The organism is Coprococcus sp. AF38-1 (genome assembly GCF_003603945.1).
In the GTDB taxonomy this organism is placed as follows: Bacteria; Bacillota; Clostridia; order Lachnospirales; family Lachnospiraceae; genus Coprococcus; species Coprococcus aceti.
This window is the reverse complement of the sequence record NZ_QVGO01000008.1, coordinates 115,882-173,552: the sequence shown is the minus strand read 5'-3', so window position 1 is coordinate 173,552 and position 57,671 is coordinate 115,882. Positions and strand designations below refer to the sequence as shown.

Below are 57,671 nucleotides of genomic sequence, written 5' to 3'. Positions count from 1 at the left end.
CGTACTCTTCCATAACGTAGTTTGTTATATCGACAAGGTTGTTGATCGAACGGATTCCCTGTGAAGCAAGTCTCTGCTGCATCCACTTTGGTGAAGGTCCGATCTTCAGGTTCTTGACAACCCTTGCTGTGTATCTAGGGCAGAGGTCAGGATCCTTTACCTCTACTGATATATAGTCATTGACGTCCTCATCATTTCCTGTCTTTGTTACCACTGGTGGGTAAAATGGCTTGTCAAATGTAGCTGCTGCCTCTCTTGCCATACCGATCATTGAGAAACAATCAACTCTGTTGGATGTGATCTCGTATTCGACAACAACATCGTCAAGTCCAAGTGCCTTCACAGCGTCATCGCCCGGCTTCACACCTGACTCCACCGGGAATACATACACGCCATCCTCCGGTGCTTCCGGATAGAAGTCTCTTGATGAACCAAGCTCCTCTATACCGCACATCATACCATTTGACTCAACTCCTCTGAGCTTACCCTTCTTGATCTTGATTCCGTCAGGGTATTCATTGTTATCGCCGTGTGCTGCCGCAACCTTACCACCGTCAAGTACAAGTGGGATGAGATCATTGACCTTTACATTCTTTGCTCCGGTCACGATCTGAAGAGGCTCCGCCTGTCCAACATCTACCTGACATACTACAAGCTTGTCCGCATCCGGATGCTTCTCCATAGTGAGAATCTTGCCGACAACGATCTTGTCAAGATTCTTATCCTTCTGTTCGTAACCCTCTACATGTGATCCTGAGAGAGTCATGGCGTCTACAAACTCCTGAGCTGTCACGTCCAGATCAGGAACATATGCCTTTATCCATGAAATTGGTGTATTCATCTTCTATTCTCCTTTTAATTGTGTAATCTTACTTTCTACATAAACCTCATTGAATCTCTACTACATTACGTCAATCAGCAGACAGCTGCCAGACGTTCGACACATTTAAATCCGCTTAGACTGACCCATTTGTCATAAGCAGACATTTGAGCCCGCCGGTCCTTAGGTGGCGCTCCAGCGGCACCTTAGTACCGCTGCAGGGCGAAACGAGCGGAAGCGTTCTGCGTTGACAATGGGTCAATCTAAGTGACTTCAATACCTCCATCGTCCAGCAGCGTCCCCACAATTAAAACTGGTCTAAGAATCTCATGTCGTTCTCGTAGAGAAGTCTCATGTCATCTATCTCATACTTGAGAAGTGTTACTCTCTCAAGTCCGATTCCAAATGCAAATCCTGAATATACCTCAGGATCTATTCCACAGTCGCGGAGAACCTTTGGATGAACCATACCACAGCCAAGGATCTCTATCCAGCCACTGCCCTTACATACTCGGCATCCCTTGCCACCGCACTTGAAGCATGTGATATCACACTCTGCTGATGGCTCTGTGAATGGGAAGTGGTGAGGTCTAAACTTGACCTTTGTGTTCTCACCGAAGAACTCCTTTGCCCACTGCGCCAGTGTTCCCTTGAGGTCAGCCATGGTGATTCCCTTGTCTATCACAAGTCCCTCTACCTGATGGAACGATGGTGAATGTGTTGCATCTACCTCATCAGCTCTGAATACTCGTCCAGGTGAGAGGATTCTGATCGGAAGATTGCCCTTCTCCATGATTCTTGCCTGAACAGGTGATGTCTGTGTACGAAGGAGGATATCCTTTGTAACATAGAATGTATCCTGCTCATCCTTTGCAGGGTGATTTGCAGGGATGTTCAGCAGCTCGAAGTTGTACTTGTCGTACTCTACCTCTGGTCCCTCAACTATCTCGTAACCCATACCGATGAATACTCTCTCCAGATCTTCAAGTGCTATCTGGTTTGGATGTCTGTGTCCTGTAAGCTTCTTCACTCCTGGAAGAGTTACATCTATTGTCTCTCTCTTCATCTTCTCTGCACGGAGCGCTCTGTTGATGGCCTTTGTCTTCTCGTCAAGGGCTGTCTCGATGGCCTGACGTGCCTCATTTACCATCTGACCTACCTTTGGTCTGTCCTCCGGTGCTACATCCTTCATGCTTTTGAGAACCTGTGTGAGTTCTCCCTTCTTACCGAGTATCGCCACCTTCACATCGTTAAGTGTCGATACAACCTCTGCGCTCTCGATCTTGGCAAGAGCCTCTGCCTTGATGGCTTCCAACTTGTCTCTCATCGTGTTTCTCCTTTTTCTATTTATAGGGATTTCAATGTGGATCCTATATTAATTACTTCCATATATAAGTCACGGAATTGCTCGCCTACGGCTTCCGCAATTCCTACAGTAATTCGCGCTCCGCCCTATCGGGCTATGCGCTCATTCCTCTTTTTTGCGTTTACCGGGATTGCTTCGCGCTGCGCGCTCTCTCAATCCCTGCACGGCATTCACACTCCGCCCTCCCGGGCTCCGTGTTTCATGTCGCGCGCGGGTGACAAATGTCTGCTGATGCATGCGAGCAAGCTCGCGCATCGCAGCCGCTTGTCACCCTGTAAACGCAAAAGTCCCTAGCATGTTATACATACTAGGGACGAATTATATCCGCGTTACCACCCTGATTCCAGACACTCTATGTATCTTGTCCATGTCTGACTCTCATTAGACGTTTGTCGCACGTCACACGCCACACCCTACACAGACCAACATCTGTCATCTGATAAAACAGATATCTTCAATCCTTCAGCCGTGGTGGCTCTGATGTGAAATTAAATACGCACTCTTACCTGACCGGGCTTTCAGCCGCTGACCTAGTCTCTCTGATGGCGACATACGTATCTTTTGCATCGTCACTGCCTGTAGAGATAATATACCTACATGTGGGTGTTAGTCAACATCTTTTTTGTCATACTGTCATGATCAACAACAATTCAATTTTCAGAAATATTATATAACTTGATTGTGAAAATAAACCTTACGAGTACCATACTCCTATTTAATCATCTTCCCGTTTCTTTTTCTTTATTTGTAAAGCAATTGATGCCAAAAGTAATATCCAGCCTATCAATAAGATTATATAAAACATCACCTTATCAAAATCTCCTTTTAAGATAAAATCGATTGCAAACAAACATGCACTAAGTACTAACAGAAGTATAGCTTTTTTTTCTCTCATATATTTTCTCCTTTTTATATCAAAATTGCTTTATATCTTTCACTCTTTATTTTCTTTGTATCTGCAAGTCTTCCTTTACTATTATACGTAAGTAAATAAATATCAAATCCATCTTTACTGCTATTTGTTACATATTTAAATCTATATCCCCAGTTTTCAATACCAGGAGACCTAATATCAGTACTTCCATAGTTACTTATTATATCTGAAAGAAGCGTAGACAATGTATACCCTGTTGCTAGACTTGCTGTGACTGCCCCCTTAGTTACCAAAATATCAATTGCCACCCCACCAGAATAGGAGGCTTTTATTTTATAATATGCACTGTAATATCTTACATTTATAGAAATTGTTTTCTTTACCCGCTTACTACTTGTATTTTTATATGAGCCACTATGCGTCTCAATCGCAGTATTCTTTAACTTGAATACACTCTACTTTTATTTCATTTATCTACTTCTACATCAACTTCTTCGTCCATATTTAAATGTCGATTTTTTCGCATCCGCCTCTTCTCCGCACGCTTTTTCTTCCTCTCAAGTCGTCTCTTCTTACGCCCAGCCTTGTGCGCACGCCTTCTTATTCCCCGGATTCCATTATCCATGAATTTGTTGATCTCTGCGCCTATCAGCATGACGTACATACACATGTAAAGCCACAGCGCAAGCAATATCACACTTGCAAGGCTTCCATACATATATGTGTTGATTCCCACTATATTGATATAGCTTGATACGCCAAATGACAAAAGCATCCAGAGTATGGTCGTAAATGCAGCTCCCGGCACAGCGGTCTTGATCCTCACCCGCTCAACCGGCAATGCCCAGTATGCCACGATCATAACCCCAAACAAAACCGTAGGGGCAAATGCTATCTTGACGATCGACAGGATATTCGCAACGGTATCCACCAGTTGGAATCTCTCCACCGAATCCAGCCGCACCAGCATTTTTGACACAACTACATCGCCGAGGATATATATGACCATAACCGCCACCAGCATCACACAGAATATCAATGTATACAGAGTGTGTATCGCTCTTCTGAGGAAATAATTGACGCTGTCCTCCTTGCCCGCCATGAAAGTAAGTCCGCGGCCTATAGCCATCGTTCCCTTTGATGCCGACCACACGGTGAGCAATATGGATGCTGTGGTGGCAAGCAGTGAGCTTTTGCTGTTGAAAATCTCTGCAAACATAAATTCAAAATTGGAGTTTATCTCCTCAGGAAACAGATCTCTGATTATCTCAAGTATCTGTGTCTCAGTGAATGGCAGATATTTGACAAATGTAAGCAGCGTCATCGCCAGTGGAAACAGTGACAGCAGCAGGAAAAAAGCAGACTGTGCCGCAAATGCCGCCACCTGATCCTTATTCATCTCTGCCATAAACAATCTGACTTTATGGTATATGAGCACTATGCGCTTCTTCAATTTCATAATTAGTGATTATCTCCGTTACTTCTCAACTGAACTGAGAACTGCTCCATTGTAATAATGGCTGATTATCTGTGCTGCAGTATATCCCAGCTTTGCCAGTTCATTTGCACCATTCTGACTCATTCCGACTCCATGTCCGTATCCGCCGCCCTTAAGTGTGTAGAGTCCTGTGTCATTATCCTTCTTTACATAGTAGAAATTACTTGGAACGCCTGTCCAGCCCGTGAGCTCTGATCCATCCTGCTCTGTTATAGCCTTGCCATCCGTGGCGAACAGAACTCGGATATTGCTCTGGCCGCTGACTACCACGCTTCCCTTGTCGCCTGTTATCGTAACTTCCTTCACAAGTCCACTGTCATCTCTTCCCGTCACCATTATTGACTTGATCTTGCCAACCGATGTCGCAGACACATCCGAGCATCTTGAAAGGCCGGTCTCAACCGCATTTCTCATCTCATCTTCTGTGTATGTAACCGTCCACCTGTACATAGGAAGATTTCTCTCAACCACATCTGTGTCCGTCTTGCCATCCATGAAATCCCTGAATGCCGCTTCATCGCTGAAATATGGGATGTCCAGCGCCGTATTCTGAATACGTGTACAGGTATATGGCATGCTTCCGCCCCACACCTGGTCACTCGTGGTAGTCGTTCCGCACGATGTTGAGAAATATACAGCATTTATGATCTCTCCATTATATGTAGGTACAATTCCGGATGTGGACTGGACTGCATCTATGGAATTTCCCGTCTCAGGGAAGTTATTGTAGACCTGGCACGATGTTGTGTCATCAAGGTCTGCATTGTATCCCCTGTAGTTACTTCCAAGCTTTCTATATGCAAATCCTCTGGCGCAGATTGCCATAGCCTTGAGCGCCTCCGGGCTGTAGCTCGATGAAACCTCACTTGACACTACCCCATACAGATACTGTTCTATATCTACCTGATTGATGATCATGTATCCCGACGAATCCTTTGTTATCTCAAGGGCTCCGTGATACCTCGGGGTGCCGCTTGATTTGCTGAGACTCGATACTGTTATCATTCCATCCGAACTCTCAGGCTCAACTATGATGGATGAGGCCTTGTTGTCGCTGCCAAGTGATACAAATTCATCCGCCTTGTAGGTTTTCTTCTTGCCATCGCTCGTCACGTTAAATCCTGTACTGCAGGTAAATTCCACATAGCTCTGATAATAATCTCCGCCATTTGTCAGGATGACCCTGACACTGTTCTCCATACCGGATATAACGACTGACGATCCGCCATAGCCGCTGCCCCCGCTGGTTCTGTCGGTACCGGACGATCTGCTGCCTTTATCCTCTTTCTTCTTTGAAGCCACAGTTCCTGCTCCCTGAATTGTGTAGTCATACTCCGCGATCTCTGTACTGTCCGTGTCGGCTTCAACATATTGCTTCAGATCTCCCACCGGATCATCCGGAGCTTCTATAACTATGGTCTCCACTGAATTGCCATCGTTGTTATCATCAGTCTCTTCGCCTACTCTGTTTTTACCTGTTATCATCATATATCCGACAAAACATACCAGAATTATGGTTATGAAACTCACTATCTTAAAATTCTTATTGTATTTGATCTTCTGATACCATTTCTTCCGCTGATCTATTCGCATTCCCCTGTCTCCATTTCTCCGCAAATATATCCACATACAGAGAAAAAGCAGCATATATATGCTGCTTCTTCATCTTGTGTAATAAACTGAAATGCGCCCTTGCTTTTGAGTCCTAGCAGCGCTAGGTGGGCAACCGCAATTGTATATCTGCCTTCCACTAGAACTTATATAACGAGGCTTGACTTCAATAACAATGATATAGGAATCCCGTTTATTCAAATGTAGGTTCAAAATCACAAGAGACTTAATACATCTCAGCTATGAGCACATTATACCTTACCTTTACATCTCTTGCAAGAATTTTTCACGTGAACTTTAACCACTACAATTGACATTATATGCCTTCTTGAAATACCAATCTTACCTGTGTTAGAATGTAGATACTTATGGGAATTTATAATTATTTCCAAACATGAAAGGCAGGTGTTCACCAAATGGATAAAACCAGCTTACAAATGTTATTCGGCGTATTGCTCGGAGTATTTCTGCTTGCACTCATAGTCATCACTGTGGTGTATGTCAGAAGAAAGCTTGCCGATAAGCGCGAGGAGGCACTGAAAGATCTCGATCTCATGCAGGAAGAGGCTATCAGGGAGGAACAGAGCCAGAGCAAGGGGTACTGGATAAACCGTGATGACATCGAGGACGAGAATCAGGCTCATCTGCTCCGTTACTACCACTATTTCGATAATATCGATGAATGTATCCACGATCTCATAGTTGAGATGTATGACTGTGGATTTGTCAGGACAGAAGAGATATTTGTCGCAGCATACGGTGAGGAAGCACTCACACCTGATTCATTCATTTACATGACAGATGCTGACTGCGATCTGGAAAAGGCAAAGGCTGCACTTCCGCCTGTCAGTGAGAAGAACCAGAAAATCATCTATGACCTCTGGTGCTCATATGTCGAAAAGCTTCTGGACACTGTTGAGATACACACAACCGATGCCAACAAAGATATAATCAAGGACGCACTTATGGTTTATGGCCGCAAAAAGATAACCATACTCCTGCGCAGTCCAGAATAAAATAAAACCTTTCAAAGGAGATTTACAAAATGAAAGATAACTGTATAGTAGCTCAGTCAGGAGGTCCTACCGTAGCGATAAATGCTTCGCTGGCAGGTGTCATAGACGGAGTTAAGAAAAGCAACAAATTCACCAGAGTTTACGGTGCAATTCACGGGATCCAGGGAGTGCTGGACAATAATTTCATAGATCTGTCCCTCATGGCCCTCTCAAAATTTCCTCTGGTAAATACTCTGGAGCTCTCCCCTGCAATGTACCTTGGCTCATGCAGATACAAGCTTCCTGATTTTGAGGTTGACTCAAAACCTTATGAGATAATATTTGACAGATTTGAGGAATATCAGGTTGCCGCATTCTTCTATATCGGCGGCAACGACTCTATGGATACAGTGGATAAACTCAGCAAATATGCAAAGAAGATCGGATCGGATGTGAAGATCGTCGGCATCCCTAAGACCATTGACAATGACCTGTGCCATACCGACCACACTCCGGGATTTGGCTCTGCAGCCAAGTATGTTGCATCCACCATGCTGGAGATTGCCCACGACACTTACATCTACCAGATACCAAGTGTTGTCATCGTGGAGATCATGGGCCGTGATGCAGGCTGGCTCACCGCTGCATCCTGTCTGGCGAGAAATGACTACAGTCCTGCTCCTCATCTCATATATCTTCCTGAGGTAGACTTCGATGAGGATCAGTTTATAGAGGACATCAAAAATGTATTAAAGACTTCAAGATGTGTCATCGTGGCCGTATCTGAGGGTATACATGATAAGGATGGCAACTACATCAGCGCAACTTCTGCTGTGGCAGACAAGTTCGGACATGCCCAGCTCAGCGGAACCGGCAAGGCTCTCGAGAGTCTTGTTAAGGACAGAATGGATATAAAGGTTCGTTCCATCGAGCTCAATGTCCTCCAGAGATGTGCAGCGCATATTTCCTCAAGGACAGATATCAACGAGTCATTTGCACTTGGCCAGGCTGCTGTAAAATACGCCGCCGAGGGAATGACTGCTGTTATGTCCACGATCAAGCGAGTTTCTAACGATCCATACCAGTGGATCATTGAACCTGAGAATGTATCTCTCATCGCCAACCAGGCTAAGACAATTCCGCTTGAGTGGATCACACCTGAGAAGAATGACGTCACACCTGAGATGGAAGCATATCTCAGACCTCTTATAATCGGCGAGGTTTCCCTTCAGTACAAGGATGGACTTCCTATGTACCTGCCGGTAAACCACCTGCTTTAAAGAATAAAATATCCCTAACACCTCAATATCTGTGGTGTTAGGGATATTTTTTTTATTTTATATATCCTACTGCAAATTAGTGTATCCAAGCAGCAGCTCTTCTACTGCCATGGCTGCCTCGCGGCCTTCGCGGATGGCCCATACGACCAGTGACTGGCCTCTGTGCATGTCTCCGGCTACGAATACCTTTGGAACATTTGTTGTATATGAGTTTGGACATGGAGTCTTGACATTTGTTCTCTCGTTGAGTTCCACGCCAAAGCTCTCTGCCACATATGTCTGACATCCGAGGAATCCGGCTGCGATGAGTACCACATCACAGTCAACGATATACTCGCTTCCCTCTATCTCTGTCATAGTCATTCTTCCTGTCTCAGGATTCTTCTTCCAATCGAGCTTCACGCACTTGGCTGCCTTGACATTTCCGTCCTTGTCCTTAATGAATTCCTTGACTGTAGTCTCATATATTCTAGGATCATGTCCGTATACTGCTATTGCCTCCTGCTGACCGTAGTCTGTCTTGCAGATCTTCGGCCATTCTGGCCATGGATTGTCTGGTGTTCTTGTATCAGGTGCCTTTGGCATCATCTCAAGCTGTGTAACGCTGACAGCGCCCTCACGGACTGCTGTTCCCACACAGTCATTTCCTGTATCACCACCACCGATGACGAGAACATTCTTGCCTTTACAGTTCACGAACTGCTTGTCAGCAAAGCCCGAATTTACAAGGCTCATTGTCGTAGTCTTGAGGAAATCAACAGCGAAATAGATTCCCTTTGCATCCCTTCCAGGTGCTTTTATATCTCTTGGATTGGCTGCACCACAGGCAAGCACAACTGCGTCGTATTCCTTGAGCAGATCCTCAGCCTTCACATACTTGAGGTTCTTGTTCTTAAGATAACCTGTCATCTGATCATCCTTCGGACACACAGCCTTCGCAGATGCCTTTCCGGTTGCAACCTCTGTGTTCAGTACGAACTTTATTCCTCTCTTCTTCATGACATCTATTCTTCTGTCTATGATCTGCTTCTCAAGCTTCATGTTTGGGATACCATACATGAGAAGTCCGCCCGGTCTGTCACTTCTCTCATACACAGTCACGTCGTGGCCTCTGCCGATCAGCTGGTCTGCCACGGCCAGTCCCGAAGGACCTGAACCTATGACTGCCACATTCTTGCCTGAGTGAACCTTTGGCTGTTTATCATTTACAAGGTCATTTGCAAATGCATACTCTATGATGGCTCTCTCGTTCTCACGGACCGACACTGGATCACCGTTTAAGTTACAGGTACATGCCTTCTCACAGAGAGCCGGGCACACACGGCTTGTAAACTCAGGGAAACAGTTGGTCTTGCTGAGTCTTGCAAATGCCTGCTCAAGATTGTCGTTATAGAGCATATCATTCCACTCTGGGATCAGGTTGTTCAGCGGACAGCCCGATGTCATTCCGCATATGTTCATACCTGCCTGGCAGAATGGAACGCCACAGTCCATACATCTTGCAGCCTGCTTTCTCTGCTCATCACGGCTAAGCGGAGTGTGGAATTCATTGAAATTCTTGATTCTGTCCTTAGGAGCAAGCTCTGCGCTTGTCTTTCTCTCATATTCTAAAAATCCAGTTGGTTTTCCCATTCCTACTTACCTCCGTTCTTAACCTTGTAGAATGCTTCGATAGCTGCCTTCTCGCGGCTCAGGCCCTTCTCCTCAAATGCAACTATCATATTCATCATCTTCTTGTAATCCTTTGGTATGATCTTCTTGAACTTTGGAAGATATCCCTCAAAGTCCTCAAGAATCCTCTTGCCTATCTCTGAATTTGTATAATTTACATGATCCATGATGAGCTGCTTCAGCTCGCTCACCTCGTACTTGTCTGTCACAGCCTCTATGGATATCATCTCTTTGTTAAGTCTCTTGTACAGATCGTTGCCCATATCAAGTACATATGCGATACCACCGCTCATTCCGGCTGCAAAGTTCTTGCCTGTTGTTCCAAGAACTACTACTTTACCACCTGTCATGTACTCACATCCGTGATCGCCAACACCCTCAACGACCGCCGTGGCACCAGAGTTACGAACTGCAAATCTCTCGCCGGCAACACCGTTGATGAATGCCTTACCACTTGTGGCACCGTACAGTGCAACGTTTCCTATGATGATGTTATCCTCATGCTTGTACTTAACTGAACGAGGCGGATAAACTATCAGCTTACCACCTGACAGACCCTTGCCGAAGTAATCGTTGCTGTCGCCCACCAGTTCAAGTGTAAGTCCCTTTGGAATAAATGCTCCAAAGCTCTGTCCGCCGGCGCCGTTGCATTTGACGATGTATGTGTCCTCATCAAGTGACTCGCCGTACTTCTTTGTGATCTCTGAACCGAATATCGTTCCAACAGATCTGTCTGTGTTGACCACATCAAGCTCAACGCTCTTCTTCTGTCCCTTCTCAAGTGCAGGTCCAAGCTTCTTCATGAGAATTCTCATATCTACTGTCTTCTCAAGCTGGAAGTCATAGACATTCTTCTCGTGATACTTTACCTTGTTCTGTGGCATATCCATATATGGATTATTGATTATCTTATCAAGGATTACATTTCTCTCATCTGCTCTGTCGCTGCTCATCAGGAGATCTGAGCGTCCAACCAGCTCATCAACTGTTCTGACGCCGAGCTTGCTCATGTACTCTCGAAGCTCCTCTGCTATGAACAGCATGAAGTTCTTCACGTACTCAGGCTTACCTCTGAATCTCTTTCTGAGTTCTGGGTTCTGAGTTGCTATTCCGACAGGACATGTGTCAAGGTTACATACCCTCATCATGACGCAACCCATTGTTACAAGCGGTGCTGTTGCAAATCCAAATTCCTCAGCTCCGAGCATTGCAGCTATCGCAACGTCACGGCCTGTCATCAGCTTACCGTCTGCCTCAAGGATGACCTTATTTCTGAGATCATTCATGATAAGTGTCTGATGTGTCTCTGCAAGTCCAAGCTCCCAAGGGAGTCCTGCGTAATGGATGGAGTTGTTAGGTGCTGCACCTGTTCCTCCGTCGTAACCTGAGATCAGGATGACCTGTGCTCCGGCCTTTGCAACACCGGCAGCTACTGTACCAACGCCAGCCTCAGACACAAGCTTTACTGATATTCTCGCATCACGGTTTGCATTCTTGCAGTCGTAGATGAGCTGTGCAAGATCCTCTATCGAATAGATATCGTGATGTGGTGGTGGAGAGATAAGGCTTACCCCCGGTGTTGAAAGTCTTGTCTTTGCGATCCATGGATATACCTTTCCGCCAGGAAGATGTCCACCCTCACCAGGCTTTGCTCCCTGTGCCATCTTGATCTGTATCTCCTTGGCACTCACAAGATATCTCGATGTGACACCAAATCTTCCAGATGCAACCTGCTTGATGGCTGAGCATCTGTTCTTGCCATCCTTGCCGATCGTAAGTCTCTCTATCGACTCACCGCCCTCTCCTGAATTGGACTTGCCGCCCAACTCATTCATGGCGATTGCCATACACTCATGTGCCTCCTGTGATATACTTCCGTAACTCATGGCACCAGTCTTGAATCTCTTCACAATCTCGCTTGCAGGCTCGACCTCATCGAGTGGAACCGGCTTGTCAGCGAACTTGAAGTCCATGAGACCTCTCAGGTGGAATGGCTTCTGCTCATCGTGGAGCGCTGCTGTGTACTGCTTGAACAGCTTGTAATCGCCGCGCCTTGTAGACTCCTGAAGAAGATGTATAGTAACAGGATTGTACAGGTGCTCCTCCTTGCCGCTTCTGAACTTGTGTGCTCCTATGCTTGTGAGGGCAAGGTTTGTGTTAAGTCCAAGCGGATCAAATGCTGATGAGTGAAGATCATCAACTGTCTTCTCAAGCTCCTTTATACCAGAACCGCCAACACGGCTTACTGTATTTGTAAAGTATCTGTCCACAACGTCCTTTGAAAGACCGATACACTCAAATATCTGTGATCCCATGTATGACTGGATCGTTGATACACCCATCTTGGATGCGATCTTTACTATTCCGTGGCATATTGCACTGTTGTAATCATCGACAGCCGCATTGAAATCCTTGTTCAGCAGATGCGAATCTACCATCTGCTTGATCGTCTCTATTGCCAGATATGGATTGACTGCACATGCACCATATCCGAGAAGTGTTGCAAAGTGGTGAACATTTCTTGGATCAGCACTCTCAAGGATGATCGCAACCGCTGTTCTCTTCTTGGTTCTTACCAGGTGCTTCTGCATAGCTGATACTGCAAGGAGTGATGGTATTGCAACATGGTTCTCATCCACACCTCTGTCTGAGAGGATGAGGATATTTACGCCGTCCCTGTAGAGCTTGTCGGCCTCGATAAACAGTCTGTCGAGAGCCTTCTCCATGGATGTGTTCTTATAATAAAGAATCGGAAGTGTCGCAACCTTAAGTCCCGGTACATTCATATTCTTGATCTTCAAAAGATCCGTATTTGTCAGTATTGGATGGTTGATCTTCAGCACATGACAGTTCTCCGGCTTCTCCTCGAGGATGTTTCCGTCCTTTCCGAGATATACCGATGTGGATGTGACAACTTCCTCTCTGATCGCATCGATAGGTGGGTTTGTAACCTGTGCAAATAACTGCTTGAAGAAGTTAAACAGTGGCTTGTGGCTGTTCGAGAGAACTGCAAGTGGTGTATCAGTACCCATGGCACTGATTGCCTCTGCACCTTTCTCTGCCATAGGATATATGGTATTCTTGAAATCCTCGTAGGTATATCCAAATGCCTTCTGAAGTCTTGCCCTCTCCTCGTCTGTATACTCCTGAACTCTGATATTCGGGATCTTCAGATCAGCGAGATGTACAAGATTGCTGTCTACCCACTCTCCGTAAGGCTTTGCAAGCGCGTATTTCTCCTTGATCTCCTCATCTGAGATAAGACGTCCGTTCACTGTATCTACCAGAAGCATCTTACCAGGTCTGAGTCGGTCTTTCTTCACGATCTTGGATGGATCAACGTCCAGGACTCCGACCTCAGACGAAAGTACAAGGTAATCATCATCTGTTATATAGTATCTCGATGGTCTAAGTCCATTTCTGTCAAGGACTGCTCCCATGAGCTCACCGTCTGTAAATAATATAGAAGCAGGACCATCCCAAGGCTCCATCATGGTTGCATAATACTGGTAGAAATCCTTCTTCTCCTGACTCATGGCTCTGTCGTTCTCCCATGGCTCAGGGATCGTGATCATGACTGCCATAGGAAGTGGTATTCCATTCAGTACAAGGAACTCAAGACAGTTGTCAAGTCTTGCTGAATCCGATCCATCCGGATCAAGAACAGGCATAACCTTGTACATCTCATCCTGCATGATGGTCGACTCCATAGTCTCCTCACGGGCGATCATCTTGTCCTCATTTCCTCTTATTGTATTGATCTCACCATTGTGGCACAGATATCTGTATGGATGAGCTCTGAGCCATGATGGTGTTGTATTCGTTGAAAATCTTGAATGAACAAGTCCTATAGCTGACTCATAGTCTGGATCCTGAAGGTCGTTGTAGAACTTCCTGAGTTCACCGACGAGGAACATTCCTTTATATACTATAGTCTTGCTGGAAAGTGATGGAACATACGTGTCATCATTGCTCTCCTCAAATATTCGTCTGACGAAGTAGAGCTTTCTGTCGAAGTCCATACCGGCCTTCACTGTCTCAGGTCTTCTGATGAATGCCTGCATGATGCATGGCATGACATCTATTGCCTTCTTGCCAAGGATTCCAGGTGTTGTAGGAACCTCTCTCCAGCAAATGAACTCCAGTCCTTCCTTCTCCACTATGACCTCAAACATTTTCATAGCCTGCTTGCGCGCCAGCTCCTTCTGTGGAAAGAAGAACATTCCTATTCCATAATCGCCTTCCTTTCCAAGGTCATATCCAAGCTCTGCTAAAGCCTTGGTGAAGAACTTATGTGATATCTGAAGGAGTATGCCTACACCGTCTCCGGTCTTGCCCTCTGCGTCCTTTCCTGCTCTGTGCTCAAGATTCTCAACAATCTTGAGTGCATTGTTCACTGTGTCATGTGTCTTTATACCCTTGATATTGACAACGGCACCGATACCACAGTTATCGTGCTCAAAGCTTGGGTCGTATAATCCGGTATTCTCTGCTCTCTTATTCTCAATCATGTCCTGTTCCGTCCTTTCCATGTTTTTGTTATTCTCAACGATATTTTGCTTTTAGCTTTTGTTTCTCAAGTAAATATTGCTATTTCTGTATTTTTCTCAAGTCATTTATCGTTTTTGATATATTACTACCATTTACACTGTTTGTAAACAACTTTTTTCAATAAATTATCTGACAGTTTTCGATTTGAAAACAATGCTCTGTAATGTATATACAATTCTTTATGTTGTAGCCTTCCTTTAAGCATCGGATGTCTCATATCTCAATGTCTCCGATGCATAAAAAAAGGAAGCCCCATATCTGAAGCTTCCTTGCTTAATTATTATGTTTAGTTTTTTATTCCTCGACGATCATTCCCTTTGGAGGAGTTGTTATCGTCCTAAGATCTCCATCCTCGTCGCTTCCATCTGATATTCCATCACCCGGAGCCTCCGTCGTCACCTTGACCTTCTGTGCCTTAACACCTGATATGCTCTCTATATTGCTGCTTATCTGCTTTACTGTGCCTGATATGACGTATTTGTCAGCACCATACAGATATTCATGTAATGCCTCCACATTGGATGCCATATCAGCAGCCACAAGACAGTTACCCTTGTCCGAGAGTTCCTTTGCCTCATATGCAAATGGGAATCCTGCGGTATCTACAACCTTATATCCAGCCACATCCTTGACAAGAGCATGTATATCATCCTTGTTAAGACTTGTTGATATACATTTAAATGAAACATCAACAAATGAATCAAGTGAACCTGTGTCTGCACTGAGCAACTTGTCTATAACCTTCATGAGGACTATTCTCTGTCTCTCGGTTCTTGTTATATCTCCCTGGCCAGTGGATCGTATTCTTGAATATGCAACTGCCTGCTGTCCATCAAGAGTATACTCTCCTGCCTCAGTTATTCCTGATGAATATTTGCCTGACAGGCTTATCTGCTCTGCAAGGTTCTTATTGAAGTTGTTCACCTCTTCATCAATGACCTTGACATCAACGCCTCCAACAGCATCGATTATACTTGCCATTGCACTGAAATCAACTGCCACATAATCTGTGATATTCAGGTCGAGATTGGTATTCAGTGTGTTGATGGCTGTAACCGCACCGCCGAGCTGGTATGCGTAATTCACTTTCTGTGTGGTATCCATGGAACCGCTTGCTATCTCCATCAGAGTATCTCTGTATACAGATACAAGCTTGATCTCCTTGGTGCTCTCATTGATGCTCACTATCATTATACTGTCACTGTTAGTTCCCTCATTCATATTCGAATCTCTGGAATCCACTCCGTAGAGTGCAATGGCACGATATCCCTTGGTCGCATCCTTGACACCGTCATTGACAAGTATCTGATCTGCACTTATCTCATTGATATCCATCTCATTGTACTTCATTCTGGCATAATTCTTGACATATATTATACATATGAGTATAAACAGTGCAAGTAGGACAAAGAACGCTATCGCCCACACCCTTGTACTAATGTTAAGCTTCTTTCTCTCCGGATTGACAACCTTTGGATCAGCCTCATCGAGAAGGTTCTCCCTGAAGAACTTTTCGCTGTCTGACTCCTCGTCCTCCTCAGGCTCTTCCTCATCATCCTCAAGCTCCACTTCATCGAAGCCCAATGCTTTGCCTATGTCTTCAAGTCCCAGATCAGCCGTATCTGATTCCGAATAACTGAGCTTATCCTCGTCAATATCCTTCTCTATACGCTCAAGCTCATCCATGTCCAGCATGTCATCTGTTCTTCGGGATGATACTGTCGAAGCCTCTTCCACAGGCTCTGCCTCTGCAGCTTCCTCGACCTCATCGTCAAGGACAGGCTCCGTATTCTTCTCCAGAATATCTGCCGGCTCAGTCTTCTGTTCATGCTCTTCTACTGGCTGTGTGGCAGTTTCTACAACTTCCGCATCATTCTCCTGCGGCTCAGTGATCTTGTTATCTTCCTCAACAGGCTCTTCCTTTTTCTCAGCTTCTTTCATCTGCTGGCGGCGCTCAAGCTCCTGCTGAACCTTAAGCTTTCTTGCCTCTTCGCGGGCATTCTGCTCTCTCTCGAGCTCCAGCCTCTCAACCTCAGCCTTTGCCTTTGCAACATTTCTCTGGGTGCGTTCCCACGCCTCACGTCTAAGCTCCTCATGTCTTGTCTGCACATCTGTCTCAATATTGTCAACTTCTCTGAGCAGATTGTCCACAGATGAGCTTCCTGTGCTCTGTATACTCCTGCGTGGTCTCTGTGCAGATTTTGAAGGTCTCTGCACGGTACTCTGATTGCTCTGTGTCCTCGGTACAGGGCCCTGTGTCCTCTTCACCGGACCTCTGTCCACAGCTCTGTCTGCTACAGGCTGTCCGGTCTGTCTCTGCTTTGCCCGGGCCTCACTCTTCACTCTTCTTGCCCTGCTGTCCTCGTGATAATACTCGTCATAATCCTCTTCCGGCTTCACAGGTCTGGAAATATTCTTCTGAGGCTTCTTCTCCGGCTTCTTCTCCGGCTTCTTCTCCGGCTTCTTTTCCGGTCTCTTATCAGCCTTTCTCTCCGGCTCATGATCACGCCTTTTTTCTTTCTTCTTTTTATCCCCGAACAACAATGATCCTATCAATCCACCATCATCAAGATAATCATCATCGTCATCCAGCCAATCCATGTCCTCATCGTACCTGGATCTCATTCCATTTTTCTTCTTATTATCCATTGGAACTCCTTTTTCAAATATCTAAAAATGTCGTTACCTCGCTCTATAATACATTATATTTTTTCCTTTTACAACATATATTATATCTTAATTAGTATAAACACCTTCATATTAACACTATTTTATTTGACACATGATGTATAAAAAAGTATACTCGTATTAATAATGTCTAAATATCAATGCTTATTTTTTAAGGAGCAGGAAATGGATAATAACAATATTACTTTGTCGGTGGTTATGCCCGCCTACAATGAAGAACAGCACATCAAAGATAATCTTCTTGAGACTAGCCGAATACTCAGCCGTTTTCTTCATCGTTATGAAATAATCGCTGTGAATGACGGCAGCAAGGACTCCACAGGCAAACTTATTGCCGAGGCAGCCGAAATGGATTCTCATATTGTAGATACAGGATATGATGTCAATCAGGGAAAGGGACATGCTATCACAACCGGAATTGCCAAAGCTTCCGGCAAATATATAGCATTCCTTGATTCAGACCTTGAACTGAGTCCATCTCTTCTCAAGCCATTTATGAAGCAGATGAGGGACACCGGTTCTGACATAGTCATAGGATCAAAGCTTCACCCTGAATCCAAGCTTGATTATCCTCCTATTAGAAAAGTCATGAGCTACAGCTATTATATTATACTCAAAATGCTGTTTCATCTTGGTATCCATGACACCCAGACCGGTATAAAGCTTTTCAAAGCAGAAGTCATAAAGCCGATTGCCGAGAACCTTTCCATATCGGGCTATGCCTTTGATATTGAAATCCTTGTGGCTGCACACAGACAGGGATATTCGATATCCGAAGCTCCTATCGTCCTGAATTACAGCAGGGATGATGCAGCAGATGGAAGAAGGATCAAGATCAAGGACATTTGGAAGGTATTCACAGACACTATTGAGATCAAGAAGAAATATCATTAATTTAGGAATTATACACGGATAGAGAAAATAAATACAAACTACACATTTATTAAGGAGATTTTTATGAATTACGAAAACGCTTACAAGCTTCTCGAAGAAAAAGGACAGCTACACTTATTAAAGTATTATGATACTCTCAGCGAGGCTGAACAGGCAGCACTCCTGAACCAGATCAGTGAAATTGATTTCTCACTTATCGATATGATCGGACACAATTCATCAGGAAGTGATTCTGATATTGCTCCCGTTGCAGCTCTCCAGATGGACAGCATTGCAGAAAAGTATGATATATACAAGAACGCAGGCCTTGAAGCCATCAAAGCTGGCAATCTGGCACTGGTCCTCCTGGCAGGTGGTCAGGGCACCCGTCTTGGATTCTCCGGTCCTAAGGGAACCTTCAACGTCGGTGTCACCAAGGATATGTTTATATTCCAGCTTCTCATCGAGCACACCCTCGATATTGTGAAGATGGCAGATACCTGGATCCATTTCTTCATCATGACCAATGAGAAGAACCACGATGACACAACATCATTCTTCAAAGAGCATGACTACTTCGGTTACAATCCTGAATATGTTCATTTCTTTAAACAGGAAATGGTTCCTTCAGTGGACTTCAACGGCAAGATATATCTCGAGGAGAAGGGAAAGGTTGCCATGTCTCCTAACGGCAACGGTGGATGGTTCTCATCCCTCTGCAAGGCAGGCCACCTCGACAAGCTCACGAAATACGGAATCAAGTATATAAATGTATTCTCAGTTGACAATGTACTTCAGAGAATCGCAGACCCAGTATTCCTCGGAGCAGTTCTCACAGAGGGCTTCCTCTCCGGCGGAAAGGTTGTCAAAAAAGCATACCCGGACGAGAAGGTTGGCGTCCTGTGTACTAACCACGGAAAGCCATATATCGTCGAGTATTATGAACTCACAGATGCCATGCGTGATGAGCGCGATGCCAACGGCGATTACGCTTACAACTATGGAGTTACATTAAACTATATTTTCCCGGTTGACAGACTGATGAAGATCATGAATGAAAGTATGCCTCTCCACATCGTCAAGAAGGCTATCCCTTATGTCGGTGAGGATGGAGAGATCGTCAAGCCATCAGAGCCAAACGGCTACAAATTTGAGACACTGGCTCTCGATATGATCGCTTATATGGGAACATGTCTTCCATTTGAGGTCGACAGAGAGAAGGAATTTGCTCCTATAAAGAATGCTACAGGAAATGATTCTATAGACTCAGCCAGAGAGCTCCTCAAAAAGAACGGCTACACACTTTAATCCATGAATATATAACAAAATAACAGGCCGATGGTATATGCCATCGACCTGTTATTTTTATTCTGCCTCATTTTTCTGCTGTTTTTCTTTTTCTCTTCGGAATATCTCATCTATCGCTTCCCTGACAAGCTCTGACATAGATACCTGTCGCACCGCCGCACATTCACTGAGCTTCCGATGAGTATCTGTATCTATCCTAAGTCTCAGGATCGTATCTTTTCTCTTTTCCGTCGGCCTTCCCGGGCCTCTCTTCTTATTGTCATCCGTCATTTCTTTTCTCCGCCATATAATTTATTCCTATCAGAACAGATATTTTACAACACCATTTACCGCATAACACATGAAGTAAAAGCAGCTTCTTGTAACTCCATATCCAACTTTTCTGTATACGGCAAATGTCTTTTTTGCAGACGACAGTTTTGAACCAGACTTACTGTTTCTCATCTGTCTGTATAATAGCAACGGCTCATTTATCGCAACCGAGCTTCCGTATTCCTTCAGTATCTGCAGCCAGCAAATATAATCCTCATGGATATCGTCGTTGCCCATCGGATATCTGAGTGCAACCTGTCTGTCCATCACAACCGATGAACAATTGATCACATTTCCTCTGAGCAGCATCTTATAGGTGACCTTTTCAGGAACTCCGATCACTTTTCCCGTTCTGGATCCGTCTTCGTTCACAAGCTCCCTGGCCGTAGAACACAGAACCGCACCTGTCTGCTCCATAAGCTTCAACTGTTTAGCCAGTTTATCAGGCTGCCACTGATCATCCGAATCTATAAATGCAACGTATCTGCAAGTTGCAGCCGCGACCCCGCGGTTACGCGAAGCTGCAACTCCCATATTTTTTTCATTTCTGATGATATTCACACGGTCATCTTCCGCGTATCCATCAAGTGCTCCTGTCAGATCATCCGTCGAACAGTCATCAACTATTATGACCTCCACAGGAATCCCCTGCTTCATAACTGAATCCACCGCAGAATAAATGGTTCTGCTGCTGTTATACGCCGGAATTATCACCGATACTTTTTCTCCAGTCATCACACACACCTACATCGATATATATCGCTTATTATTTATCTGTTTTCTGCACATTCTTTCCGAGGTCATAGAATGCATCCTCAGACTCATCAAGCCCTTCCGGCTTCATATTTACAGGTGAAGGTATCTGTACCTTCTCGCCATCCCTGAGTGCCGTGGTCATATTTGATGCGATTCCCTCTGATGTCTCCTTCTGGAACATGATCTTTACCGTCAGGAGCATCAGCTTGAGATCAAGCCATATTGAATACTGCTCATAATAGGTAAGATCCAGCTTAACCTTATCTCTAGGGGTTGTGTTGTATTTGCCGTAAACCTGTGCATATCCCGTAAGTCCGGCCTTCATCTTGAGTCTGTAGTCAAACTCAGGGAATGTCTTTTTATAAAGCTCGGCGATCTCCGGTCTCTCAGGTCTCGGTCCGACAAGTGACATATCACCCTTGAGTACGTTGAAAAGCTGTGGCAGTTCATCAAGATGCAGCTTTCTGAGCACCTTACCAACAGGAGTGATCCTGTCGTCATCCTTCTTGGCAAGCTGTGCACCACCGGCCTCTGAATCCATCTTCATACTTCTGAACTTTATGATCTTGAACACCTTACCATTAAGCGTCAGTCTGTCCTGCTTGTAGAAAACCGGTCCTCTGTCATAAAGCCATATAGAAAGTGCTGATATGAGCATAAATGGCGATGCTATGACAAGCAATATAAATCCACACACAAGATCCATGATCCTTTTGATGATCATGTCATCTCCTGTAAGCCCCTGGTTTCTTGACAACAGGATAGGTGTATCAAACAAATGTATCGGTTCTGCGCCGAGTATGATTATATCGGAAAGTTTTGGCACAACATATGATCTTATGGAATGTTCGAAACAATACTTCACAAGCTCATTTCTGATATAGGCCTTTGTCTCACAGATGATTACTCCATCGTACTGGAGTATCTTCTCCTTAATTGCCTGCTCGCCCTCACTTACATGTATCCTGTCTTCTATTACATACTTATCCTTACGGGCATTGATCTTGTCTATAAACTCCATCGGAGTCTTATATCCATATACCAACAGCAGATGCCTTGGCGGATACATTTTCGCATAAAGAAATCTGCAGGCAAATATCCAAATCAGGATGACTATTGCCTCAAGTACGGTAACCTCGAGCAAAGGTCCAGGATTTACGTAGTCACGACAGATTATACAAAGCTGTAAATAACCAACCACATTTGCACACACAAGTGCCAACAGCTGTGAATATACTATATCAAGCAGTCTGAAGAATCCGACTCTGTAACCACCATATAGCTTGGTAAAAAGTATGATGATGATTCCATACATTCCGATAACCGCCCAGTTTCCTCTTCTCCAGAACGGAAGCGTAAGCGTTACCTCATAATCCCGGTACCACATGAGTCCAAACAGCACCAGCTCCACAGCAATGAGTACACAGGCCTCACCCACTGTTATGAGACGTTTGTACCTATCCCTCTTTCTAACTCTTCTGTTTTCTTCCATATTAAAGCATCTCCCTAAGCATCTTGTTGACAGATCCAGGATCTGCTTTACCCTTCATAGCTTTCATAACCTGTCCGACAAGTGCTCCGAGAGCCTTCTCCTTGCCGCCTCTGTAATCATCAACAGCCTTTGGATTGTTATCTATGGCTGCCTGGCATGCCTCCTTAAGTGCATCGTCATCCTGAACAGTTGCAAGTCCGTTATCCTTGACATACTTCTCAGGATCAATATTGTCTGCAAATATCTTTTCAAATACTTCCTTTGCAACACCGCCATTGATAACCCTGTCATCAACAAGCTTGATGAGCTTCGCAAGATTCTCCGCTGAAAACTTCAGGTCTTCCGCATCAACACTGTTCTCCTTCATCAGTCTCATGGTCTCTCCCATGATCCAGTTGGAAACCTTCTTTGCAGGTGCTCCCAGTGCGATGGCATCCTCAAACAGATCTGCCAGCTTCTTGGAGGCCGTGATGATGTCTATATCATAGTCAGGAATCGCATATTCCTCTTTGTATCTTATCTTCTTCTCGTCTCTGAACTCAGGCTGTGCATCCCTTACCTGCTGGAGCCACTCATCGCTGATGTGGATAGGTACAAGGTCAGGATCAGGGAAATATCTGTAATCCTGTGCATCCTCCTTGGATCTCATAGGATATGAATACTCCTTAGTATCATCCCATCTTCTTGTCTCCTGGACAACATTTTCACCAGACTCGATGAGATCGATCTGTCTCTCTCTCTCATTCTCTATGGCTCTGGCAATGGCTTTGAATGAGTTCAGGTTCTTGGTCTCTGTACGTGTGCCAAACTCCTCTGAGCCAACCTCTCTGATCGAAAGATTGACATCAGCACGCATGGATCCCTCATTCAGCTTACAGTCTGAAGCTCCGAGATACTGTATCGTCTCCCTGAGCTTTTCAAGATATGCTATTACATCCTCCGCAGATCTCATGTCAGGCTCAGATACTATCTCTATAAGAGGCACACCTGAACGGTTGAAATCCACAAGTGAGCTGTCTGTATATGGATCATGGACAAGCTTACCTGCATCCTCCTCCATATGTATCTCATGGATCCTCACATATTTCTTAACTCCGTCAACCTCTATCTCAACCTTACCGTCCCTGCATATTGGATAGTAGAGCTGTGATATCTGGTAATTCTGTGGGTTGTCCGGATAGAAATAGTTCTTTCGGTCAAACTTGCAATTCTGTGTGATAGTGCAGTTTGTTGCAAGACCAACCGCAATCGCTTTATTCACAACCTCTTTGTTAAGTACCGGAAGTGAGCCCGGCATTCCTGTACATACAGGACACGTATGTGTATTCGGAGCTCCTCCAAATGCTGTGCTGCAGCCGCAGAATATCTTCGTCTTAGTCGCAAGCTCTACATGAACCTCAAGTCCGATGACTGTCTCATATGTCTTTGCCATCTCTTACAGCCCCCTTTCTGAAACCTGTGCAGGTCTCTTGTACTCTCTAGTCTGCTCAAATGCATACGCTGCCCTGATAATGGTCTTTTCGTCAAATGCGTCTCCAACCATCTGCACACCTATAGGCATTCCATTCTTGTCAGTTCCACATGGAAGTGATATTCCCGGAAGTCCTGCAAGATTTACAGGGACAGTGTACACATCGCCCAGATACATCTTGATAGGATCTGAGAGTGACTCTCCCATCTTAAGTGCTGTTGTTGGAGCAACAGGTCCGAGGATGATATCATACTTCTCAAACGCCTTGTCATACGCCTGTTTGATGAGAGCCTTTGCCTTGAGAGCCTTTACGTAATACGCATCATAGTAACCTGAGCTCAGTACAAATGAACCGAGCATGATTCTTCTCTTTACCTCAGGGCCAAATCCCTCCGAACGGCTCTTCTTGTACATGTTGTGGAGATCTGTATACTCTGATGTTCTGTATCCATACTTTACTCCGTCAAATCTCTCAAGATTAGAGCTTGCCTCTGCTGATGCTATAATATAGTACGCAGGGATAGCATACTCAACCATACCGAGATCAAACTCCTCAACTATTGCACCCTTTGCCTTGAGCGCCTCAGCAACACCATATATAGCTTCCTTTATCTCAGGCTCAAGTCCCTCTGTGAAATAATCTCTCGGAAGTCCGATCTTAAGCCCCTTCACATCATCCACAAGTGCACTTGTGAAATCATTGTCATCTCTGTTCACTGATGTTGAGTCCTTCTTGTCATACTGTGATATGATCTCAAGGATAGTTGCACAGTCCTCAACATTCTTCGCAAGTGGTCCGATCTGGTCAAGTGATGAACCGTATGCTATAAGTCCGTATCTTGACACTCTTCCATATGTTGGCTTGATTCCGGTAACACCGCAGAATGAAGCCGGCTGTCTGATAGATCCACCAGTATCTGAGCCGAGGGCGCATGGTACCTCCTCACCGGCAACTGCTGCCGCTGATCCACCTGATGAACCGCCTGGGACTCTATCTGTATCCCATGGATTTCTTGTCTCGCCGAAATATGATGTCTCCGTTGTGCTTCCCATGGCAAACTCATCCATATTGGTATGCCCTACTATGACCGCTCCTGCTTCCTTGAGCTTTACAACGGCCTCAGCAGTATATGTCGGAACAAAATTTGACAGAATCTTGGATGAACAGCTTGTCTGCACACCCTCCTGGCACATATTGTCCTTTATTGCTATCGGCACTCCTGCAAGAGGACCGCTAAGCTCTCCTGCATCTATCTTCTTCTGCACTTCCTCAGCCTGGGCAAGTGCTCCTTCACGATCAACCGTGACAAAACTATTGTAATCTTTCTCGCACGCCTCGATGCTGTCAAGACAGGCCTGTGTCGCTTCAACTACGCTCACCTGTCCATCTTTAATAGCTTTTCCCAGCTCTACAGCCGTCATACCCATTAAATTCACTTCAGCCTACCTCCTAGTCAAATGTCTTTGGCACCTTGTAGCATCCGTCTTTCTGCTCAGGCGCATTCTTCAGCATGTTCTCTCTGTCGTCTCCATTTACGACAACGTCCTCACGGAACACATTGTTGTATGGGAATGTATGGCTCATAGCCTCCACACCATCTGTATTAAGTTCATTCAGTTTGCTGACATAATCAAGCATGTCTGACATATCCTTCTTTGCCTGCTCCTTCTCCTCAGGGGAGAGCTCAAGCTTAGCAAGTATTCCAACATAATCAATTGTCTCATCAGTTATCGTCATGTTCTTGTTCTCCTATCTTATATGAGCAAAAATAAAGAATGTGCCTTCTTATTATTCTGTGTCAAATAATGTAAACACATTCTCCCGCCATGGTATTTTGTACCACAAAATTCCTCTAAAATATATCACATCCCAGGATATTATGCAAGACTATGGGCATTTTTACCTGTATTACGCAAAACACCGCCATGTAAAACGCTGCATACATGGCGGTGCTGTAACTCTATTTAAATTATCTCATCATCACTTCTGTTGAAGCGTCTGCTAAGCCTGACTATCTCCTGAACACGACCAAGCTGTAGCCCAGCTCTATGTCCTATTTCAATTGTCGTTGGCTCTTCATCCGGGAAATTATTTCCCGGTACTCTGTGAAACTCTCCGCCATTTGAGAATACTTCACTCACCACACAACCATCCCAGTTGTGTCCGAGATTTACCGCCGCCTCCGGTGCTATCACTGTTCCTGCATCCGACACACAGCCACACATCCGTTCCACATTTTCAAAGTAGAATTTCTCATATACTCCATACGAATTTCTGAGTCCCGAGTTGGAATTTGCACTGAGTGTCTTTGTGATAAAGTTACTGTGAAGATGTGTCTGTGCACACAGTGTGTCAAAACATATCACACCAAAATCCCCCATTAGCTCCGTTGCAGAGCTGCTTTGCAGCATATAACTGCTATGAGCTGCATATTCGTTATAATAAAAAAATCCCCGAACAGATTCGACATAATTTTCACTATGTCTTATCCATCCGGGGATGAGCCAGGCAGGTCAGAATGGTCTCTCAATATCTGAATATCCTTACCAGACTTTGACTGCTTTGTCACTTTTGCCCGTCTCCGCATTCTCAAGTCTCTACTCTATGATACTCACTATCTCCTCAGAGTCAGCCTTGACTTTATATGTCTCGCCTATGTCAAGTTTGTCATATATAGACTTTTCAACTTTATATGTCTTTTCCTTATTCTTCACTTCACATGTGACTTCATATTCAACTGATTTTTCCCCTAGCCTCTCCTTGTCTGTGAGCTGGGGATCTGGGTATTCCGGTGTCTTTCCACCGCCCTCCGCAGTCTCCGTCCTGTTGTACTTCCACCTCCATATTGTATAATAATACTTCGTCTTGTATATAGGCTTATCTCTATACACCGGAACAGACCTCGTTCTCGTCACATATCCATAATCGTCCACATCATTTGCAACTTCAGAGAAGGTTCCATCTCCATTGTCCTCATAGCTGTACTCCACATGGGAACCTATCACCTCATATGAATCATAGGTCTCCTCACGCTCACCAACATATTCCTGTTCAGTATGGTGCACCTCTTGTTTCGTGGTCTTTAGCGTGGCACCCTCGGGGAGTTCCCAGTCGTCTTCATCACACAGGAGATATTTCTCCACATCAACACTGGTCTTCCATGTCATATCCTTGACTGTGACTGTTCTCTTCTTTGGCATGGTTATGATTGCTGTAAGTCCGATTATAGCCGCTATCACAAGCATGCCGATCAGCACTATCTTCCACGCTCTAAATGAATGTCCACCTTTTCGATTGCCCTGGCCTCCGTTTTGTACGCCGGCAGCCATTCCTGTACCGGATGCATTTCTGGCATTCCTTGCGTCCTGCTCTTTCCTGACGTCAAAATACGCCTTATCCTTCGCACCTCGTTCAGCACCGCAGCTGCTTCACCGCGTGTTAAGGGCAGAATTGTAATTGCCGCAGTGATCGCATAACCAGTCGGCGCCTTTCCCCTTTGTCCTGCTCTCCTCCTCAGACAGATACCTCACTCCATCCATATAGAACTTAACTTCCTGTCCCCTCGGCTTTCCGCAGGACGGACACTCACGTTTCGTTCCTTCTATATGTTTCGTACTACAATAAGGGCAGTCCCAATACCCCATCACAAGTTTTCCCATATACAATATTCTCCCCGTATATACTACAGATAACTTACCTGCACAGCAGCATCGTAATCATGTGGTGTCTTGTTGTCAGTCCTGTGTCCAACGGCAAGAGCTATCTGAAATGAATATCCCTCCGGTATTGCAAGTGCCTTGTCAAAATATGCTTTCTTCTCCCCGTGAAGTGCATCATACACGCAGCCGATTATCAGATTTCCGAGCCCCATGCTCTCTGCCGCTATAGCCATATTCTGAACTGCAATTCCTGAATCCACCTTGCTCCACTTGAAGTCATCCTCAGCGCTTAAGAATATGAGCACCGGAGCCTCATAATAGAAATTGTGTGGCTGCTTATCCTGTCCGCGAAGTGCCCTCTTTTCCTCATCAAGCTCTTCCAGAATTGGAGCACTCCCCTTGACAACTGTAAAATGTATCTCTTTCTTATTCATACCTGTAGGTCCCTGAAGCCCGGCCTCGATGACCTTCTCAATCTGTTCCTTCGTAATCTCTTCATCACTGTATGCTCTCGCTGAGCTTCTCTTTTTTATTACCTCTAATACCTGATTATCCATTGTCTTTTACCTCCTATTCTGTCATTCCTATACTGTTATCTCTATCTGATTATCCTCTATGCAGACCACACAGCTCTCATAATAGCCATCGCCTGTCGTCCTCGGTCCGCTTATCACCTCATAGCCATCCTCCGCAAGCTGTCTGGTAAGCTCATCAACTTTTTCTTTGCTTCCCACACTGAATGCTATATGTATCAATCCGGTTCTGTTAAGTGTCTTTTCAGGATCATCCATTCCCGGCCTGTTCATTATCTCAAGCCTTGCGCCATCATCAAATGTGAGAAAATATGAACGGAAGTCCATCGTTTTATTATGATATCCCTCATTTGCTGATGCTCCCAGATATTTCTCAAAAAAATTCTTCGCAGCTTTAAGATCATTCACATACATCGCAACATGCTCAATTCTCATAAATGCAACTCCTCATTATCTTATACGCTACACTCAGATAGACAAACTACTATATGCATGCTGCTATAGGCATGCTATATAAGCTATTTTAACCCAATGCCACATTTTACACAATGGCATAAAAATATCACCTTTATCCATTTGTATGAATAAAGGTGATATCCCGTTAAAAGCAACGTCTGTAATCAGCCCGTTACACAATTTCATTCTTAGAGCATTCCCTCAAGAGTCTCTCTGATAGCCTTGATGAAGTTCTCACTGTTGAGGACTGTTGGGTTCTCAAGTGTTGTGATGAGAGCCAGATCCTTTGTCATCTTGCCATCTTCTATGGTCTTGATGGTTGCAGCCTCAAGCTTGTCTGCAAAATCCTGAAGCGCCTGGATTCCATCAAGCTCTCCACGCTTTCTGAGTGCTCCTGACCATGCAAAGATAGTTGCAACTGAGTTGGTTGATGTCTCCTCACCGGCAAGGTGCTTGTAGTAATGTCTCATAACTGTTCCGTGTGCTGCCTCGTACTCATACTTTCCATCAGGGGATACGAGAACTGATGTCATCATGGCAAGTGAACCAAATGCTGATGAGATCATATCACTCATTACATCTCCATCATAATTCTTACATGCCCAGATGTAACCGCCTTCACTCTTCATAACACGGGCAACCGCATCATCTATAAGTGTGTAGAAGTACTCAATACCTGCTGCATCGAACTGCTCCTTGTACTCTGCATCAAATATCTCCTGGAAGATATCCTTGAATGTATGGTCATACTTCTTTGATATGGTATCCTTTGTGGCAAACCACAATGTCTGCTTGGTATCAAGCGCATACTTGAAACAGCTTCTTGCAAAGCTCTCAATAGACTTGTCCACGTTGTGCTGTCCCTGAAGAACACCAGGGCCATCAAACTTATGTATAGTCTCCTTTATAACCTGTCCGTCATCGCCTGTGAATACAAGCTCTGCAGTTCCAGGACCTGGAACATCGATCTCTACGCTCTTGTATACATCACCATATGCATGTCTTGCGATGGTGATAGGCTTCTTCCAGTTCTTAACACATGGCTCGATTCCCTTTACTACGATAGGTGCTCTGAACACTGTACCATCAAGGATTGCTCTGATAGTTCCGTTAGGACTCTTCCACATCTCCTTGAGATTGTACTCCTTAACTCTTGCAGCATTAGGTGTGATGGTTGCACACTTTACAGCTACGCCATACTTCTGTGTTGCGTATGCTGAGTCAAATGTTACCTTGTCATCTGTCTCATTTCTATGTACAAGTCCAAGGTCATAGTACTCTGACTTGAGATCGATAAATGGATAAATAAGCTCATCCTTTATATACTGCCAGAGAATTCTGGTCATCTCATCTCCATCCATCTCTACAAGTGGTGTGGTCATCTGAATCTTTTCCATGTTTATGTCCTCCATTTTTATATTTCTTTTTTGAATTTTATTTTTGAATGTTTTTATAGTTCTTTGAATTTTCTAAGTTATGTTATATACCCACTGCCGATTATAAACCATAAGGGGCTATATTTCTAGTTTTTTTGAATCATGCCTGCCATTTATTAATATTATTTAGCCCCATATGCTGACATGCAAATGACTTTTTATCTCCAATACACGATCCGCAGCTTGTCATCACAAACAGATATGGACTTTGTTCATACACATTATACTTTATCATATATCATACATATCCATATATGCCTCTGACGGATACTTCACCTGATATTATATCGCGCACAGCTCCATCAGCACCCCTGACAAGAAGTCCGCCATCCGGGGAAAGTCCCAAGGCTGTATACTCAGTTTTCTGATCTCCCTCTATGACATATACCTGCTTATCCTTGTTCACAAGATAACTGTTGTACTCATCAACAAGAAATCCCAGATCTTTATTTTTTACAAACTCATCATATAGTTTTTCAAACTCATTTGACACCTGCGCTATGAACCATGACCTGTCACATCCCCTGCCGTTCTCTAGAAGAATTGATGTCGCCTTGTCCGCAATGTCCTCCGGGAAACTCTGGTTATATACATTTATACCAATTCCCACGACAACATAACTAATATCAGTTCCCTCTGAACTCATCTCTGTAAGTATTCCGACAAGCTTCTTTCCATCTGAAAGTACGTCGTTGGGCCACTTTATCTGAGGCTTGACACCATCCACTTTGCCGAATGCTCTTGCAAGTGCAACCGCCGACACCAGAGTTATCCTGGATACGCACGAGATATCTATATCCGGTTTTAGCAGATACGACATGGATATCGTTGTTCCCTTATCTGAATTCCAGCTATGTCCCCTCCGGCCTTTTCCTGCCGTCTGCTCATTTGCAACAAACAATGCGCCGTGTACAGGATCCGTCTCACCAACTATCTTAGCGCGGGTGTTTGTTGAATCAGTTTCATCATAGTAGTAGAGTTTTCTTGCAAATGTCTTCGTGTTGAGGTGCCTCGATATATTTTCCTCAGACATGACATCAGGAACGCTAACCAACCTATAGCCTTTATTATTAACTCCTTCTATGACATATCCATCATTTTTCAGAGCCTGTATATTTTTCCACACTGCGGTTCTTGACACACCCAGCAGCTCACATAATTCCTGTCCTGATACAAAACCATCCGTACTCTGGAGTTTTTCAAGAATTTTCTTTTTCATCTGTTCTTACCTTCTCTCTGAAAATATTGTACACTGATTCACATTTTGCCTTCGCCCCGGCAAACGGCACTACATAACTCTCCTTCCCCCTGTCGAACTTAAAAATATAATACTTCATCTCGGGATCTGGTTCTATCATTGTATAACCCGTCACTGCTTCGTATGGTATGATCTTACTTCCACCCTTTTGAAGTATCGTTATCCTGTCCTGTCCAAACAAATATGTAGCATCATATGCTGCACTCCTGAATGACGCCCTTACAATATAAAACCCATATGCCATGGCTGCTATAGAAACCGCCGCCTTCAAAAACCTGTAGTGACCTCCCATGGCCCACCACATACACGCGATTCCAATCAGTATAAATACTATTCCCACAATACGATAGGCAGCCCTGGTATTCTTTCTCTTGATAACCTTCTGTCTGATTATTCCATCAATCTGGGACTCCTGCTCCTCTCGTCTCGCCCGCTCAAGCTCATCCACTAGCTTTCCTGCCTGATTCACAAGAACTTTCTGCCTGTAAGATTTTGCTGTGCCACCGTTCATACTATTTATATTCCTGATTTCTTCTCTGCCCGTTTTATTATTCTTGCCAATCTTTTTATCGTTCTTTTTTTTATTATTTTTTTTATCGCTATCTCTGCTCATTCCATATCCCCCGCCAGGTCATTGTCGTTATCGATATTATCCCGGGTTGTATCCATGCGCTTTATGCACAATTATTTTCTCTTTTTTCATCACTTTTACGACTATACTTATATTAGTTCAGAGGCTAATATATATCAAGTTTTCAGCATTACAAAAGTGTTTACATTTTACCACGTTTAATCACCTTTTTTCCATATATAAAATCATTAAAAGGTGATTAACTAGCAAATACACGATATCGTGAAAACAAGCAATTTATGCACAAACAACTGGATTTTTGAGAGGTGAATCACATGAAGAATTTTATTGCGCGCATCAGTGGCACAAAAGACCTCACTGAAGGAAAGCCTTCAAAGCTTATATTGAACTTTGGTCTGCCCCTTCTCTTTGGTCTGATATTTCAGCAGTTTTATAATATGGTAGATTCTGTCATAGTCGGGCAGAAACTTGGAACGGACGCGCTGGCGGCGGTGGGTTCCACCGGAAGCATCAACTTCATGATACTCGGTTTCTGTATAGGAATCTGCAACGGTTTTGCAATCCCTGTTGCCCAGGCCTATGGAGCAAAGGATTTCAAGAATCTCAAAGCCTATATAATCAACAGCATATGGTCATCCGTTGCACTGGCTGCTGTTATAACTGTGACCGTAAGTATATTCACAATGCAGATACTCAAGGCTCTCAGAACACCTTCGAATATCATTGATGACGCATACATATACATATTTATAATATTTCTGGGCATTCCTGCAACATTTCTCTACAACCTGACTGCCGGAATACTGAGATCACTCGGAGACAGTATCACACCTGTCATATTCCTTGTGGGCTCATCACTTGTCAACATCATACTTGACCTTATACTTGTTGCTCCTATGGGCGTCGCCGGAGCTGCAGTTGCCACAGTAGCTTCACAGGCAGTGTCAGGAATCATATGTACGATATACATGACAAAGAAGCTTAAATACCTTGAATTCAGTAAAGAGGACTGGACATTCAGCATGCGCCACTGCCTGAAGCTCTGCGGTATGGGTCTGCCTATGGGACTGCAGTACAGCATAACAGCCATAGGCAGTGTCATTCTACAGACCGCAGTCAATGATATGGGTTCAACATATGTTGCAGCCGTATCAGCAGGAAGCAAAATCTCCATGTTCATGTGCTGTCCTTTCGATGCAATGGGCTCCACCATGGCAACGTACGGAGGTCAGAATGTTGGTGCCAGGCGTCTTGACCGTGTTGATCAGGGGCTTAAGGCGTGTATCAAGATGGGAATCATATATGCCCTCGTGGCTCTGGCTTTCTCCATCGTGTTCGGAAAGCAGCTTGCACTTCTCTTTGTAAAGAAGGAACAGATTGAGCTTATCGGCTACATATATGAATTCGTGGTTATCAACGCAGCATTCTACATATTCCTGGCTCTTGTGAATATCGTAAGATTCATGATACAGGGGCTTGGCTACTCGACTTTCGCCATACTTGCAGGAATATGTGAGATGATCGCCCGTTCTGTTGCCGGTTTCGTGCTGGTGCCACATTTCGGTTTCATCTGCGTATCACTAGGAAGTCCGCTTGCATGGGTATGTGCTGATCTCTTCCTGATACCTGCGTACCTGTGGGTTATGAAACAGCTGAGACGAAAATTTGGGGAAAATAAAATTAGCCGTGCCAAATCCGCAACGGCAACAATATAATGCTCACTTTATAAAACGACTTCAAAAATCGTTCCTCCAGACGGATTAGACTTAACTGCAATATTACCATCATGCACTATCACGATCTCACGTACAAGAGCAAGTCCAAGTCCTACGCCGCCAAGCTCACGGCTTCTGGATTTATCCACGCGAAAGAAAGGTTCAAACACGCGATCCTTCAGTTCTTCCGGGATACCATTTCCGGTATCCTCTACTGACAGGTAAACGTGTTTTTCCTTCTGACGCGCTGTCACTGTAACCCGTCCTCCTGCGTGATTGTATTTTATAGCATTCTCAACAAGATTGTATAACATCCTGTAAATAAGGATGTCACTTCCTATCATCGTTACATCCGTACATTCTCCAATAAGTTCTATATCCTTTTCCTGTGCAAGAGGTTCCAGATCCGCCAATACCTCATCAACAAGCGCGTCGACCATTATTTTATCATCCCGGCTCACAGTTTGAAGCTCACTCATATCAAGAAGTGTCTTTACCATTTTGCTGAGTCTCTCATTCTGTTCAGTGACCATCTTTATCGTCTGCAGAGTGACTTCATCATCTCCCGGATGCCGGGAAGAATTATATGAATCAAGCTGTATCTGCATTAAAGACAGTGGAGTTCTGAGCTCATGTGCTGCATTTGCAGTAAACTGTCTCTGTATCTCAAATGCATCCGAGAGGCGTTCAAGCATCTTGTTATATGAAACGCTGAGCTGGTTCAGTTCTTTAACATTGTTTTCTTCTATTCGTGAATCCGCCAGATTCTGTGCCTGTACCTCTTCAATTTTATCAGAAAACTCACTGATAGGCTTTAGTGCATGCCCACTTATAAAATATGTAGCTACTCCGCCAAGCAGGGCCAGCAAGGCAGAAATTATCAGGCTGTTTTTCTTGTAATCTGCCTTATTATTGTACACCTTAACAGAAAAGTCATTTGCAAATTCATCCCACTTATCCTCCGGAATACTGATATATATTTCATCAGTACCGCTCCCATTATCATCTCCCTGGGCATCAACGGTTTCTTGCAGAGAATCAATATAATACACGCCATTTTTATAGACAAGCAAAGTAAGGCATCCACATATAAGCGCAATATATAATGTGATTATACAGGTAAGCCTCCACTGCAGCGACATTCTTTTCATCTGTCGGACTCCTCTCGTATTTTATATCCCTCTCCCACCTTGTTCAAAATCGGATCATATCCAAGCACTGCCTTAAGCTTTCTTCTCAGCGAAGACATATGTACTCTGATCGCTCCACTGAAGCTGTCAACCGAAGCATCCCAGACATGCTCCATCAATTCCTCCTGGCTTACCGGTCTGCCCAGATTAAGAAGCAGATATTCCAGGATTCCATTTTCTTTTCTTGTAAGGGGAACCTTTTCTCCTTTTGCGTATGCCTCACGTTTTATCGTGTCAAACTTTATCCCACCACTTTCCAGACATACATCCTTCTGTACAAATTTTCTTCTTGTAAGACTTCTGATACGCGCCTCAAGCTCCTGCAAATGAAATGGTTTTTCCATATAATCATTTGCACCTGCATCCAGCCCTTCAACCTTATCCGCAATTTGTCCCCTCGCAGATAATATGATAACCTTTGTCTCCTCATTTTGCTGTCTGAGTTCCTTTAAAATCTCCATTCCATCCATACCCGGCAGATTCAGATCCAGAACGATCAGGTCATATTCCTCTGACAGAATGCATTCAAGAGCCTCTTCTCCGTCATAACAGGTATCCACCTCATACCCGACATCATACAGGCTTTTCGCAACCATATCACATATCTGCTTCTCATCTTCAACTATCAATAATCTCAAAACTGTCACCTGTTTCTTAACAAAAATCCTTCTTAACAAAAATTTTACAACAGCTATTGTATAATATCCAAGTCAGCTGGTCAACAAACACAATCATGAAAGGAGCTGCAATAACTTGAAGTACAGGAAAATATCTCAGATCATTTTACTCATCACGGGTATGGCAATGATCAGCTATGGTGCAGTCAGAGGTGAAGCGGCTGCCGTGCTCAGCAAAGCAATAAAATTATGTCTGGAGTGTGTAGGAATTGGATAAGAACAAATCACTGTCAAAAAAAACAGCCAGAATACGCGGATGGATACAGGCAGCAGCCACGCTGCTTACCAATATTCACATCCCCAATTTATTTAAAGGCAAGATCTATCAGGGCAAAGCAAAAACAGTATGCGTACCAGGACTAAACTGTTACTCCTGTCCTGCTGCAACAGGAGCGTGTCCCATTGGTGCATTTCAGGCGGTCGTTGGATCATCCAAATTTAAATTTTCTTACTACATAACCGGTTTTTTCATTTTAATCGGTGTGATCCTCGGAAGATTTATATGTGGGTTTTTGTGTCCATTTGGATGGTTTCAGGATCTGCTTCACAAAATTCCCGGGAAAAAGTTTTCCACAGCCAGGCTGAAACCACTAAGATACCTGAAATATATAATCCTTATTGTTTTCGTTATACTTCTGCCGATGCTTGTAACGAACTCCATAGGAATGGGAGACCCGTTCTTCTGTAAGTATATTTGTCCACAAGGTGTTCTGGAGGGGGCTATACCACTTTCACTCGGAAATGCAGCTATACGCTCTGCACTTGGAAAGCTGTTTTCATTTAAATGCCTTATTTTAATTACAGTTGTCGTTCTGAGTATTCTGTTCTACAGACCCTTCTGTAAATGGATTTGTCCTCTCGGCGCAATCTACTCATTATTCAACAAGGTCAGCCTTATGAGTATCAAGGTTGAAAGCAGCAAATGTGTCGGATGCGGTAAGTGTTCAAAGGCATGCAAAATGGATGTAGATGTATGCAAAACACCAAATCATCCGGAATGCATACGATGCGGAGCATGTATGAAGGCATGTCCAAAAGATGCGATCCACTATCAGTTTATGGGAAAGCCATGTTCCCCAAAAGGACATAAGCAAGCTTCCAAAACCAACATGTAACAATCAACCACACTAATATTATTTAAAGGAGCAATTATTTATGAAAACAAAAAGAACATTAATATCTATTATCACTCTCTGTGCAGCATTATCTCTCACGGCATGTAACGGATCAGGATCTGCCACAACTGAGAGTTCACAAAAAACCCAGACAGAAGCCACCACTGAAGCTGCGGACAATTCCAACACGAAACTGGATGATTTATATCAGCAGGAGAACCAGATCTTTTCAGATCACCAGGAAGTATGGAACAAGGTATTTGGCATGATGAATAAAAGCAGCGCTGATCCAAACGGAGATTATGCCGATTATCTGGCCGGCACCGTTGAATCAAACAAGGAATCCTTTACAGATGATGAACTGAAAACACTTAACGATGATATTGAAACCATCAGACAGATTGAAAAGCAGATAGATGAAATCGAAAATAAAAACGCAGGATCAGAGAGCACCGACCAGAACGACAGTTCCGAAGAAATCACACCTTTCAAGAGTTTCTCCGGCAAGGATTTGGATGGTAATTCTGTTGACGAAAGCCTGTTTTCCAATAATGCAGTAACTGTCGTTAATTTCTGGTTTACCGGCTGCAAGCCTTGTGTCGCAGAATTATCCAAGCTTAATGAATTAAACGATGCCATCAAATCGATGGGAGGCGAGGTAGTAGGTATCAACACAGAGACATTTGACGGAAACGAAGATGCTATCAAGGAAGCCGCAGCCATTCTTGACAGCCAGGGTGCAAAATACCGCAATATCTCCATTGACTCTGATTCAAGTATAGGCAAGTATGCCTCCGACATCATGGCATTTCCTACAACCATACTAGTCGACAGAAATGGCAATATTGTCGGAGAACCTATGCTTGGAGGAATCGACAATCAGGACAACTATGACTCTCTTATGAAACAGATCAAGTCAGTGATCGACGCTGATAACAAGGATAAATAATTATAGTTGACTTTAAATTGAATATACTAATGAAAGGACAAGAAGCCTTTCTGCTTTTCAAAAAAGGTCATCTGGTTTTCAAGAAACCAGATGACCTTTTCCCGTGCAATAAAATTCTATTTATTCTCCCATGCTCAATTCCTGTAAAATCGGATTCTCCTGCGCATCATACTCGTATTTTACTCCATCCGAAAAGACAAGATTAAATTTTTTGTTTTCATCGGACGTAAAATACCCCAGCAACACAAGTGCATCCTCTGAACCCGCAAAACGAATCGTTAAATCATTCCAGTTCGTCCGTTCAACAAGAATGTCTTCGCATTTCAAGCCCTCGCAAAAGATAATCTCATTGATTCCACTGTTATCGCTGATACTGTCCGTCCCATACCCAATGCCAAAATAGTATGTGTCATTACCTGCTCCGCCTTCCAAATAATCATTTCCGGCTTCTCCAAGCAGGCAGTCATTTCCATTTCCGCCTAAAATCCTATCATCACCAGTACCACCATAAAGTACATCTGTACCATCCGAACCATTTAACGTATCCGCGCCGTCCAAACCATAGTATGTCATACGTCCGCCATCAAATCCCAACATATAATCACTTCCGGCAGTTCCATACAATGTCCTGCATGGACTTCCAAAATCTGTAATTCCAAATACGGAGCCGTCACAAATCACCTTATACTGGCGGTTGGCATCCGAAACAAAGAAGTTTTCTATGATGAGCTTATCAGCTCCTGAATCACTCAAACCGGCTTCACCACTTCCATCCAGAATCATCGTCAAATTATTCCAGTTTGTTCTATAAGCTTTTATATCTGAAATTCCGTAGCCTGTTATTTCTATGATATTTTCACCCTGTGCATCCGAAATCGTGTCCATACCATATCCTTTCTGATAGATATATACATCCGCTCCGGCACCGCCGTATAGCATATCCGTTCCCTTTCCGCCATCCAGATAATCATCGCCGCCGTTTCCGGCAATTCTATTATTTCCGTCGCCTCCAATAAGATTATCCGAAGCTTCGCTGCCGTTTAACTGATCGTCGCCGTTTTCCGCAACAATGGTCGTTCCATCAGTATATATACTGGTATGGTATTCTGTTCCTTCCCAGTCATTGATTGTGCGCAGTACGCCGCCGGAAGCAGTTGCATATTCTACAAGACCATCCTCAAATATCAGCCGGAACCCACGAGCATCCTCATTGATGCAATAATTCTTAATCACAATAGATGTTTCTGTGCCTTCAAATACAATAAGCAAATCATTCCAATCTAACCGATATGCTTTTATCTTCGTAGATTCCAACCCATCTGCACACACGATTGTATTCTTCCCCTCGGTGTCCTTGATTGTTACCGTTCCGCAGGAAGGAGATATATAGTATGTGTCATCATCTGCTCCGCCATCTATAAAGTCATTCCCGCTTTGTGAAATCACAACATCATTGCCTGCTCCGCCACTTACATAATCATTGCCTGCTCCGCCGCTTATGATGTCATCTCCATTTTCTCCAAAGATCTGATCATCTCCATCCATGCCATAGACCACATCTGCATCGTCTCCTGCCAATATCCGGTCTACATCTCTATCACCAAATATATAATCTACATTGCTTCCGCCGACGATATAATCATACTCTGCCCCTGCAAAAATAAAATTTTTACTGTTTTCTGCAAAGACTGCGTCTGAGTTTTCCGTACCGGAAATAATGTTTACATTGTCTGAAACGTCACTTTTATCTGATGCCTGAGCAGAGGAATCCATCGCATCATCTGATGCATCCGCATCCGTTGGCGTTGCTATCTGCGGTATCTCCTCTGTTACATCAGGTGAAGAATCCGTTTCACCGTCAATCTGCGGCAGCTCCGCAGCATCCGTTTTTGTCAGAATATCTGAGACATCAACTTCATCTTCCCCAACATAAACAATGAAACGTTCTGGATTGTCGGAATATCCGGTAACCACAAGACGATCCGCTGTACCCGAAATCAAAAAGAATAAATCATCTCCAACTTTCATCGCCGTCAAATCGTTCAAATGAATTCCTTCGCCAAACTGAATCGTCGAAGTGCCGGAGTTATCCTCTATAACGTCCACGCCATCGCCTTTATCAAATATGTATGTATCATCGCCTTCTTCTCCAAACATATAATCATTTCCTTTGTTTCCACAGAGGATGTCCGCACCTGCACCGCCGAATAAAATATTATCGCCATCTCCAGCCTTGATCTGATCTTTTCCATCTCCGCCATAGATTGTATCAGCGCCGTCTCCCGCTTCTATCTGATCGTCTCCTGCATTTCCATAAATGATATCCTTTTCTGCACTTCCGATAATCGTATCATTCCCCGCATACCCATACATATAACTATTTTCTACTACTGCCTTTAATGAATCTTCCGTTTCGGTTCCATAGATATAATGAAACGGACTGTCTTCATCCAAGCAGTGTATTTTTTTATCACGGAATATCAATGTATAGTCTGTATACGCTTCATCTTTACAGAAATTTTTCAGCGTCAACGTATCATTCGTTCCCTGAATGCGAATCTCTGCGTCATATTCATTTACTCCATTCACTCGTATATCCTTGCTTGATACACCCGTAAACCGTATCGTGTTGCTTCCGCCATAGTCAACAATTATATCCTGACCATATCCGGTAGAAAATACATATTCATCGTCTCCATCTTCAGAAGTATCTCCGATGTTTCCACCATAGAGTATATCATTTCCGGATCCTCCATCCAGACAATCATCACCGGAGCCTCCGGAAAGAATATCATTTCCGGCATTTCCGTATAATTTATCTGAACCATCTTCTCCATATATACGGTCCGAACCGCTTCCACCACTCAACTGGTCGTCCCCTGCTTTTCCAAATATATATGAATTCTGATTTGTACCGCTATAACGATCCGCTTTCTCCGTTCCAATATATACATATCCGGTTTTTGCCAGTTCAATCACCTCTGCATAATGAGTCGATATTGCAGAAAAATGCTCACTCCATGCAGAAAGCATCTCCGATTGATGCATCTCATCATACCATGCCAGATACAGACAGAAGTCATACAAAATAGAATCAACATCCTCGCCATCTGAAATCTTTTCATCAATGAGTGCAACCGGAAGATTCAGCAAAAGATTGTCTTTCCCGTCTTCATCCTGATATTCTACAACACTATACCAGTATCCGCCCAAGCTGGAATTCAGGTTGAGCATGTTATAATATCCATCCTCTATCGTACCATAAATATCTTTTAAAATAGCCGCTGCATTGACATTTGGACAAGTGCCGTCAACACCTTCAAATCCTCGTCCCATACATTCTTCAATTACCTTTAAATCTCTGGCGTCGATATTACCGCCTCTGCTGTTTGCTTCAATATCGGAAGCACCTGCAAGGAAATACAAAATTTCTTTTATGCAGCACCTTTTTTCTGCTATATCATTGGATTCTACAAATGTATACACCAATTTTGCCAATTCGCCGGTTTCATCCTCCGCCAGCGCCTGATAAATATTCGGAATATTTCCTGTTGTTTTGATATCTCCATGTGTCGTATCTGATGTTTTCACCGGGAACCAGAATTCACTTGCTTCCGTTGTCTTTCCATTTTCCAGCACAACCTCCGACGTCTCCGCTATCAATGTTCCGGTCGTCTCATCCAACACGCTTGTTTCCTTATGTTCCAGTCCAATCGATGTGATTCCCGTTTCTTCCAATGAATAAAGCTCAGTCATTTCTGAAACACCGTTATGATTCTTATCAATCCAGATTAAAAGCTGCCCATAAACATCATCCTCTTTATCTATTACCTTATCACCATTGATATCATATTCTGCAAGTGCCTCAAAACCAGAAGACGACAATGCTCCGCTTGACAGCGTTACCTGATCGCCAAACAACTCTCCGCCATTGTCAATCTTACCATTCTTATTTCTGTCAAGTGCTATAAATCAGTCCTCGTTGCCAATCCATGCCGTCTTTTCTGCAAAGCCGTTGTTGTCGAGGTCAAACTTCACGCCGTCAGCAAGCGTGGACAGCTCGATGCCATCTGTTCCCAAATCTACCACCAGCGGATCTCTTGGCGGCTGAGCGTTTCCAGCCTGGTCATATTCATCCGCCAAATCCTGCAGACTGTCTGTAATGTCGTTTAATGCGTCTTCATCTCCATTTTGAATTGCATCGCTAACGTCTTCCGCCATATCCTCGCCACAATATATCTCCACCGCGGTCATAAAATCGTCTTGGGCATTTTGTAGTTCTTGAGCGTACGCATTTGTTTTCGGTACCAATACAACACCCGCTGTCGTCACAGTACCCACCCCTGCCACTTTTAATACTTTTGGCAGATTTGCTGCTACCGTTGTCTTAAATGACTCGCAGGCAGCAATAATAGCCTCGGATACCGAATTCCATGTATTCGGATTTCTGTTTATTGCCACATTTGCCGCCTGAAGCGTCGTAGCAGTTGCTACGAGCGTTAAATACACATATGGATCGATTGCAACCAAACCTTCACCACTTGGTTTGTCAGTCTGATCATTGTTTCCATAGTCCTGAGTGTCAGTATATGATTCTGTTTTATTCTTTGACGGCACACTAACTGTCACCGGCGAAGGCTCCGGCTCTGGTTCTTTCTTTTTTTCGTATCTTTTGAATTTATATAAGATCAAACCATTATTTTGAACGGTATAGGTAACGACGTAAGATACTGTATCACTTATCGAAAATGTACAGCTACTACTCGAAATGATGGATGTGTTACCGGTAAAATGGGTTGCCTTAGTCTTATCAACAGTACCGTTTTTTATATAATCTGAGGCTTTTGTACAATTCGCCGAGAAAACATAATTTTTTAGTTGTGCTTCTCCCGACGACTTCTTTGGGTCAACGGAATAGGAATAAGGCTTTACTTCCCATACATGAGTCTTTTCGTTTTCCTCTATAGCAATATCTGCTCTTCCTGTCTTGCCAGTTTTTTTCCGTTTTTATCTACAAATTCTATACTATACTCTGATTTTATCGATTCTGATGTACTTACTTTTGTTTTATATTTTGTAACTATATCTTTCTGCACCTCTATGTGAAATTTATTCCACGCCAAACGGTCTACATAAATTGCCGTTCTCCAATCCCCTGCCCGCACGCTGGCTTCTGCGGTCGAATCGGCAAACGCTTCCGCTGATGCCTCGCCCATACTTGAAATCTCATCTGTCAAAGATGCAAGAATCGTCTCTCCTGAATTTCCACTTTCTGCGAAAGCTACGCTGCAGTTCGTCGGTAACACTGTCAATAACATTGATATTGACAGCACTACAGCAATAATCCTTCTTGTCATTTGTTTTAATTTCATATGCTTACTCCCTTTTTCCCTTAGTTTTTTACACTTCGACTCCCATCGCACGTATTGCATTTAAATTTTTTTCTGCGCGCTCTGCCTTTAACCGCGAAACTTCTTTTTGGGTTGCTTCATCTTCAAAAAATTTCCCATATCTTTCAATATTGTCACGAAACCGCCTTTCATACCAAGTCAATTCCCGCTCTCCTTCTTCTTCCGTAATTTTATTATCTAGAATGTCTTGCTTTAATTCCATTTTTATCTCTTGATAATCACTTTGCACTTTCACTCTATAGGATTCTTTATTCGGATACTTTGCCGGCAAAATAAACACATCTCCATTACATTCCGTTCTTCTATTAATTTCTAACTCATCAAAGCCATATAACTCCAAATAATCTACGCATGTCTTTAAATCCACCACCTTGTCAAACGCCGGAATTATATAATGCTCTATGCCTGTCATGGCAAACGCAATCTGTTCCCTAAGAGATGCTTCATCTCCCTTTTTGATGATATAGTCAACTCCCGGCTGTTCATTCTCATACACTGGTATGCCATTGCATTTCGCCTTAACATACATATCCAGATGCGTAGTATTTATCCAGTCCATGCTGGCATACACAGACCGGTTCAGATTAATCTCCGGGCGGTATATACTGCCAACCGCACAGTATACTTCAAACCGTTTTTCCTCCAACTGCGGCGACAACGCCTGCTCCAGCCGATAGTTGATGACTTGAATAATCTCAGGAGTTGCCATCCTCACAAAGTGCGGATACCTCCCCTTTACTTTCTTGAAGCCATGCGGCTCCAGCGTTTCCTTAAACGCCGCTTTAAGACTCTTGTCCACTTCCAATGTTCCCATTTCTCTTTCTCGCACACAACAGATGTACGATACCCCCTTTTCGTTAAATTTAATGTAACTGTTCAGAGCCAACCTTCTTTTTACCCTCGTTTTTTACACTTCGATTCCCATCGCACGTATTGCATTTATATTTTTTTCTGCACGCTCTGCCTTTAATCGTACAAGTTCTTTTTTAGTTTCTTCATCTGTAAAAAATTTTTCGTATCGCTCTATTGTATCATCAGCTCTTTTTTTACAGCGCAGCATTTTTATTTCTCCATCCGCTCTCAACATTTTACCTTCATCAATATCATGAAACACTCTTTCCTTTATTGCTTCATACTTATTCAGCACATTCTCCTTGTAGCTTTCTTGATTAGGATATTTGGCTGGTAAAATTAAAGCTTCCTCGCTATTTTCAAACTGATACCTGTTCCATACTGTTAAGCACATAGAATCATATAACTCTAGATAATCTACGCATGTCTTTAAATCCACCACCTTGTCAAATGCCGGAATTACATAATGCTCAATTCCTGTCATGGCAAACGCAATCTGTTCCCTAAGAGATGCTTCATCTCCCTTTTTGATGATATAATCAACCCCCGGCTGTTCATTCTCATACACCGTTATTTCATTGCATTTTGCCTTCATGTACATATGAGGCATCGTAGTATGTATCCAGTCCATACTGGCATACACAGACCGGTTCAGATTGATTTCCGGGCGGTATATACTGCCGACCGCACAGTATACTTCAAACCGTTTTTCCTCCAACTGCGGCGACAGAGCCTGCTCCAGCCGATAGTTAATTACTTGAATAATCTCGGGAGTTGCCATCCTCACAAAGTGCGGATACCTCCCCTTTACTTTCTTGAACCCATGCGGTTCCAGCGTTTCCTTAAACGCCGCTTTAAGACTCTTGTCCACTTCCAATGTTCCCATTTCTCTTTCTCGCACACAACAGATGTACGATACCCCCTTTACGTTAATTGAACAATATAACTCTGACTATGAAAGTATTTTCAGTGGCTTCAAACTGTATCTCGCCATTATTTTGATTCACAACATCCTGTACTCTCTGTAAACCCATGCCATGATTATACGAATCATCTTTGGTGGTAAGGAAATGTCTCCCTGATTTACGCAGTTGACCATATACTGATAATCGGCACAATTATCAGAGCCACACTCGGCACTATCTGCTGCTCATTCCGGCTCTGCATTATCCTTCTCAGAAGACACATAAACACAATCTCCATGCTGTAATTATTCAGTCTATGCCGAATATACTGTCCTATATCTACGCCGCTGGTCGTAATCAAATCAATATCCAAGAATAATAAATCAATCGCATTCCCATCAGCCCCTATAGTTAAACAAAGCATTTACATTTTAGATTGTATCACCCATACCATCTTAAATCCAATGCTTTGTAGTAGGCTGCTAATCAGAACCGCCGCCATCATCTCCACTTTCAGATAAGCTCCGAGTATCACACCCGGAAGATGTATTCCTCAATGATTGCCGGTACTATTGCAAAACAGACATTCCTTTGCACCAAACCGATCATTCGCCAATTGTTTTATCAACCGGCCACGACTTTCTGAGAGCCATATAAGAGATCAGGAAGTTTGCAAGCCATCCCGCCGGCACCGCAAGCCAGACAAATTCGATACCAAAACGGGGCGCACAAATCAGGGCAACTGACAGACGGATCGCTAAGTTGACCATATTTGCAATGAGAAATGGGCGCATGATCCCAAGTCCTCGAAGAACCCCATCGGTTGCCATCTTGATTCCCATGAAAATGAAAAAGTAGCCAAGCCATCTCATATAACCCCCAGACACCTGATATGCCAAAGCGGTTCCATCTTTGCCAAGGAATAAAGATGAAATCTGAGTATGCAGTGTTTCAATGACTATAAATGCGATGATCGCAAAGCACATATCCAACACCAGCGCAGCCCGATATCCTTTTTTGATACGTTTGATTTTCTTTGCACCAAGATTCTGAGAAACATATGGTGAAACTGCATTTCCAATGGATACAAATATCAGTGAAAAAACATTCTCTACCCTCATCGTTGCTGAGTAACCTGCAAGCGCCTGTGTGCCGAATGGATTTACAACTGCCTGAACGATCATCATACCAATCGACACTGTGGACTGCTGAAGAACCGATGGTACGGCAATTCTAAGCATGGAATGTAACTCGTGCCTGTCAAACCAATCAAAACGGCCTTTATATTGACGCATCCGCCAAAGAAAAATCAACAGTGAAAACACTGCGGATATTCCCTGAGCAATGAGAGTTGCAAGGGCTGCACCGAAAACGCCAAGGCCGAGGCCTGCCACCATCCAAAGATCCATAACAATATTCAAGACAGAAGAAAATATCAAAAGGCCCAACGGTATCTTTGATTCACCGATTGAATTGAACATTGTTGAAAGAATATTATACATAAACAAAAATGGAAATCCGGCAAAATAAACACGAAGATACAGCACCGCTTCATCCAGTATGTCAGCAGGTGTCTGAAGCAGCGTCATCATCGAACGTGAAAAGATAAGACCAAATACACCCAAAAGTATGCTTAGGATCATAAAACTTATCAGCGATGTTGATACTATTGTTTTCATTTTACTATAATCCCTGGCTCCAAAATAGCGGCTCACAAGCACGCCCGCACCTACGCCGGCACCGAGTGCCACACAAATGAATACATTTGTAAGAGCGGCACATGCGCCAACAGCCGCAAGTGCAGATGATCCGACATACTGGCCAACTATTATTGAATCAGCCATATTATACACTTGTTGAAAAAAGCTGCCCAAGATCATAGGCATTGCAAAAACTGTCAGCGCTTTAAGCGGTGCATCTGTGATCAAATACTCATCTTTTGACATTTTGTTATTCCTCCAAACTGAATATTAATCCACTTGTCCTTATTTACAACAACAAAAGGAACACTCCCTAATAATCTCTTACTGGAAAGTGTCCCTGTTATTTTTCTGTTATTTGATTTCCCTGTGAATCAGGTCAAATTACTTTGCGTTTCTGTAGATGATATCGTTTCTTCCCGGACCGTTTGAGATCATGGTGATTGGGAATCCGATATGCTCTTCAACGAACTCAATGTACTTTCTGCAGTTCTCTGGGAGATCCTCGTACTTCTTGATTCCTCTGATATCTGTCTTCCAGCCTGGAAGTGTCTCATATACAGGCTTTGCTTTCTTGAGTTTTGATGTTGTTGGGAAGTCTGTTGTAACCTCACCGTTGATATCGTAGCCTACACATACCGGGATCTCATCGAGATATCCAAGTACATCAAGTACTGTAAATGCAACGTCTGTTGTTCCCTGGATACGGCAACCATACTTTGATGCCACACAGTCGAACCAACCCATTCTTCTAGGTCTTCCTGTTGTTGCACCAAACTCACCGCCATCACCGCCGCGGCGTCTGAGCTCATCTGCCTCGTCGCCAAATATCTCACTTACAAACTCGCCTGCTCCTACTGCGCTTGAGTATGCCTTACATACAGTGATGATCTGCTTGATCTCGTATGGAGGTATACCTGCACCGATGGCACCGTAAGCTGCCAGAGTTGATGATGATGTAACCATAGGGTAGATTCCGTGATCCGGATCCTTCAGTGAACCAAGCTGACCCTCAAGAAGGATGTTCTTGCCCTCCTTGATCGCCTCATAGAGGTATGCTGATACGTCACATACATAAGGAGCAACCATCTCCTTATACTCCATGAGTGTGTTGAATATATCATCAACCTTTAAGAGTGGCTTGTGATACAGGTTCTCAAGAAGAACGTTCTTCTGTACTATAACTCTCTCGATCTTCTCCTTCAGTGCTTCCTCATCAAAGAGCTCGCTTACCTGGAAACCGATCTTTGCATATTTATCTGAATAGAATGGAGCGATTCCTGACTTTGTTGATCCGAATGACTTACCTGCAAGTCTCTCCTCCTCGTATTCGTCGAAGAGAATGTGGTATGGCATAACCATCTGTGCTCTGTCAGATACAAGGATCTTAGGCATTGGTACATTTCTGTCTGTGATGGACTTTATCTCCTTGAAAAGAAGAGGGATGTTAAGTGCAACACCATTTCCAATGATACTTGTTGTGTGACTGTAGAACACTCCTGATGGAAGTGTATGTAAAGCAAATTTACCATAGTCATTGACAATTGTGTGACCTGCGTTGGCACCACCCTGGAATCTTACGATTATGTCTGACTCCTGGCCTAACATGTCTGTGATCTTACCTTTTCCTTCGTCGCCCCAATTGGCTCCTACAACCGCTCTTACCATAATACTTTTCCTCGCTTTCGCAGCATTTTGAAATATTTTCTGATATCCGTATTGTGGCTGTTCAAATGTTTCTGCCTATACATAATATTTATAAGCAAATCACTCACAATACCTTCTCATTATAACACTATAATGTCATAAGTAAAATCAATATTATTTATATTTATTATAAGTGTATCTTATATTTATCTTTACATTTTGCGGAAACCAACATAAACTGTACATATGATTGTTTTTGTCCACACCTGATGTATTTTTACTTATTTATCACATGTTAAATTTGCACTCAAACTAGCATGTATCTGCCAATCTCAACCGAATCTGGAGGAAATTATAAATGAACATAAATTTCGAATATTACAAGATCTTCTACCACGTCGCCAAAGCATCCAGCATATCCGCCGCTGCCAGGGAGCTGTGTATATCCCAGCCAGCCGTAAGTCAGGCGGTCAAAGCTCTGGAGCAGGCGATCGGCATAGAACTGTTCATCCGAACAAAGAAGGGCGTTTCACTGACAAATGCCGGAGAGATCCTCTACTCCCACGTTGCAGCGGGATACGAATCCATCTCCCTGGGTGAACAGCAGCTCTCACAGCTCCTCCACATGGAGACCGGTGAGATAAGTATAGGTGCAAGCGATATGACACTGCAGTTCTATCTCCTGCCATATCTGGAGCATTTCCACCAGCTATATCCGGGGATCAAGGTTCATGTCACAAATGCTCCGACTCCCAGCACGATAAATCATCTGCTATCAGGCAACATAGACTTCGGTATCGTCACCAGTCCTCTTCCTGCAGATCCTCACATGGAGATCAGGCAGGCAAGGGAGATCGAGGACATCTTCATCGCCGGACCAAGGTTCTCATATCTTCAGGGCAAAACTCTGGATTACCACGAGCTTGACGAACTTCCGATCATTTGTCTGGAACACGACACAAGCACACGCGCATATGTCGACACATTCCTGAGCCATGAAGGCGTGACTCTGCAGCCCGAATTCGAGCTGTCGACCAGCGATATGATCGCCCAGTTCGTCATGAGAAATCTCGGCATCGGCTCCATCATGGCAGACTTCGCCCAGAGCTATATAGACCGCGGCAACCTGTTCCGCCTGCAATTTAAAAAGCCCATACCAAAGCGTCACATGTGTATCATCAGTGACAGGCGCCGTGGTATGAGCGTTGCTGCAAATAAACTTATGGAGTTGTTGTAGAAATCATCCCCACACCCATATATCATAGCAAAATAGAGCATGTTCGTCCATTTGAACACGCCCTATTCTTATCACATATTTCTATAATCCGGAATCAGTTCATCACACAGCCCTGTCTCTTTAAGCAGTTCTCTTGATGAGTCACCGTAGATTCCCACTATATATCCGGCTCCGGCTGCCGCCGCTGCCCGGATTCCCGACGGTCCATCCTCTATGACCATGGTTTCTTCCGGCACTGCTCCGATGCGTTCCATGGCTCGGATGTACATATCAGGGGCCGGCTTAGCATTCATGGTTCCATCGTCGTATGCGCACAGCGTTATGTCAAACCATCTGCCAAGACCAAATTTTTTAAAATAGAATGCGAGATTTGTCATATTTGACCCTGTGGCTATGTTCATATTTATCCCCTGTTCCTTAAGTTTGTCAAGGTGTGCCACTAGGCCGTCCACCAGCTTGAAGTTTGCAGTATCTTCCATGTACATCTCTCTGTACATAGCCTCTTTCTCCTCGGTAAGTTCAAGTATCCTCTCCTCGGTTAGCGTACCCTTTCCCATGAGGTATTCCAGAATATCCTTGTTCGTGTGCCCCAGCACATGATGCTGAAACTCCTCCGTGCTCATCTGTCTGCCAGCAAGCTTCTCCGCATAATCCTTCCAGGCTATCTCATGATACTTTCCGTCAAATATCATTGTACCGTTCATGTCAAATATAATGTTCTTTATCTTATTATTCATACTTGTCTCCTATATCTACCGAATGCAAAACATCACTTATCCTCACTAAGCAAATGCTTGTATGTTCCGTCTATTCCTATCGCTCCAAGCGGCGCAGTCACCACGATCGCCAGCACGGCAACCGACAATACTATATTACCACATGCCAGCCCTGCCGCAAGCGGAACTGATCCGATGGCTGCCTGAACTGTAGCCTTTGGAAGATACGCGATGACACAGAACAGCCTTTCCTTCCATGTAAGTGATGTATGTGCCACGCAGATCAGAACACCAACCGTTCTAAATGCCAGTGCGACAAATATCATAAGGAGCGCCGGAAGTCCTGCTGCCAGGGTGTATCTGATATCCACAGCCGCACCCACAAGCACGAACAATATGACCTCCGCCGCAAGCCATAGCTTTCCAAATTTCTGTGAGAGTCTTCCCGACACCGACTCTGGACATTTGAGTTTCAGGACACATGCCATAGCCACCACCGCAAGGAGTCCCGACACAGACACCTTTCCCTCAAGCCAGCCCTCTATCGCTATAAGCAGGAACGAAAATCCCAGCACGATGATGACCTTCATGCTGTTTCTCACGCAGTGTTTCCTTGCATAGGAAGTCTCAAAGAACAGATAGAGTCCATATCCAACGGCCACGCCAAGCAGTACTCCAAGCACGATGGATATTGGAATGTTCACGAAATCCATGACATGAGCACTTCCGCCCTGCGCCATGCTGAGAAATGTGGTAAAAAGCACTATGACAAATATATCGTCGCAGGACGCCCCCGCAAGAATCATCTGCGGAATCGCCTTGTCAGTTCCGTACTTTTTCTCTATGAGATTCACCATTCTCGGAACAACGACCGCCGGTGATACCGCGCCTAGCACCGCGCCCATGACAGCTGCCTCTGTGCGGTTTATTCCAAGTATAACAGGTGCGCACAGTATATATCCGATAATCTCGAATGACGCCGGGACAAATGAGAGCAGCACAGCCGAGCGTCCCGACTTCTTCAGATCCTTAATGTCAAGGGACAGTCCTGCCTTGACAAGTATGATGATAAGCGCTATCTTTCTGAGATCAGCAGATATGGACAATATAGACGGATCAAAGAGATCCAGCACATACGGACCAAGAACGATTCCCGTCGCCAGCATTCCTATGATGCGCGGCAGCTTAAGCCTCTGACAGATGGCGCCCATCGCCAGTCCGACTATGAAAATGAGTGCAAGTGATGTCAACATGATAGACAATACCTCCTTAATTTAGCAGATGTATCAAAGCATTTTCTTATTATGAAAAAAAAGCTTACACCAGTCAGTATCAATACTAACATACCATCAATACAGCCGTCGAAGCATATCACCTTGCACAGGTTCTCTCATTCTCCCTGCCCTCGTAGTCAAACAGCCCGTCATTTTTCTCCTCCAACGCCTTTATCATATGATACGCAAATTCATTGTAAGGCATCGGTATTCCAAGCTCTCTTCCCATTCTTACTAGTGCACCCGAGAACATATCTATCTCTGTATGCCTTCCAGAATCAAGATCCTGAAGTGTCGAATATCTCGCTGAAGGTGGAACCGCACTTCCGTGCACCGATGGCCCTTCGGCAAGTGAAAGGTCTATCCCCTTCGCCGTAGCCACCGCCTCAAGTTCAGACTTGAGTGCATCGCTTATGATCCTCATGTGTTCACTGTCCCTGTAACAGCCCACTCCCGCACCAAGGATAGCCTGTGGCAGATTGTTGCACACGTTGAGTCTGAATTTGCTCCACAGATCAACCATGATATGATCCGATATCGTGTAGTGAAGTCCTGTTCCATCAAACAGCCTGACGCTCGCCTTCGGCTATAACTCCAAGCTCTATGTCATCTCTTTCTGAGAGTCCCCATATCATATAAGAGCCTACAGCTCCGGCTCCTAAGATAGCAACTTTCTTTATATCCATATGTAAAATCCTTCTTTCATGTACTCATAAACATTATTATAAAAACCGGACAGAAATCCTGTCAACTTTCAAAATCTTATCACCTGCCAGAATCAGTCACGCCATGCTGCAAATATTAATTTTAATTCAAACTACTCCAGTAGTATTGACATTTTATTAGCTGAAAAGTATTATAAAGGCATAATACTACTGCAGTAGTTTGTGAAGGAGAACACATATGGATATAAAACTTTTTGATTCAGAACTTAAGGTGATGGGAGTCCTCTGGGACGAGGGCGACACAACTGCCAAACATATCTCCGATGTCCTGAAAGAAGAAATTGGCTGGAACATGAACACTACATATACGTTGATCAAGAGGTGCATCAAAAAAGGAGCAATTGAACGCTCTGAGCCTAATTTCATGTGCCACGCCATAATACCAAAGGAGGAGGTACAGGAGGCCGAGACAACTGAACTTATCAATAAGGTCTACGACGGATCTGCCGACAAACTATTTGCTGCTCTTCTCGGCAGAAAGAAGCTTTCCCCTGAGGAGATCGCAAAGCTAAAACAGATCGTCAACGATTTGGAGTGAGGTGATGAATATGAGCTTACTGCAAATGAGCGTTGCCGGGGCTGTCATGATCATGGTGATCACAGTCATTCGCGCTCTGGCAATTAACCGATTGCCTAAAAAGACATTCCTGATACTGTGGGGAATCACGATCATCAGGCTGCTAATACCATTTTCATGTCCATCTAAGTTTAGCATCTATTCTCTGCTGGGAAAGAAAACAGTCTCTGACATAAATGAAACACCGGCTGTCAGATTCATGCCGATCAATACGCAAGGGCCTGTCTCCACCCAGGCACCTCAATCTCAGATTCCTGCTCTCACGATTTCAGCGTGGGATATCATCTGGGTGGCAGGACTTGTTCTCTGCGCGGTATTTTTTATCTCGGCATATATCAGATGCTACAGGGAATTTCAGACATCATTACCAGTTGAAAATGCATTTGCACGCAGATGGCTGGAGACTCACAATTTAAAACGCAAGCTGTCCATACGACAGTCAGATCTGATCTCGGCACCGCTTACATTTGGCGTGTGGCATCCAGTGATTCTTATGCCCAAGAAAACTGACTGGGAAAATGAAGATACCCTGTGTTACGTATTGGGACATGAATTTATACATATTAGAAGATTTGACACAGTTACCAAGTTTTTGCTGATCACCACGTTCTGCATACACTGGTTTAACCCTCTGGTATGGATTATGTACTTTCTCGCCAACAGAGACATAGAGCTATCCTGCGACGAGGCTGTGATTCACCATTTCGGAGGCACAAGCAGGGCGTCCTACGCAAAGGCTCTGATCAGTATGGAGGAGACAAAGGGCGGTTTTATGCCACTCTGCAACCACTTTAGCAGAAACGCAATCGAAGAAAGGATAACAGCAATTATGAAAACAAAAAAGACGACTATCATATCATTCGCTGTAGCGATGGTCTTAGTCACCGGAACAGTGACAGTATTTGCAACATCGGCCAAGGGCGATGAATCCAGTACGGTCACCGAAGCTACAGATACTACCAATACCACTTTTTCAGACACGGTTGATACGGAGACAATAATGTCCTATATAAATCCGGATGACGGCAAGACATATTACAGCTTTGATAATGGAAAGACATTTGAAGCCATGACCGACGCCGAGTTTGAAGAAAAGTTCCCAACTCCTGATATTGAGTGGTGGACATACGACGAGTATAAGGCATGGCTTGAGAACGAAAAAGTCGAGCTCAAAAGTATCATCGGTAGTTCATATATATCCGGTGGCAAAAAATATGTGTGGACACAGGATAGAGTAAATGAGACGATCGCCATGTACGAGGGCATTCTGGAGGATATCAAGAACGGAGCCAAATACTCCAAATCCATAGACGGGCAAGATGACGAGATGGTCAGCTACACTCCGGCTGACATAGCTCGGACAAAAGAATCTCTTTCATCCATCGAACGCACTATGACGGACTGCCAGGATGAGGTCAGCGAATCCGTGGCTCAGACAAATGAATCACTTAAGTCCATTGAGCGCACTATGACGGACTGCCAGGATGAGGTCAGCGAGTCCCAAGCTACAGCCAATTAAACTACCAAGAGTGTCAGTCCAGATCTGAATACCATCGCAACAAAGAACTAGAAATACTGAGCATAACAAACCGCCCTGTCTAATACATATAACGCGTATCAGACAGGGCGGCTTTATTATCTATATACATGTCTACATCTTTATCCAGCCAAGTGCATTTGCAACAGAGCTGAGCAGGATAATGATGGCAAATACAGGACAGAGATATTTGATCATGACTACAAATACCTTCTTTCTCCTGAAGGCACTCTCGCCGTGAATTATCTCCTCCTCTATCTTATCTATTCCAACTACCCTTGACACAAACAGGCTTGTGAGAAGTGCCGCTATAGGCATCATCACCGAATTGGTGAGGAAGTCGAACAGGTCAAGGAACTGCATGCCTATGATCTTGATTCCTGCCAGCGGGCCATATCCCAGGGATGACAGACTTCCAAGCGCAAGCATAATAACTCCCACAAGCACCGTTGCCTTCTTTCTTCCCCATCCAAGCTCATCCTCAAATGTTGACACTGCACTCTCCGTAAGTGCTATCGAACTTGTAACCGCTGCGAACAGCACAAGAACAAAAAACACAATACCTATGACAGTTCCAAATCCCATGTTCTGGAATACTTTTGGAATAGTGATAAACATCAGTGATGGTCCGGCCTGAAGGGTATCCGGATCTCCCCCAGAGAATGCAAATACCGCCGGGATTATCATAAGTCCCGCCATGATCGCTATACCAGTGTCGAATATCTCTACATTTCTGGTCGAATCCTCTATCGCCGTATCTTTCTTCATGTAAGAGCCAAATGTTATGAGTATTCCCATGGCAATGGAAAGCGAGTAGAACATCTGCCCCATGGCAGAAACCACTGTCATCCACGAGAAGTTCTTCACATTTGGCACAAGGAAGTATTTTACTCCCGCAAGTGCGCCCGGTCTTGTCACGGAATATACCGCAATTATGACTGACAGAACGATCAGTATAGGCATCATGATCTTGGATACCCTCTCTATTCCGTTCTGCACACCGGCAAATATAATGATAAGTGTAAATGCACAGAATGCCACAAAACACAGCTCCGTTGACACACCATTTGATATGAAATCGGTGAAATATCCATCCTCAGCCAGCAGCTTTGCATTTCCTCTGAAATACTCCACCAGATATTTGATGACCCAGCCCCCAATAACCGAATAGTACGGCACTATAAGCACGGGGATAACGGCATTTATCCAGCCGCCAAACGACAGCCATTTCTTCTTTCCAAATGATTTGAATGCTCCAACCGGACTCTTTCTCGTCATTCGTCCGATTGCCGTCTCCGCAACTATCATAGTATAACCAAATGTAAGTGCAAGCACGATGTATATTATGAGAAAAATCCCTCCGCCGTACTTTGCCGCAAGATAAGGGAATCTCCATATATTTCCAAGACCCACAGATGCACCTGCCGCCGCCAGCACGTACCCCAGCTTGCCCGAAAATGAACTTCGCTTACCATTCTTCATATCTTCCATATACTTTCACCATAGTTTACCTGGAACTAATCCTCGTAATCTTTCCTTCCACATTTATTTGCATATACATGTGATTCTAACATGACCCGAGAGGAAAAGCCACTATATATTTGAACATCATCCGACCAACACTATTGTCACAAGAAAAGAAATCCATAACCTGATTTAAAAAAGGATTATGGATCTCCAAACTGTATCTTCATGGTCTTTAATTGTTCTAACTGATCTCTTCTATCATATATCACGGCTGTAACATATACTCTACTCTCTACTTTATTTATCCAATAGTACACCAAGAAATTACTAACACTTACTTTTCGTATACCATCTGATCTCCATGGTTCCTCATCAGTCAATTTGTGTTTCTCCGGGAATACAGATAATGACATTATTGTATTTTCTAATTTGTTCAAAAGACTTTTTGCAGCCTCTGGCGCAAACAATTCACGAGAAACATAATCAACTATCTCTTCCATCTGTTCCTGTGCTTGTTGCGTAATCTTAACCTCATAAGTATTTACCAAATGTTATACTCTCTTTCTCAAATCAGCAAAAACATCTTTAGCTGGTCTTGAATCATCTGTCCTCGCTTGTTCAAGTCCTTTTTGCATCAATGTATCAAACCTTGTATCAGTCATAGTATCTCTTGTTTCAATTTCTCTTGAAACCTTCAATTCAAAAGGGATACCATTGGCAGAAATGACCTGTCTATAGGTCATATCAATAAATACAGATACTGGAATTCCTAATTTTTCTAAAATCGCCTCCGCAGATTCCTTAATATCCGGTTGTATTCTAGCTGTAACGTTAGCTGTTTTAGTTGCCATAATAACACCACCTCTCAGCTTGAGTGTACTACAATGTATTTCTAATTGCAATACATTAGTCTTTTTAACATAGCAAAATTTTTATGTGTTGGTTTTATGTTTCACACCTTTTTATCAAACGTGCATACTTATTCTCCGAATCCTCAACAACCTTTATCCTGCCCTGCCTTATGAAATGTTCTATCCTCGCCGCATACCACCAGTCACCGACTCCGATCGGAACCTGTCCCAGAATGTCACCGATCAACCTGCACTCCTTAACCGGCTTGTCCGTCAGCCTGTTCCAAATGATAAAATCATAGAAATCCTCTGACACACTGAGCACTGTTCCATTTACCACAGCCCTAAGCGAAGCATTTTCAAGTACAAGCTCGCCCCACATCTCCGCATACATTCTTATCTCATTTGATGTGAGTTTACTCTCATTTCCGAGAAATCCGGCAAATTCCTCCGCTGCCACTTCGCTCCAGCTATGATATGTCACTATGACATTTTTCTTCACAACATGCTCTGGCTGAGTGACAACAGACACTTCATTTGGATAGTCCTTCAGTATGCTGCATACATGGTAAAATCCACACCTTGAATACGGAGCGTCGCTGTACCATATTCTTACCGGCTCGCCATTTTCAAGAAATCTTATAAGCCTTGCAAGCTCCCCAGCATACACATCGCCAAGTCCCTTAAGTTCATTATCATATTCATCGTCCTGCTCCCACTGGTTCTGGGCATACATTGAGTAGATAAAGTCCTTGCGGTACTGACTGTCAACTGCCTCACCTATGTAGCCCATATCCAGCATGAAACCAAGACAGATCACCTCGTCAGAAGAACCCTGTATCCACAGTGACTGGCCATTCTTATATTCCACATCCTCGCATTTTGCCGCTTTCATGGAGCCTGCCGAACTTTCTCCAAATAGTATCTCTACCATAATCTGCTCCTTTTGAATCTCGTTTCTATTTTGTGCATTTATCTGCATCACATTCTTTTACCCATTCGCCCAGTTTATCCTGTAGTAGCTTTTTATCTGGTAAATAAAGCTGATACTTCGACGCAAATATATTTGAATCCTTTGGAAGAGTCAATTCCACCATAGAATCGTCCTTGTCTTGGCAAAGTAGAACTCCTATAGTAGGATTTTCATCCTCCTGCTTTTCATAACGATCATAGTAATTCACATACATCTGCATCTGTCCTAAATCTTGGTGTTTCAGCGAACCTATCTTTAAATCAAAAAGAACAAAGCATCGTAACATTCTATTATAAAACACTAAATCTACCCTGAAATGTTCTTCATTAAAAGTAAATCTTTTCTGTCTGGCTACAAAAGTATATCCGGTGCCCAACTCTAGAAGAAATGACTGCAGATTATTGATCAACCTCGTTTCCAGTTCATTCTCTGAATACTCACTTTTATCCTCCAGCCCCAGAAATTCTAAAACATAAGGATCTTTAACCAAATCAGAAGATTTCTCTATTATCTGTCCCTCCACAGATAGTCTCTGAATCTTATCTTTATCAGTACTAAGTAAAATTCTGTGATACAGAGCACTATCGAACTGTCTCTCTAATTCACGCAAGCTCCAGTCATTCTTTACAGCTTCAATTTCATAAAAATGCCT

The 57,671-nt window shown here is 43.8% G+C and carries 53 protein-coding genes (2 of these 53 only partly in view); 11 read left to right on the top strand and 42 right to left on the bottom strand.

The genetic code is table 11. The features are described 5' to 3' along the window. The 6 genes from pheT to DW025_RS12925 form a co-directional block, all read right to left on the bottom strand. A protein-coding gene (gene pheT, locus DW025_RS12945; RefSeq protein ID WP_120000218.1) for a phenylalanine--tRNA ligase subunit beta crosses the window boundary here: on the bottom strand, positions 1-841 show its start. It extends 1,589 nt beyond the left edge of the window; 841 of the gene's 2,430 nt are visible here — the first part of the coding sequence; it begins with the start codon at positions 839-841; its stop codon lies beyond the left edge, outside the window. Positions 842-1,127: 286 nt separating this feature from the next. Next, complete coding sequence (gene pheS / locus DW025_RS12940; protein WP_055279821.1) at positions 1,128-2,147, bottom strand: phenylalanine--tRNA ligase subunit alpha; 1,020 nt, start codon at positions 2,145-2,147, stop codon at positions 1,128-1,130. Positions 2,148-2,901: 754 nt separating this feature from the next. After that, entirely contained in the window at positions 2,902-3,081 is a 180-nt protein-coding gene (locus tag DW025_RS12935) for a hypothetical protein (protein WP_120000216.1), read from the bottom strand. A gap of 14 nt (positions 3,082-3,095) precedes the next feature. Next, positions 3,096-3,368: a hypothetical protein gene (locus tag DW025_RS14700; protein ID WP_133300861.1), complete on the bottom strand. Its 273-nt coding sequence runs from the start codon at positions 3,366-3,368 to the stop codon at positions 3,096-3,098. A gap of 158 nt (positions 3,369-3,526) precedes the next feature. After that, positions 3,527-4,519 carry a YihY/virulence factor BrkB family protein gene (locus tag DW025_RS12930; RefSeq protein ID WP_120000214.1) on the bottom strand — a complete coding sequence of 331 codons (993 nt, stop codon included), beginning with the start codon at positions 4,517-4,519 and terminating at the stop codon, positions 3,527-3,529. Positions 4,520-4,537: 18 nt separating this feature from the next. After that, positions 4,538-6,151: a SpoIID/LytB domain-containing protein gene (locus DW025_RS12925; protein WP_165854789.1), complete on the bottom strand. Its 1,614-nt coding sequence runs from the start codon at positions 6,149-6,151 to the stop codon at positions 4,538-4,540. Between the two features lie 434 nt (positions 6,152-6,585). Between DW025_RS12925 and DW025_RS12920 the strand changes: the two genes are divergently transcribed. Further along, complete coding sequence (locus DW025_RS12920; protein WP_243104990.1) at positions 6,586-7,185, top strand: hypothetical protein; 600 nt, start codon at positions 6,586-6,588, stop codon at positions 7,183-7,185. A gap of 29 nt (positions 7,186-7,214) precedes the next feature. After that, a complete protein-coding gene (locus DW025_RS12915; RefSeq protein WP_055223744.1) occupies positions 7,215-8,444 on the top strand; it encodes a 6-phosphofructokinase in 1,230 nt (409 codons plus the stop codon). Positions 8,445-8,510: 66 nt separating this feature from the next. Here DW025_RS12915 and DW025_RS12910 read toward each other — a convergent pair whose 3' ends face one another. The 3 genes from DW025_RS12910 to DW025_RS12900 form a co-directional block, all read right to left on the bottom strand. Next, positions 8,511-10,076 carry a glutamate synthase subunit beta gene (locus tag DW025_RS12910; RefSeq protein WP_120000207.1) on the bottom strand — a complete coding sequence of 522 codons (1,566 nt, stop codon included), beginning with the start codon at positions 10,074-10,076 and terminating at the stop codon, positions 8,511-8,513. 2 nt (positions 10,077-10,078) lie between these two features. After that, positions 10,079-14,626 carry a glutamate synthase large subunit gene (gene gltB / locus DW025_RS12905; RefSeq protein WP_120000205.1) on the bottom strand — a complete coding sequence of 1,516 codons (4,548 nt, stop codon included), beginning with the start codon at positions 14,624-14,626 and terminating at the stop codon, positions 10,079-10,081. Positions 14,627-14,960: 334 nt separating this feature from the next. Beyond that, positions 14,961-17,315: an LCP family protein gene (locus tag DW025_RS12900; protein WP_120000204.1), complete on the bottom strand. Its 2,355-nt coding sequence runs from the start codon at positions 17,313-17,315 to the stop codon at positions 14,961-14,963. A 204-nt stretch (positions 17,316-17,519) separates the two neighbouring features. On the opposite strand from DW025_RS12900, the gene DW025_RS12895 reads away from it, so the two are divergent. Both DW025_RS12895 and DW025_RS12890 read left to right on the top strand, forming a co-directional pair. Beyond that, positions 17,520-18,248, top strand: coding sequence for a glycosyltransferase (locus DW025_RS12895; protein WP_117548611.1), 729 nt, complete (start codon positions 17,520-17,522; stop codon positions 18,246-18,248). Positions 18,249-18,311: 63 nt separating this feature from the next. Continuing rightward, the gene (locus tag DW025_RS12890) at positions 18,312-19,535 is read left to right on the top strand and encodes a UDPGP type 1 family protein (RefSeq protein ID WP_120000202.1); all 1,224 of its coding nucleotides are present in this window, start codon (positions 18,312-18,314) and stop codon (positions 19,533-19,535) included. 57 nt (positions 19,536-19,592) lie between these two features. On the opposite strand, the gene DW025_RS12885 is transcribed toward DW025_RS12890, so the two are convergent. The 14 genes from DW025_RS12885 to DW025_RS12825 all read right to left on the bottom strand — a co-directional run bounded on the left by DW025_RS12885 (position 19,593) and on the right by DW025_RS12825 (position 31,522). After that, the gene (locus DW025_RS12885; RefSeq protein ID WP_055273599.1) at positions 19,593-19,805 is read right to left on the bottom strand and encodes a toxin-antitoxin system HicB family antitoxin; all 213 of its coding nucleotides are present in this window, start codon (positions 19,803-19,805) and stop codon (positions 19,593-19,595) included. 30 nt (positions 19,806-19,835) lie between these two features. Then, on the bottom strand, positions 19,836-20,582 hold the full coding sequence (locus DW025_RS12880) for a glycosyltransferase family 2 protein (RefSeq protein ID WP_120000200.1): 747 nt from the start codon (positions 20,580-20,582) through the stop codon (positions 19,836-19,838). Positions 20,583-20,613: 31 nt separating this feature from the next. Continuing rightward, positions 20,614-22,095, bottom strand: a complete 1,482-nt coding sequence (locus DW025_RS12875; RefSeq protein ID WP_120000198.1) for a sugar transferase — start codon at positions 22,093-22,095, stop codon at positions 20,614-20,616. Position 22,096: 1 nt separating this feature from the next. After that, complete coding sequence (gene gatB, locus DW025_RS12870; protein ID WP_120000196.1) at positions 22,097-23,527, bottom strand: Asp-tRNA(Asn)/Glu-tRNA(Gln) amidotransferase subunit GatB; 1,431 nt, start codon at positions 23,525-23,527, stop codon at positions 22,097-22,099. A gap of 3 nt (positions 23,528-23,530) precedes the next feature. Further along, entirely contained in the window at positions 23,531-24,994 is a 1,464-nt protein-coding gene (gatA, locus tag DW025_RS12865; RefSeq protein ID WP_173794534.1) for an Asp-tRNA(Asn)/Glu-tRNA(Gln) amidotransferase subunit GatA, read from the bottom strand. Between the two features lie 22 nt (positions 24,995-25,016). Beyond that, on the bottom strand, positions 25,017-25,304 hold the full coding sequence (gene gatC / locus DW025_RS12860; RefSeq protein ID WP_015533226.1) for an Asp-tRNA(Asn)/Glu-tRNA(Gln) amidotransferase subunit GatC: 288 nt from the start codon (positions 25,302-25,304) through the stop codon (positions 25,017-25,019). 227 nt (positions 25,305-25,531) lie between these two features. Continuing rightward, positions 25,532-25,933, bottom strand: coding sequence for a hypothetical protein (locus DW025_RS12855; RefSeq protein WP_243104989.1), 402 nt, complete (start codon positions 25,931-25,933; stop codon positions 25,532-25,534). 231 nt (positions 25,934-26,164) lie between these two features. Then, the gene (locus DW025_RS12850; RefSeq protein WP_243104988.1) at positions 26,165-26,896 is read right to left on the bottom strand and encodes a hypothetical protein; all 732 of its coding nucleotides are present in this window, start codon (positions 26,894-26,896) and stop codon (positions 26,165-26,167) included. Positions 26,897-26,995: 99 nt separating this feature from the next. Continuing rightward, positions 26,996-27,226 (bottom strand): DUF2321 domain-containing protein, encoded by a 231-nt coding sequence (locus DW025_RS15220; RefSeq protein WP_243104987.1) that lies wholly within the window; start codon positions 27,224-27,226, stop codon positions 26,996-26,998. Positions 27,227-27,249: 23 nt separating this feature from the next. Beyond that, the gene (locus tag DW025_RS12845; RefSeq protein WP_120000192.1) at positions 27,250-27,783 is read right to left on the bottom strand and encodes a nitroreductase family protein; all 534 of its coding nucleotides are present in this window, start codon (positions 27,781-27,783) and stop codon (positions 27,250-27,252) included. Between the two features lie 27 nt (positions 27,784-27,810). Beyond that, positions 27,811-28,194, bottom strand: a complete 384-nt coding sequence (locus tag DW025_RS12840) for a VOC family protein (protein ID WP_120000190.1) — start codon at positions 28,192-28,194, stop codon at positions 27,811-27,813. Positions 28,195-28,403: 209 nt separating this feature from the next. Beyond that, complete coding sequence (locus DW025_RS12835) at positions 28,404-29,612, bottom strand: NADP-dependent isocitrate dehydrogenase (protein WP_015533231.1); 1,209 nt, start codon at positions 29,610-29,612, stop codon at positions 28,404-28,406. Between the two features lie 277 nt (positions 29,613-29,889). Continuing rightward, positions 29,890-30,870, bottom strand: a complete 981-nt coding sequence (locus DW025_RS12830; RefSeq protein WP_120000188.1) for a biotin--[acetyl-CoA-carboxylase] ligase — start codon at positions 30,868-30,870, stop codon at positions 29,890-29,892. After that, positions 30,851-31,522, bottom strand: coding sequence for a hypothetical protein (locus DW025_RS12825; protein ID WP_118649284.1), 672 nt, complete (start codon positions 31,520-31,522; stop codon positions 30,851-30,853). Before DW025_RS12825 ends, DW025_RS12830 begins: the two co-directional genes overlap by 20 nt. A gap of 293 nt (positions 31,523-31,815) precedes the next feature. Here DW025_RS12825 and DW025_RS12820 point away from each other — a divergent pair, with 293 nt between their 5' ends. After that, positions 31,816-33,216: an MATE family efflux transporter gene (locus DW025_RS12820; protein WP_120000186.1), complete on the top strand. Its 1,401-nt coding sequence runs from the start codon at positions 31,816-31,818 to the stop codon at positions 33,214-33,216. Between the two features lie 8 nt (positions 33,217-33,224). Here the strand turns inward: DW025_RS12820 and DW025_RS12815 are convergent, their stop codons facing one another. Both DW025_RS12815 and DW025_RS12810 read right to left on the bottom strand, forming a co-directional pair. After that, a complete protein-coding gene (locus tag DW025_RS12815; RefSeq protein WP_120000184.1) occupies positions 33,225-34,367 on the bottom strand; it encodes a HAMP domain-containing sensor histidine kinase in 1,143 nt (380 codons plus the stop codon). Beyond that, entirely contained in the window at positions 34,364-35,002 is a 639-nt protein-coding gene (locus tag DW025_RS12810) for a response regulator transcription factor (protein WP_243104994.1), read from the bottom strand. Before DW025_RS12810 ends, DW025_RS12815 begins: the two co-directional genes overlap by 4 nt. Before the next feature lie 157 nt (positions 35,003-35,159). Between DW025_RS12810 and DW025_RS12805 the strand changes: the two genes are divergently transcribed. From DW025_RS12805 to DW025_RS12795, 3 genes are read left to right on the top strand one after another with little or no spacing between them, the layout of a single operon-like run. Beyond that, entirely contained in the window at positions 35,160-35,300 is a 141-nt protein-coding gene (locus DW025_RS12805) for a CD1871A family CXXC motif-containing protein (RefSeq protein WP_243003495.1), read from the top strand. Then, positions 35,293-36,198 carry a 4Fe-4S binding protein gene (locus DW025_RS12800; protein WP_120000181.1) on the top strand — a complete coding sequence of 302 codons (906 nt, stop codon included), beginning with the start codon at positions 35,293-35,295 and terminating at the stop codon, positions 36,196-36,198. The genes DW025_RS12805 and DW025_RS12800 overlap by 8 nt, the downstream gene beginning before the upstream one ends. 40 nt (positions 36,199-36,238) lie before the next feature. Then, on the top strand, positions 36,239-37,147 hold the full coding sequence (locus DW025_RS12795; RefSeq protein WP_120000180.1) for a TlpA disulfide reductase family protein: 909 nt from the start codon (positions 36,239-36,241) through the stop codon (positions 37,145-37,147). 120 nt (positions 37,148-37,267) lie between these two features. Here DW025_RS12795 and DW025_RS12790 read toward each other — a convergent pair whose 3' ends face one another. The 8 genes from DW025_RS12790 to DW025_RS12750 form a co-directional block, all read right to left on the bottom strand. Next, positions 37,268-41,068, bottom strand: coding sequence for a calcium-binding protein (locus DW025_RS12790; RefSeq protein ID WP_120000178.1), 3,801 nt, complete (start codon positions 41,066-41,068; stop codon positions 37,268-37,270). Positions 41,069-41,119: 51 nt separating this feature from the next. Further along, positions 41,120-41,776, bottom strand: a complete 657-nt coding sequence (locus tag DW025_RS12785; RefSeq protein WP_120000176.1) for a hypothetical protein — start codon at positions 41,774-41,776, stop codon at positions 41,120-41,122. 332 nt (positions 41,777-42,108) lie between these two features. Beyond that, positions 42,109-42,519 (bottom strand): hypothetical protein, encoded by a 411-nt coding sequence (locus tag DW025_RS12780; RefSeq protein WP_117548596.1) that lies wholly within the window; start codon positions 42,517-42,519, stop codon positions 42,109-42,111. Between the two features lie 28 nt (positions 42,520-42,547). After that, positions 42,548-43,372, bottom strand: coding sequence for a hypothetical protein (locus DW025_RS12775; protein ID WP_117548595.1), 825 nt, complete (start codon positions 43,370-43,372; stop codon positions 42,548-42,550). 93 nt (positions 43,373-43,465) lie between these two features. Then, positions 43,466-44,296: a hypothetical protein gene (locus DW025_RS12770; RefSeq protein ID WP_120000174.1), complete on the bottom strand. Its 831-nt coding sequence runs from the start codon at positions 44,294-44,296 to the stop codon at positions 43,466-43,468. Between the two features lie 43 nt (positions 44,297-44,339). Then, positions 44,340-44,528: a GHKL domain-containing protein gene (locus DW025_RS15575; protein WP_120000172.1), complete on the bottom strand. Its 189-nt coding sequence runs from the start codon at positions 44,526-44,528 to the stop codon at positions 44,340-44,342. Positions 44,529-44,920: 392 nt separating this feature from the next. Beyond that, positions 44,921-46,261: an MATE family efflux transporter gene (locus tag DW025_RS12755; RefSeq protein ID WP_120000170.1), complete on the bottom strand. Its 1,341-nt coding sequence runs from the start codon at positions 46,259-46,261 to the stop codon at positions 44,921-44,923. Positions 46,262-46,399: 138 nt separating this feature from the next. After that, complete coding sequence (locus DW025_RS12750) at positions 46,400-47,683, bottom strand: adenylosuccinate synthase (protein WP_120000168.1); 1,284 nt, start codon at positions 47,681-47,683, stop codon at positions 46,400-46,402. A gap of 337 nt (positions 47,684-48,020) precedes the next feature. On the opposite strand from DW025_RS12750, the gene DW025_RS12745 reads away from it, so the two are divergent. Beyond that, entirely contained in the window at positions 48,021-48,899 is an 879-nt protein-coding gene (locus tag DW025_RS12745) for a LysR family transcriptional regulator (protein ID WP_120000166.1), read from the top strand. Between the two features lie 71 nt (positions 48,900-48,970). On the opposite strand, the gene DW025_RS12740 is transcribed toward DW025_RS12745, so the two are convergent. The 4 genes from DW025_RS12740 to DW025_RS15570 form a co-directional block, all read right to left on the bottom strand. Beyond that, positions 48,971-49,636 carry an HAD family hydrolase gene (locus tag DW025_RS12740; RefSeq protein WP_120000165.1) on the bottom strand — a complete coding sequence of 222 codons (666 nt, stop codon included), beginning with the start codon at positions 49,634-49,636 and terminating at the stop codon, positions 48,971-48,973. 32 nt (positions 49,637-49,668) lie between these two features. Continuing rightward, positions 49,669-50,868 carry a cation:proton antiporter gene (locus tag DW025_RS12735; RefSeq protein ID WP_120000163.1) on the bottom strand — a complete coding sequence of 400 codons (1,200 nt, stop codon included), beginning with the start codon at positions 50,866-50,868 and terminating at the stop codon, positions 49,669-49,671. A gap of 118 nt (positions 50,869-50,986) precedes the next feature. Beyond that, positions 50,987-51,412, bottom strand: coding sequence for a ketopantoate reductase family protein (locus tag DW025_RS12730; protein WP_330410573.1), 426 nt, complete (start codon positions 51,410-51,412; stop codon positions 50,987-50,989). A gap of 37 nt (positions 51,413-51,449) precedes the next feature. Next, positions 51,450-51,575 (bottom strand): hypothetical protein, encoded by a 126-nt coding sequence (locus DW025_RS15570; RefSeq protein WP_015533248.1) that lies wholly within the window; start codon positions 51,573-51,575, stop codon positions 51,450-51,452. Between the two features lie 217 nt (positions 51,576-51,792). Here DW025_RS15570 and DW025_RS12725 point away from each other — a divergent pair, with 217 nt between their 5' ends. Next, positions 51,793-52,152: a BlaI/MecI/CopY family transcriptional regulator gene (locus DW025_RS12725; protein ID WP_015533249.1), complete on the top strand. Its 360-nt coding sequence runs from the start codon at positions 51,793-51,795 to the stop codon at positions 52,150-52,152. A gap of 4 nt (positions 52,153-52,156) precedes the next feature. Beyond that, positions 52,157-53,710 carry a M56 family metallopeptidase gene (locus DW025_RS12720; RefSeq protein ID WP_120000161.1) on the top strand — a complete coding sequence of 518 codons (1,554 nt, stop codon included), beginning with the start codon at positions 52,157-52,159 and terminating at the stop codon, positions 53,708-53,710. A 132-nt stretch (positions 53,711-53,842) separates the two neighbouring features. Here DW025_RS12720 and DW025_RS12715 read toward each other — a convergent pair whose 3' ends face one another. The 5 genes from DW025_RS12715 to DW025_RS12695 form a co-directional block, all read right to left on the bottom strand. Continuing rightward, a complete protein-coding gene (locus DW025_RS12715; RefSeq protein WP_120000159.1) occupies positions 53,843-55,219 on the bottom strand; it encodes a sodium-dependent transporter in 1,377 nt (458 codons plus the stop codon). 176 nt (positions 55,220-55,395) lie between these two features. Then, entirely contained in the window at positions 55,396-55,743 is a 348-nt protein-coding gene (locus DW025_RS12710; RefSeq protein ID WP_243017659.1) for a type II toxin-antitoxin system RelE/ParE family toxin, read from the bottom strand. Positions 55,744-55,746: 3 nt separating this feature from the next. Beyond that, on the bottom strand, positions 55,747-56,046 hold the full coding sequence (locus tag DW025_RS12705; protein ID WP_118649302.1) for a type II toxin-antitoxin system RelB/DinJ family antitoxin: 300 nt from the start codon (positions 56,044-56,046) through the stop codon (positions 55,747-55,749). Between the two features lie 94 nt (positions 56,047-56,140). Beyond that, on the bottom strand, positions 56,141-56,980 hold the full coding sequence (locus DW025_RS12700; RefSeq protein ID WP_243104986.1) for a DUF3658 domain-containing protein: 840 nt from the start codon (positions 56,978-56,980) through the stop codon (positions 56,141-56,143). Between the two features lie 25 nt (positions 56,981-57,005). Further along, positions 57,006-57,671: the 3' portion of a PDDEXK nuclease domain-containing protein gene (locus tag DW025_RS12695; RefSeq protein ID WP_270227060.1), read on the bottom strand. 354 nt of this gene lie beyond the right edge of the window; only the last 666 of its 1,020 coding nucleotides appear in the window; its start codon lies beyond the right edge, outside the window; the stop codon is at positions 57,006-57,008.

Excerpts from the sequence above, each read along its gene's own strand:
- DW025_RS12910 (WP_120000207.1), bottom strand. The coding sequence starts at position 10,076 with ATGGGAAAACCAACTGGATTTTTAGAATATGAGAGAAAGACAAGCGCA.
- DW025_RS12895 (WP_117548611.1), top strand. The coding sequence starts at position 17,520 with ATGGATAATAACAATATTACTTTGTCGGTGGTTATGCCCGCCTACAAT.
- DW025_RS12885 (WP_055273599.1), bottom strand. The coding sequence starts at position 19,805 with ATGACGGATGACAATAAGAAGAGAGGCCCGGGAAGGCCGACGGAAAAG.
- DW025_RS12755 (WP_120000170.1), bottom strand. The coding sequence starts at position 46,261 with ATGTCAAAAGATGAGTATTTGATCACAGATGCACCGCTTAAAGCGCTG.
- DW025_RS12850 (WP_243104988.1), bottom strand. The coding sequence starts at position 26,896 with ATGGCTGCCGGCGTACAAAACGGAGGCCAGGGCAATCGAAAAGGTGGA.
- gatA (WP_173794534.1), bottom strand. The coding sequence starts at position 24,994 with ATGGGTATGACGGCTGTAGAGCTGGGAAAAGCTATTAAAGATGGACAG.
- DW025_RS12730 (WP_330410573.1), bottom strand. The coding sequence starts at position 51,412 with ATGGTTGATCTGTGGAGCAAATTCAGACTCAACGTGTGCAACAATCTG.
- DW025_RS12915 (WP_055223744.1), top strand. The coding sequence starts at position 7,215 with ATGAAAGATAACTGTATAGTAGCTCAGTCAGGAGGTCCTACCGTAGCG.
- DW025_RS12920 (WP_243104990.1), top strand. The coding sequence starts at position 6,586 with ATGGATAAAACCAGCTTACAAATGTTATTCGGCGTATTGCTCGGAGTA.
- DW025_RS12795 (WP_120000180.1), top strand. The coding sequence starts at position 36,239 with ATGAAAACAAAAAGAACATTAATATCTATTATCACTCTCTGTGCAGCA.
- DW025_RS12775 (WP_117548595.1), bottom strand. The coding sequence starts at position 43,372 with ATGGGAACATTGGAAGTGGACAAGAGTCTTAAAGCGGCGTTTAAGGAA.
- DW025_RS12925 (WP_165854789.1), bottom strand. The coding sequence starts at position 6,151 with ATGCGAATAGATCAGCGGAAGAAATGGTATCAGAAGATCAAATACAAT.
- DW025_RS12740 (WP_120000165.1), bottom strand. The coding sequence starts at position 49,636 with ATGAATAATAAGATAAAGAACATTATATTTGACATGAACGGTACAATG.
- DW025_RS12750 (WP_120000168.1), bottom strand. The coding sequence starts at position 47,683 with ATGGTAAGAGCGGTTGTAGGAGCCAATTGGGGCGACGAAGGAAAAGGT.
- DW025_RS12815 (WP_120000184.1), bottom strand. The coding sequence starts at position 34,367 with ATGAAAAGAATGTCGCTGCAGTGGAGGCTTACCTGTATAATCACATTA.
- DW025_RS12715 (WP_120000159.1), bottom strand. The coding sequence starts at position 55,219 with ATGGAAGATATGAAGAATGGTAAGCGAAGTTCATTTTCGGGCAAGCTG.
- DW025_RS12705 (WP_118649302.1), bottom strand. The coding sequence starts at position 56,046 with ATGGCAACTAAAACAGCTAACGTTACAGCTAGAATACAACCGGATATT.
- DW025_RS12830 (WP_120000188.1), bottom strand. The coding sequence starts at position 30,870 with ATGAAAAAGAAAATTCTTGAAAAACTCCAGAGTACGGATGGTTTTGTA.
- DW025_RS12700 (WP_243104986.1), bottom strand. The coding sequence starts at position 56,980 with ATGGTAGAGATACTATTTGGAGAAAGTTCGGCAGGCTCCATGAAAGCG.
- DW025_RS12825 (WP_118649284.1), bottom strand. The coding sequence starts at position 31,522 with ATGAGCAGAGATAGCGATAAAAAAAATAATAAAAAAAAGAACGATAAA.
- DW025_RS12835 (WP_015533231.1), bottom strand. The coding sequence starts at position 29,612 with ATGGAAAAGATTCAGATGACCACACCACTTGTAGAGATGGATGGAGAT.
- gatC (WP_015533226.1), bottom strand. The coding sequence starts at position 25,304 with ATGACGATAACTGATGAGACAATTGATTATGTTGGAATACTTGCTAAG.
- gltB (WP_120000205.1), bottom strand. The coding sequence starts at position 14,626 with ATGATTGAGAATAAGAGAGCAGAGAATACCGGATTATACGACCCAAGC.
- DW025_RS12735 (WP_120000163.1), bottom strand. The coding sequence starts at position 50,868 with ATGTTGACATCACTTGCACTCATTTTCATAGTCGGACTGGCGATGGGC.
- DW025_RS12845 (WP_120000192.1), bottom strand. The coding sequence starts at position 27,783 with ATGGATAATCAGGTATTAGAGGTAATAAAAAAGAGAAGCTCAGCGAGA.
- DW025_RS12810 (WP_243104994.1), bottom strand. The coding sequence starts at position 35,002 with ATGGTTGCGAAAAGCCTGTATGATGTCGGGTATGAGGTGGATACCTGT.
- DW025_RS15220 (WP_243104987.1), bottom strand. The coding sequence starts at position 27,226 with ATGGGAAAACTTGTGATGGGGTATTGGGACTGCCCTTATTGTAGTACG.
- DW025_RS15570 (WP_015533248.1), bottom strand. The coding sequence starts at position 51,575 with ATGGATATAAAGAAAGTTGCTATCTTAGGAGCCGGAGCTGTAGGCTCT.
- DW025_RS12935 (WP_120000216.1), bottom strand. The coding sequence starts at position 3,081 with ATGAGAGAAAAAAAAGCTATACTTCTGTTAGTACTTAGTGCATGTTTG.
- gatB (WP_120000196.1), bottom strand. The coding sequence starts at position 23,527 with ATGGCAAAGACATATGAGACAGTCATCGGACTTGAGGTTCATGTAGAG.
- DW025_RS12770 (WP_120000174.1), bottom strand. The coding sequence starts at position 44,296 with ATGGGAACATTGGAAGTGGACAAGAGTCTTAAAGCGGCGTTTAAGGAA.
- pheS (WP_055279821.1), bottom strand. The coding sequence starts at position 2,147 with ATGAGAGACAAGTTGGAAGCCATCAAGGCAGAGGCTCTTGCCAAGATC.
- DW025_RS12840 (WP_120000190.1), bottom strand. The coding sequence starts at position 28,194 with ATGAGAATTGAGCATGTTGCGATGTATGTGAATGATCTTAAAGCTGCG.
- DW025_RS12820 (WP_120000186.1), top strand. The coding sequence starts at position 31,816 with ATGAAGAATTTTATTGCGCGCATCAGTGGCACAAAAGACCTCACTGAA.
- DW025_RS12875 (WP_120000198.1), bottom strand. The coding sequence starts at position 22,095 with ATGGAAGAAAACAGAAGAGTTAGAAAGAGGGATAGGTACAAACGTCTC.
- DW025_RS12745 (WP_120000166.1), top strand. The coding sequence starts at position 48,021 with ATGAACATAAATTTCGAATATTACAAGATCTTCTACCACGTCGCCAAA.
- DW025_RS12720 (WP_120000161.1), top strand. The coding sequence starts at position 52,157 with ATGAATATGAGCTTACTGCAAATGAGCGTTGCCGGGGCTGTCATGATC.
- DW025_RS12930 (WP_120000214.1), bottom strand. The coding sequence starts at position 4,519 with ATGAAATTGAAGAAGCGCATAGTGCTCATATACCATAAAGTCAGATTG.
- DW025_RS12725 (WP_015533249.1), top strand. The coding sequence starts at position 51,793 with ATGGATATAAAACTTTTTGATTCAGAACTTAAGGTGATGGGAGTCCTC.
- DW025_RS12900 (WP_120000204.1), bottom strand. The coding sequence starts at position 17,315 with ATGGATAATAAGAAGAAAAATGGAATGAGATCCAGGTACGATGAGGAC.
- DW025_RS12780 (WP_117548596.1), bottom strand. The coding sequence starts at position 42,519 with ATGAAATTAAAACAAATGACAAGAAGGATTATTGCTGTAGTGCTGTCA.
- DW025_RS12880 (WP_120000200.1), bottom strand. The coding sequence starts at position 20,582 with ATGACTGGAGAAAAAGTATCGGTGATAATTCCGGCGTATAACAGCAGC.
- DW025_RS12890 (WP_120000202.1), top strand. The coding sequence starts at position 18,312 with ATGAATTACGAAAACGCTTACAAGCTTCTCGAAGAAAAAGGACAGCTA.